General features: G+C 63.6%; 41 protein-coding genes, 1 pseudogene and 1 riboswitch. Of the genes and pseudogenes, 17 read left to right on the top strand and 25 right to left on the bottom strand.

Annotated features, from left to right (window positions below; translation table 11 throughout):
- On the top strand, positions 1-301 hold a 301-nt coding region (locus MHX61_RS07355; RefSeq protein WP_239193841.1), incomplete at its 5' end, for a hypothetical protein.
- A gap of 81 nt (positions 302-382) precedes the next feature.
- Here the strand turns inward: MHX61_RS07355 and MHX61_RS07350 are convergent.
- On the bottom strand, positions 383-697 hold the full coding sequence (locus tag MHX61_RS07350; protein WP_005327239.1) for a multidrug efflux SMR transporter: 315 nt from the start codon (positions 695-697) through the stop codon (positions 383-385).
- 8 nt (positions 698-705) lie between these two features.
- A riboswitch (guanidine-III (ykkC-III) riboswitch) is annotated at positions 706-776 on the bottom strand.
- A gap of 26 nt (positions 777-802) precedes the next feature.
- Between MHX61_RS07350 and MHX61_RS07345 the strand changes: the two genes are divergently transcribed.
- Both MHX61_RS07345 and MHX61_RS07340 read left to right on the top strand, forming a co-directional pair.
- The gene (locus MHX61_RS07345; protein ID WP_239193839.1) at positions 803-1651 is read left to right on the top strand and encodes an NAD(P)-dependent oxidoreductase; all 849 of its coding nucleotides are present in this window, start codon (positions 803-805) and stop codon (positions 1649-1651) included.
- Positions 1652-1767: 116 nt separating this feature from the next.
- Positions 1768-2806: pseudogene (locus MHX61_RS07340) on the top strand (HNH endonuclease signature motif containing protein).
- Between the two features lie 71 nt (positions 2807-2877).
- On the opposite strand, the gene MHX61_RS07335 reads toward MHX61_RS07340, so the two are convergent.
- The 9 genes from MHX61_RS07335 to MHX61_RS07295 all read right to left on the bottom strand — a co-directional run bounded on the left by MHX61_RS07335 (position 2878) and on the right by MHX61_RS07295 (position 12015).
- On the bottom strand, positions 2878-4257 hold the full coding sequence (locus MHX61_RS07335) for a protoporphyrinogen oxidase (protein ID WP_239193837.1): 1380 nt from the start codon (positions 4255-4257) through the stop codon (positions 2878-2880).
- Positions 4258-5292 (bottom strand): uroporphyrinogen decarboxylase, encoded by a 1035-nt coding sequence (hemE, locus tag MHX61_RS07330; RefSeq protein WP_239193835.1) that lies wholly within the window; start codon positions 5290-5292, stop codon positions 4258-4260.
- Positions 5293-5329: 37 nt separating this feature from the next.
- A complete protein-coding gene (locus MHX61_RS07325; RefSeq protein WP_239193833.1) occupies positions 5330-5821 on the bottom strand; it encodes a tellurium resistance protein TerC in 492 nt (163 codons plus the stop codon).
- Positions 5818-6570 (bottom strand): hypothetical protein, encoded by a 753-nt coding sequence (locus tag MHX61_RS07320; protein ID WP_239193831.1) that lies wholly within the window; start codon positions 6568-6570, stop codon positions 5818-5820. The genes MHX61_RS07325 and MHX61_RS07320 overlap by 4 nt, the downstream gene beginning before the upstream one ends.
- Positions 6571-6579: 9 nt before the next feature.
- Complete coding sequence (hemB, locus tag MHX61_RS07315; RefSeq protein ID WP_239193829.1) at positions 6580-7563, bottom strand: porphobilinogen synthase; 984 nt, start codon at positions 7561-7563, stop codon at positions 6580-6582.
- Between the two features lie 28 nt (positions 7564-7591).
- On the bottom strand, positions 7592-9268 hold the full coding sequence (locus MHX61_RS07310; RefSeq protein WP_234447402.1) for a uroporphyrinogen-III synthase: 1677 nt from the start codon (positions 9266-9268) through the stop codon (positions 7592-7594).
- Between the two features lie 208 nt (positions 9269-9476).
- Positions 9477-10364: a hydroxymethylbilane synthase gene (gene hemC / locus MHX61_RS07305; protein ID WP_204610347.1), complete on the bottom strand. Its 888-nt coding sequence runs from the start codon at positions 10362-10364 to the stop codon at positions 9477-9479.
- Positions 10365-11699, bottom strand: coding sequence for a glutamyl-tRNA reductase (locus MHX61_RS07300; protein WP_239193828.1), 1335 nt, complete (start codon positions 11697-11699; stop codon positions 10365-10367).
- 73 nt (positions 11700-11772) lie between these two features.
- On the bottom strand, positions 11773-12015 hold the full coding sequence (locus MHX61_RS07295) for a glutaredoxin family protein (protein ID WP_150851354.1): 243 nt from the start codon (positions 12013-12015) through the stop codon (positions 11773-11775).
- An 88-nt stretch (positions 12016-12103) separates the two neighbouring features.
- Here MHX61_RS07295 and MHX61_RS07290 point away from each other — a divergent pair, with 88 nt between their 5' ends.
- Positions 12104-13141 carry an HAD family phosphatase gene (locus MHX61_RS07290; RefSeq protein WP_204610349.1) on the top strand — a complete coding sequence of 346 codons (1038 nt, stop codon included), beginning with the start codon at positions 12104-12106 and terminating at the stop codon, positions 13139-13141.
- An 86-nt stretch (positions 13142-13227) separates the two neighbouring features.
- On the opposite strand, the gene MHX61_RS07285 is transcribed toward MHX61_RS07290, so the two are convergent.
- From MHX61_RS07285 to MHX61_RS07265, 5 genes are all read right to left on the bottom strand, one after another.
- On the bottom strand, positions 13228-13329 hold the full coding sequence (locus MHX61_RS07285) for a 30S ribosomal protein bS22 (protein ID WP_003855542.1): 102 nt from the start codon (positions 13327-13329) through the stop codon (positions 13228-13230).
- A gap of 238 nt (positions 13330-13567) precedes the next feature.
- Complete coding sequence (locus MHX61_RS07280) at positions 13568-13756, bottom strand: helix-turn-helix domain-containing protein (RefSeq protein WP_005276651.1); 189 nt, start codon at positions 13754-13756, stop codon at positions 13568-13570.
- A gap of 225 nt (positions 13757-13981) precedes the next feature.
- On the bottom strand, positions 13982-14773 hold the full coding sequence (proC, locus tag MHX61_RS07275; protein WP_239193827.1) for a pyrroline-5-carboxylate reductase: 792 nt from the start codon (positions 14771-14773) through the stop codon (positions 13982-13984).
- Between the two features lie 73 nt (positions 14774-14846).
- A complete protein-coding gene (locus MHX61_RS07270) occupies positions 14847-15935 on the bottom strand; it encodes a tripartite tricarboxylate transporter TctB family protein (protein ID WP_239193826.1) in 1089 nt (362 codons plus the stop codon).
- Positions 15936-15944: 9 nt separating this feature from the next.
- The gene (locus MHX61_RS07265) at positions 15945-16874 is read right to left on the bottom strand and encodes a Ppx/GppA phosphatase family protein (RefSeq protein WP_239193825.1); all 930 of its coding nucleotides are present in this window, start codon (positions 16872-16874) and stop codon (positions 15945-15947) included.
- Positions 16875-16907: 33 nt separating this feature from the next.
- On the opposite strand from MHX61_RS07265, the gene MHX61_RS07260 reads away from it, so the two are divergent.
- Positions 16908-17834, top strand: coding sequence for a hypothetical protein (locus MHX61_RS07260; protein WP_239193824.1), 927 nt, complete (start codon positions 16908-16910; stop codon positions 17832-17834).
- Here the strand turns inward: MHX61_RS07260 and MHX61_RS07255 are convergent.
- From MHX61_RS07255 to mshA, 4 genes are all read right to left on the bottom strand, one after another.
- The gene (locus MHX61_RS07255) at positions 17831-18538 is read right to left on the bottom strand and encodes a response regulator transcription factor (RefSeq protein ID WP_005327214.1); all 708 of its coding nucleotides are present in this window, start codon (positions 18536-18538) and stop codon (positions 17831-17833) included. The two genes, MHX61_RS07260 and MHX61_RS07255, sit on opposite strands and share 4 nt — an antisense overlap.
- Complete coding sequence (locus tag MHX61_RS07250) at positions 18535-19797, bottom strand: ATP-binding protein (protein WP_239193823.1); 1263 nt, start codon at positions 19795-19797, stop codon at positions 18535-18537. Before MHX61_RS07250 ends, MHX61_RS07255 begins: the two co-directional genes overlap by 4 nt.
- A gap of 63 nt (positions 19798-19860) precedes the next feature.
- Positions 19861-20607 carry a phosphoglyceromutase gene (locus tag MHX61_RS07245; protein ID WP_238800529.1) on the bottom strand — a complete coding sequence of 249 codons (747 nt, stop codon included), beginning with the start codon at positions 20605-20607 and terminating at the stop codon, positions 19861-19863.
- A gap of 39 nt (positions 20608-20646) precedes the next feature.
- Entirely contained in the window at positions 20647-21912 is a 1266-nt protein-coding gene (gene mshA / locus MHX61_RS07240; RefSeq protein ID WP_239193822.1) for a D-inositol-3-phosphate glycosyltransferase, read from the bottom strand.
- A 66-nt stretch (positions 21913-21978) separates the two neighbouring features.
- On the opposite strand from mshA, the gene MHX61_RS07235 reads away from it, so the two are divergent.
- The 4 genes from MHX61_RS07235 (at position 21979) to MHX61_RS07220 (ending at position 27513) form a co-directional block, all read left to right on the top strand.
- Positions 21979-23694, top strand: coding sequence for a long-chain-fatty-acid--CoA ligase (locus MHX61_RS07235; protein ID WP_239193821.1), 1716 nt, complete (start codon positions 21979-21981; stop codon positions 23692-23694).
- Position 23695: 1 nt separating this feature from the next.
- The gene (locus tag MHX61_RS07230) at positions 23696-24181 is read left to right on the top strand and encodes a methylated-DNA--[protein]-cysteine S-methyltransferase (RefSeq protein WP_239193819.1); all 486 of its coding nucleotides are present in this window, start codon (positions 23696-23698) and stop codon (positions 24179-24181) included.
- A 72-nt stretch (positions 24182-24253) separates the two neighbouring features.
- Positions 24254-25963 carry a long-chain-fatty-acid--CoA ligase gene (locus tag MHX61_RS07225; protein WP_239193817.1) on the top strand — a complete coding sequence of 570 codons (1710 nt, stop codon included), beginning with the start codon at positions 24254-24256 and terminating at the stop codon, positions 25961-25963.
- Positions 25964-25974: 11 nt separating this feature from the next.
- Positions 25975-27513 (top strand): AMP-binding protein, encoded by a 1539-nt coding sequence (locus MHX61_RS07220; protein WP_239193815.1) that lies wholly within the window; start codon positions 25975-25977, stop codon positions 27511-27513.
- On the opposite strand, the gene MHX61_RS07215 is transcribed toward MHX61_RS07220, so the two are convergent.
- Entirely contained in the window at positions 27510-28808 is a 1299-nt protein-coding gene (locus tag MHX61_RS07215) for a YihY/virulence factor BrkB family protein (protein ID WP_239193813.1), read from the bottom strand. The two genes, MHX61_RS07220 and MHX61_RS07215, sit on opposite strands and share 4 nt — an antisense overlap.
- A 71-nt stretch (positions 28809-28879) precedes the next feature.
- Between MHX61_RS07215 and MHX61_RS07210 the strand changes: the two genes are divergently transcribed.
- A complete protein-coding gene (locus MHX61_RS07210) occupies positions 28880-29356 on the top strand; it encodes an S-ribosylhomocysteine lyase (protein WP_086588932.1) in 477 nt (158 codons plus the stop codon).
- Between the two features lie 137 nt (positions 29357-29493).
- On the opposite strand, the gene MHX61_RS07205 is transcribed toward MHX61_RS07210, so the two are convergent.
- Positions 29494-30600 (bottom strand): UDP-N-acetylmuramate dehydrogenase, encoded by a 1107-nt coding sequence (locus MHX61_RS07205; protein WP_239193811.1) that lies wholly within the window; start codon positions 30598-30600, stop codon positions 29494-29496.
- A 24-nt stretch (positions 30601-30624) separates the two neighbouring features.
- Here MHX61_RS07205 and MHX61_RS07200 point away from each other — a divergent pair, with 24 nt between their 5' ends.
- The 3 genes from MHX61_RS07200 (at position 30625) to MHX61_RS07190 (ending at position 32862) form a co-directional block, all read left to right on the top strand.
- Positions 30625-31116, top strand: coding sequence for a DUF2505 domain-containing protein (locus MHX61_RS07200; protein ID WP_239193809.1), 492 nt, complete (start codon positions 30625-30627; stop codon positions 31114-31116).
- A gap of 20 nt (positions 31117-31136) precedes the next feature.
- Complete coding sequence (locus tag MHX61_RS07195) at positions 31137-31949, top strand: class I SAM-dependent methyltransferase (RefSeq protein ID WP_239193807.1); 813 nt, start codon at positions 31137-31139, stop codon at positions 31947-31949.
- Between the two features lie 64 nt (positions 31950-32013).
- Positions 32014-32862 carry a DUF2993 domain-containing protein gene (locus MHX61_RS07190; protein ID WP_239193805.1) on the top strand — a complete coding sequence of 283 codons (849 nt, stop codon included), beginning with the start codon at positions 32014-32016 and terminating at the stop codon, positions 32860-32862.
- Here the strand turns inward: MHX61_RS07190 and MHX61_RS07185 are convergent.
- Genes MHX61_RS07185 through MHX61_RS07170 form a run of 4 tightly spaced genes read right to left on the bottom strand, consistent with a single transcriptional unit; the run spans position 32859 to position 35467 of the window.
- Positions 32859-33380, bottom strand: coding sequence for a deoxyribose-phosphate aldolase (locus MHX61_RS07185; RefSeq protein ID WP_204610380.1), 522 nt, complete (start codon positions 33378-33380; stop codon positions 32859-32861). The two genes, MHX61_RS07190 and MHX61_RS07185, sit on opposite strands and share 4 nt — an antisense overlap.
- Entirely contained in the window at positions 33380-33670 is a 291-nt protein-coding gene (locus tag MHX61_RS07180) for a DUF2516 family protein (protein WP_204610383.1), read from the bottom strand. The genes MHX61_RS07185 and MHX61_RS07180 overlap by 1 nt, the downstream gene beginning before the upstream one ends.
- A 5-nt stretch (positions 33671-33675) precedes the next feature.
- Positions 33676-34113, bottom strand: a complete 438-nt coding sequence (locus tag MHX61_RS07175) for a CGLAU_01105 family protein (RefSeq protein ID WP_204610385.1) — start codon at positions 34111-34113, stop codon at positions 33676-33678.
- A 19-nt stretch (positions 34114-34132) separates the two neighbouring features.
- Positions 34133-35467: a DUF445 domain-containing protein gene (locus MHX61_RS07170; protein WP_239193803.1), complete on the bottom strand. Its 1335-nt coding sequence runs from the start codon at positions 35465-35467 to the stop codon at positions 34133-34135.
- 221 nt (positions 35468-35688) lie between these two features.
- On the opposite strand from MHX61_RS07170, the gene MHX61_RS11320 reads away from it, so the two are divergent.
- The 4 genes from MHX61_RS11320 to MHX61_RS07155 all read left to right on the top strand — a co-directional run bounded on the left by MHX61_RS11320 (position 35689) and on the right by MHX61_RS07155 (position 40671).
- Positions 35689-35820 carry a hypothetical protein gene (locus MHX61_RS11320; RefSeq protein ID WP_255717604.1) on the top strand — a complete coding sequence of 44 codons (132 nt, stop codon included), beginning with the start codon at positions 35689-35691 and terminating at the stop codon, positions 35818-35820.
- 116 nt (positions 35821-35936) lie between these two features.
- The gene (locus tag MHX61_RS07165; protein WP_239193801.1) at positions 35937-39020 is read left to right on the top strand and encodes an N-6 DNA methylase; all 3084 of its coding nucleotides are present in this window, start codon (positions 35937-35939) and stop codon (positions 39018-39020) included.
- Positions 39021-39281: 261 nt separating this feature from the next.
- On the top strand, positions 39282-39557 hold the full coding sequence (locus MHX61_RS07160) for a hypothetical protein (RefSeq protein ID WP_239193799.1): 276 nt from the start codon (positions 39282-39284) through the stop codon (positions 39555-39557).
- Positions 39558-39723: 166 nt separating this feature from the next.
- Positions 39724-40671, top strand: a complete 948-nt coding sequence (locus tag MHX61_RS07155) for a hypothetical protein (RefSeq protein ID WP_239193797.1) — start codon at positions 39724-39726, stop codon at positions 40669-40671.
- Positions 40672-40773: the final 102 nt, after the last annotated feature.

The following is a 40773-nucleotide window of genomic DNA, read 5'->3' as shown; positions in this document are numbered from 1 at the left end:
CCTGGCAGCCCCCTCCCCGCCCGCTCGCTCCGCGCGACCTGCCTCGGGAGGACGCCCCGGTTCCCTCGCCGCCGACCGAGCCGCCTTCGCCATCGACCGCGGCGCCCGCTCCTGCGTCTGGTTCGCGTCCTGGCCCAGCGCCCGCACCCCAGCAGCGGCCCGCGCCAGCGCCCGCACCGGCACCCCGCCCGCAACCTGCGGCGCCGGCCCCACGCCCACCTGCGCGGGACAAAAGCGGCCTGCCGAACCTGAATATCCCGCCGCACGAAGTCCGCGGGCGCATCGAGGACGCGGTGCCTGATATGCCGGCCGTGCCCGCTATGCCTGCGCCCGCCCCGCCACCTGCGCCGCCGCTGCCGCCTGCGCCGCGGATTCCGGGCCTCTAGCTCACCGCTTTCAGCCCCACGATGCCACCGATGATCATGGCGAGGAATAGCACCTTCCACACCGTGGCGGCCTCGTGTCCAGCCGCGAAGGAATAGATGACCGCCACCGACGCCCCAACGCCTGCCCATACCGCATAGGCCGTGCCCACCGGGATGCTGCGCATCGCCCAGGCCAGCCCGCCCATGGAAATCGCGCAGGCCACGAGGAAAATAAGCGAGGGCCACAGGCGCGTAAAACCTGCGGACTTATCCAGCGCCGCCGCCCACACGGCCTCGAATGCGCCGGAGAAAATCAAGATGAACCACGCCATAGCTGCTTCCTGGCCGTCTTGTCGCGTTGCCGGGTACGGCTCCCTCGTCCGGGGCTCGCGCAAGCCGCGGCGAACCTGCACCCAATGATGGCACACTAGGAAACCATGAAGATTGCATTTCTTGGAACTGGCCGCATGGGAACCGAACTAGCCCGCCGCCTGCTCAATGAGCAAGACGGCATCGAATTGACCGTCTGGAACCGCACCGCTGAGCGCGCCCAGCCGCTGGTGGAGGAAGGCGCCGAGGTTGCCGCCTCGCCCACCGAGGCCGTAGCGAACGCCGAGGTCATTATTACCTCGCTCTTCGGGCCTGACGATGTCCGCGAGGTCGTCGTCGAGCCGCAGCTCATCCCCGCCGGCGTAACTTGGATCGACACCACCACCGTCTCGCCCAACGATGCCCGCGAATTCGCCGCCGCCGTGGAGACCTACGTCCACGCCCCGGTCGTCGGCACGCTCGGCCCGGCTCGCGAGGGCAAGCTCGGCGTCTATGTGGGCACGCCTGACGACGCCCGCCGCGAGCAAGCCATGTCCCTCGCCGAGTCCTGGGCGGGCGAAGAAAAGCTCATCGGAGTGGAGGCGGCGGCCACGGCGGCCATCGGAAAGCTGCTGGCAAACCTCGCGCTCGCCGTCACCGCCGAGGGCCTGCTCGAAGCCCTGCAGCTCGGCGAGTCCGAGGGTCTGGACTCCGAGGTGGTGCTGCAGATGCTCGATATCACCGGCCTGTCCTTCATCGCCAATATGAAGGCGCCGTTTATCACCGGCGAGCGCAATACCGACCCGGGCGATTTCACCGTCGACGCCCTGGCCAAGGACGCCAAGCTCATGGAGATGACCTCTACCAAGCCGCTGCCCGCCCTTACCGCCGCCATCGGCCGCTTCGAAGAGATGCAGGCCATGGGCCACGGCAATCAGGACTTCTCCTCCATCTTCGTCTTCCGCAATAAAGGCTAGTTATCCACAGGTCCGCCGGGCGTGCGGGCCGAAATTCTCCCTTTCGGCCCTAGTTATCCACAGGTTTGCGCGCTCGTCCTCGCGCGGGTTGCGCGCCGTAGCTTAGGCTGCGGGGCATGACAGCTCTTCAGACTTATCTCGCGGCCTTGGCGCCCGGCATCGACATCGTTGCCGGGTGCGTCGGCATGTCTGAAGACCAGCTGCGCGCCGCCGGGGCGCCCAATAAGACGGCCCGCACCTTGCTCACGCTTGCCGACGCCCTCTTTGCCCCCACCTCCTTTACCCGCCTCCAACGCCAGGCGGTTACCGCCGCCCGCGACCGCGCCCACCCACTGCCCACGCTGGAGGTCATCGAGCGCTACGCATCCCGCGCCAAGACCAAGCGCGACGCCTGGCGCCTGCGCGTGGAGCTATGCCGCACCGCCGCCGATACCGATGAGATGGAAAAGCTGGCGCGCAAGAAACTGCGCGAGCTCAATCCCCCAGCCCCGCCGCGCCCCGGCGTGCGCATCCGCCGCCGCAAGGACGCGCCGTGGACCCTCGCGATTACCGGGCCATCCTCGCTCATCGCTGACCTGGAATCCAGCCTGGACGAGGACGCGCCCCCTCGACTCCGTTGCGGAGCTCTTCTCCCCTTCCGGCGCCGCCCCAGTCTCCCGTCCGACCATTACGACGAACGCGATCATCACGCTCGACGAGCTTGACCGCATCATCGATGGCGACGGCGAGGAAATCACCATCCAGCTCACCAACGGCGCCCGCCTCACCGGCGCGGAACTCGTCTCGCGCACGCTGGCAGAGCGCGGCCTTATCACCCTCGTTCACCCCTTCGAGGGCGCGGTCAACCTCTACCGCACGGAACGCATGGCCAACGAGAAGCAACGGCTCATGGCCGCCGCGGAAAATCCGGTGTGCCCGTGGGCCGAATGCAACTATCCGGCGGATAAATGCCAGGTGCACCACTTGCAGGCGTGGCGGCACGGCGGCGATACCAATATGGCAAACCTCGCCACCTGTTGCCCGTACCACAACGGCGTCAATGACGATGATCCGAATGCCCCACCGGTGCGCGGGCGCCTCGTTCGGCGCCGAGGCCGCGTGGTGTGGCAGCCGCCCTGGGCAGATACCGCGCCATCACCGCCATCGGCCCACTAGCCCCCTAAACCGCCAGGCAGCAGGATGCCCTGCTGCCGCATTGGCATGCCCGCAGCTAGCGAGCCCCGCAGCTAGCGAGCGATACGAGCCGCAGCGGCGCGGGCGTCCGCGATGACATTGGGTACGCCAACCCCGCCGGCCCAAGCGCCGGTGGCATCGATGCCCGGCGTCGCCGCGAGGGCGCCGCGCGCGCCGGCCACGGTTTCCAGGTGGCCGGCATCAAAGCGTGGCAGGCCGCCGAACCAGCGCTGGGTGAAAATCTCGGCGACGCCCGCGGCGCGGCCGTCGAAGCCGGTGAGGCGCTGGAGGTCGTCGAGGGCATAGTCGACGAGGTCATCTTCCTCGGCGCGGACGATGGCGTCGTCGCCAAAGCGGCCGAAAGAGGCGCGCACCAAGGCACCGCCGCGCTCGGCCAAGTGCGGCCACTTGCGCGAGGACAGCGTGAATGCCTTGGCGTGAACGTCGTCTTGGTCGGTGGCAACGAGGATGCCGGAGTTCTGTGGCAACGCGTTGCCGGACGGGTCCGTGTCAGACTCGAACTTCAGGCCCACGACTGCCGACGCCGCCAGCTTCACGCTCTTCAACCGCTCCGCCGCCCGCGGGGACACCTTGGGGAGCAGGCGCGCTGCGGTCGGGGCCGGGGTGGCCACCAGCACGCGGTCGAAGGGGACGGTATCGCCGGGTGCGCCGGCCAGGCGGAATTTCTCGCCCTCGCGAGTGATGCCGGAGATGAAGGTATCGAGGTAGATCTTGGCGCGGGATTTATCGGCCAGCGTCTCGTAGAGTTCTGCGTAGCCGCCGCGGAAGGTCTGAAAGACGGGTCCGCCGCTGCTCGGCTTGGCCGCGCGCGCTTCTTCCAACGAGCGGACCGCGGCCGAGAGGGTGACCGGGCCGCGCGCGGAGAGCGCGTCGAGCGTCTCGGCCAGCGCCGGGATGGTCGCGCGCACACCCAGGTCATCGGCCGAGCAGGAGTACACGCCGCCGAGGAGGGCGGAGATGACGTGGTCAACGAGGTCGTCGCCAAACTGCTGGCGCACTAGGCGGCCGACGGAGACGTCGCTGCCGGCCGTCCACTCGAAGGGCTCCTCGTTGTCGATGCGACGGGCGGTCTCGGCCGAAACCAGGTGTGCGACCGGCTCCGAGTGCGAAGGAATGCCCATCATCCCGCCGCGCGGCAGCGGCTTAAGCTCGCCGGAGTACACCAGGGAGTGCAGACCGGAGGGCTCAACCAGGCTGTCGCCCAGGCCGAGGGATTCGATGAATTCCACGGCGTCGTGGCGGCGGGCGAGGAAGGCCTCGGCGCCCATGTCGGTGGGTCCGCCATTAAACGGCACGGAGTACAGCTTGCCGCCGATGCGGCCGGCGGCCTCGAAAACCTCAACGTCGTGGTCGCGCAGCTCGTAGGCGGCCGTCAAGCCCGCCAGGCCAGCACCAATAATCGCAATACGCATTTAGCCCTCCTCGTGGATGATGGATACGGCGCGGGTGATGGCCTCCGCGTCGGTAGTTGGCAAGACCCCGTGGCCGAGGTTCCAGATATGGCCGTCGATATCGCCGCGCTCGCGCGCCCGGCTGACCTCGCCGCGGATGGTGCGTACGGCCTGGCGCACGGCATCGTCGCCGGCAAAAAGCATGGCCGGGTCAAGGTTGCCCTGCAGCACGCGGGCGCTCACGCGCTCGGCCGCGGCATCCATGGGCACGCGATAGTCGACGCCCATTACCTCCGATCCTGCCTCCGACATGGCCGGCAAGAGCTCGCCGGTTCCGACGCCGAAGTGGATGCGCGGAATGTCCACGCCGGCCAGGATTTCTCGCGAATACGGCAAAACAAACTCGCGGTAGTCGCGCTCGTTAAGGTAGCCCGCCCAGGAATCGAAAAGCTGCATAGCATCAATGCCGGCGTCTACCTGCACCTGCAGGAAGCGGGTGATGGTAGGAACGAGGCGGCGCATGAGCATATGCCAAGTCTCCGGCTCGGCGTGCATGAGGGCCTTGGTGCGCTCGTGGTTCTTGGATGGGCCGCCCTCAACGAGGTAGCTGGCCAGCGTAAACGGCGCGCCAACAAAGCCGATGAGTGCTTGGGTTTCGGTGAGCTCGGCCAGGATGCGGGCGATGCCCTCGGTGACCTCGGGGACGTCGGTATCCAGCAGCGGCAGCTTGCCGACGTCCTCCCTACTCCGCACCGCCTGCTCCATCACCGGCCCACGGCCCGGCACAATATCGACCTTGACGCCCGCGGCCTTGAGCGGGACGACGATATCGGAGAACAAGATGGCGGCATCGACGTCGTGGCGGCGCACCGGCTGCAGGGTGATTTCTGCCAGCAGTTCCGGCATGAAGCAAGAATCGAGCATGCTAATCCCCTCGCGGGCGGCGCGGTACTCCGGCAGTGAGCGGCCGGCCTGGCGCATGAACCAGACTGGAGGGCGGGAGGGGGTGCGGCCGAGGGCGGCGTCGATAAGCGGGGCACGATTGAGTCGAGACATGCCCCAATTATGAATCAAAAGTTGGAGTGAGGGCTAATTAGCCACGCAAGCTGCGGTCCTTGATGAAGCGGTTGGACTGCGGCTGGAAAAGCAGCGCGAGGGCGACGATCAAGGTGATGGGGATAATCAGCAACCCGAGCCCGCCGATGCCGAGCGCGAGGGCGGCGATATTGGTAAAAAGCGCGAACGCGATGACCACGGTAATGATGCGGCGCGCCCACTTGGAGCCGCCGGCCAGCTGCGCCGCGAAGAGCGCAAGCAGAATGGCGCCGACGGCATTGGTCACCGCGACAAACAGGCGATTGGAATGGAGGTACTCCGCGACCTGCGCATTCTGCGGCTCCACCTGTGGCCCGCCCGAGCCGAAGATGCCCACCATGCCGCTGACCAGCATGATCACGGCGCTGACGACGAGCACCCAATATGCCCAGCGCAGCGGCCGCGGCCACGCGTCGAGGTTCTCCTTGGCGGAGGTGTTTCGGGCCGCGCGGTTATAGTCGCGGGGCCCGGGCCGCTCGGTGTTATTCATCGCTTGTCCTCCCTGTCGGCACGGTCGGCGCGGTCGGCACGGTTGGTGCGGTCGGGGCGTTCGCGTTTGCCGCCGTCGCGGTTGCCGCGCTGGTCGCCCTTGGAGCGCGTGCGCTTTTCTTCGGCGCGCTTCTTCTCGCGCTGCGCTTGCTCGAGTTCCTTTTCCAGCTCGCGCATCTGCTCGAGTTCGCCGGTGTAGTCCAAGGTTTCGGCCCGCACGGAGAAAATCAGGCCGAGCACCGCCGCGACGCCGACAAGGATCTGCACCATGCCATCGGCGGCAAAGAGCCAATCGGGCACGTCCGCGCCGGCCGGGGTAAGCATAAAGGTCAGCAGGATGCGGAATCCGAAGTAGAGCGAGAAGGCGAACCACACGCGGCGCGAGGTGCCGGCCCGCTTGCTGCGGTTAGCAAGGGACCGCAACAGGAAGGCCAGCAGCACGATAATCGCCAAGGATATGGCCGCCGAAAGGGCGACGGAGCCGTAGGCGGCGGTGCGGAGGAAGGCGTCGGAAAGCTGGGCTTCATCCACGCCGGCCGGTGCGGATTTGGCCATCTCCTTGGCCTGCGACATGAGTACGTCGTGGTTGAGCAGCGTGAGCACCACGTTGAGCACCTGGTGCACGGCCTCGCCGCATAGCGCGCCCAGCCACAGCCACAGCATGTACGTCACGGACTCCGGCCGCTGCTGCTGCCGCGGCGGGCGGTGCGTGGGAGGGGCAGGGGCGGGCGACGGGGGCGTAGCAGTCACAGGGGTCCTTTACTTGAGCAGGCGGGCGGCTTCGGTAGCGAAGTAGGTCAGAATCTGATCGGCGCCGGCGCGCTTGAATGCGGTCAGGGACTCGAGCATGATGGCTTCGCCGTCGATCCAGCCGTTGGCGGCCGCGGCCTTGACCATCGCGTACTCGCCGGAGACCTGGTAGACCGCGACCGGCACGGGAGAAGTCTCCGCCACGGCCGAAAGCACGTCCAGGTAGGGCAGACCGGGCTTGACCATGACGAAGTCCGCGCCCTCGTCGATGTCGAGCTCGGCTTCGAGCAGGGATTCGCGGAAGTTGCGCGGGTCCTGCTGGTAGGTGCGGCGGTCGCCTTCCAGGGAGGAACCGACGGCATCGCGGAACGGACCGAAGAAGGCGGAGGCGTACTTGGCGGAATAAGCCATGATGGCCACGTCCTCGTGGCCGGCCTCGTCGAGATCGGCACGGATGGCGCCGACCTGGCCGTCCATCATGCCGGACGGGGAGACGATTTGGGCGCCGGCGCGGGCTTGGGAGCGGGCCATGTCTTGGTAGAGCTTTACGGAGGCGTCGTTAAGCACGCGGCCTTTGTCATCCAGCACGCCGCAGTGGCCGTGGGAGGTGAACTCGTCGAGGCAAGTATCGGCCATAACGATGAGGTCATCGCCGAATTCCTCGTGGAGGCAGGAAATGCCGCGGTTCAAAATGCCTTGCGGGTCCCAGGCGACGGAGCCGGTGTCATCCTTGTCCTCATCGAGCGGCACGCCGAAAAGGTCGATGCACGGCACGCCGGCCTCCAACGCCTCCTCGGCCGCGCGGCGCAGGGAGTCGAAGGTGTGCTGGTAGACGCCCGGCATGGAGGGAATCTCGCGCGGGGCGTCGAGTCCGTCCACGATGAACATGGGCAGAATCAGGTCCGAGGGGCGGACCTCGGTTTCGGCCACGAGGTTGCGCATCTGCGGGGTGGTGCGCAGGCGGCGTGGGCGGCGGGCTGGGAAGGTGCTCATTGGGTACTCCTTAGAGCGAGACTAAAACTTATGCCTTGTCGACCTTAGTAGCCTTCTTGCGCGAGCGGCGTTTCTTGCGCGGCGCGGGCAGGTTTCCGGCGGCGCGGAGGGCGGCGACGTGGTCTGCGAGGGCGTCGACAAGCGCGGGCACGTCCGCGACTTCGGGCACGACATCGACGCGCAGGCCCATCTCTTCCGCGGCCGCTCTTGCCGACGGCCCGATACACGCAATGATCGTCCGCTGGTGCGGTTTGCCCGCAATGCCCACCAGATTGCGCACGGTGGACCCGGAGGTGAAGGCGACGGCGTCGAAGCCGCCGGTCTTGATCATGTCGCGGATTTCGGCCGAAGGCGGGGCGGCGCGGACGGTGCGGTAGGCCACGACGTCGTCGACCTCCCAGTCGAGGGCCTTGAGCCCGTCAACTAGGGTGTCGGCCGCGATATCGGCGCGCGGGAGCAGGACGCGGCCGACGGCGTCGATGTCTTCTACGAAGTTGGGGAAGACATCGAGCAGGCCCTCGGCGTTCTGCTTCTTCTTGTGTGGCAGAAGCTCCGGAACCATGCCTTTGGCGCGGATGGCGGCCGCGGTTTTGGTGCCCACGGCCGCGAGGTGGACGCCGGCGAAATCGCGGGCGTCGAGGCCGAGCTGGGCGATTTTATCCCACACCGCGGTCACGGCGTTGACGGAGGTGAAGACGATCCACTTGTAGCGGCCCTCGACGATGCCCTTGATGGCGCGGTCCATCTGCGCCGGGTTGCGCGGCGGTTCGATGGAGATGGTGGGCACGTTTTGCGGGATGGCGCCGTAGCCGGCCAGGCGCGCGGACATCGGGCCGGCTTGTTCCTTGGTGCGCGGGACGAGCACGCGCCAACCATAGAGCGGGCGGTTTTCCCACCACGAGTACTTGGTGCGGTCGTCGATGCTGCGGCCGAGGGTGACGACGAGCGGGCCGGTGAGGTCCGCGTCGAGCTTGCCCATGGTGCCCAGCGTGGTCTCGTAGGTGCGCTGCAGGCGGGTGGTGCCGTGGACAGTGACAAATGCCTCGGTCTCGGCCGGCATGCCGCGCTGCTGCAGCTCATCGGAGATGACCGGCAGGTCTTCCTTGGTGGCTTGCAGGACGATGGGCTGGGTGGCGTTGGCCAGCGCGTCCCAATCGGCGCCGTCGGTAACGTCGGCCTCGGTATAGGTCGAGCCGAGCGCAATGCCGGCAAAGGACGGCACGGTGGATGGCAGGGACATGCCCGGCACTACCTGGAATTCCAGGCCGGCGGACGCCACGGCGTTGATCTCGGCCTTGATGGACTCGCGGTGCAGCGGGTTGCCGGTGACCAGGCGGATGACATCCTCACCATCGGCCTCGACCAAGCACTCGCGCAGCTGGCCGACGATATCTTCGGCCGGCTCGTACAACACCGCGGCCGTTGGCGGCGCGGGGCGCGGCGGTTTGCGGCGCGCGCCCTTGGCTTTGGCATCGGCGCACATTTGGGCGTATTCGGCCTCGGCGGCGTCGAGAAGCTCTTGCGGAACGGGCAGCGCGGCGGCGACGGCATCGCGCACGCCCTGCATGACCTGCGGATCGGTCACGGCGATGGCACTATTTGCCAGAACCTCGCGGGCGCGGACGGTCAGCAGGTCGGGATTACCTGGACCAGCGCCCACAAAGACGATCTTGCCCAATTGGGTGTCTGGCGCGGCATTGCTCATAAAGTTCTTTTCTAAAATCGGGCGCGCGGCACCGCGCACGGACATGATCGCATGCGGTGTGGTTCCCCGCGCCGGCGGTGGGTGACACGGTCTTAACGGCCAAAATCCCAGGCCTTGCGTCCTGGGATGCCCTTAAAGGGGGCCGGATCATTGCGGGACAATGATCTGTGGTATCTACACCTTAAATTATTAGCGCCTAAAGGCGAAATTACTTGCCCAGCAGCTCGGCCGCGCCACCGGCGAAAAGCTCGTCCGAGACGCGCGCGCCAAGATCGGCGGCTTCGGCCGCGGAGCCGGAGGCGGTGGCAGTGAGCTGGCGGGATCCGTCGAGTGCGAAGACGCCGCCGCGCACGGTGAGCTGGTCGCCGTCCCAGCGCGAGGTGGCGGCCACCGGCGCGGTACAGCCGGCCTCGAGGCGGGCCAGCACGGCGCGCTCACCAGCAGCGGCGGCCGAGGCACGGTCGTCGACAATGGCGTCTAGGGCCGCGGCGGCCTCGGTGCCGGCCACGGCCTCGATGGCGAGTGCGCCCTGGGCCGGCGCCGGCATGAAGACGGAGGGTTCGAAGATTTCGGTGGCGCGGTCTGCGTAGCCGCCGCGCAGCAGGCCGGCGTAGGCCAGCAGAACGGCGTCGAGCTCGCCGTCGGTGACCTTGGACATGCGGGTATCGATATTGCCGCGCAGCGGGCGAATCTCCAGGTCCGGGCGGAGGGCGGCCAGCTGGGAGATGCGGCGCGGTGCGGAGGTGCCCACGCGCGCGCCCTGCGGCAGCTGTGCCAGGCTCAGGCCATCGCGGGCGACGAGCGCCTCGCGGGAATCCTGGCGCTGCGGCACCACGAGGCGGAAGCGTTCATCGGGGGCGGTGGGCAGGTCCTTAAACGAGTGCACGGCAATATCGCACTCGCCGGCATACAGCGCCTCGCGCAGCGCCTGGGTAAATACGCCGACGCCGATGCGCTCGACCGGCGCCATATTGACGTCGCCGGCGGTGGTGACGATGTGGAGCTGGGAGTCAAAGCCGGCGTCGATAAGCCAATCGCGCACATGGCCGGCCTGGGTGGTGGCGAGCTTGGAGCCGCGGGTACCAATCTGAAACATTTAGGCCTCCTTAGTCATGGTGGGCAATTCATTGACGGCCACGGACACACCGGAGCCTTCCAGCTGCAGGCCAAAGAGCTCCTGCAGGGCGCTTTCACTGCTGACACTGCTTTCCGACGCCGCCAGCTTCTTCGCCCTAACCGTCGGTTCATGCAGCAGTTTATCGGCCACGCGCTTGAGCGCGCGCTGAACGTCCTCGAGCTGCTTGCCCGCGAGCTCGGGGTGCTTGTGCTGCAGGCGCGCGGCCTCGCACTCGACGAGATCGGCCGCGCGGCGGTGCAGGGCGCTTACGGCCGGAGCGACGTCGCGCACGCGCTGGGCCGAGGTATAGGCCGCCAGCTCCTCGTCGACGATGTGGCGGGCCTGCGCGTGCGGGCTGGTGCCGGCCGCGACATCGGTATCGGCGGCCGAAAGCGACTTGCTCAGGCGCTCGATATTGACCAGGTCCACGCCCTCGGCCGCGGCGGCGGCATCGTCGATATCGCGCGGCAGGGAGAGATCGATGAGCATGAGAGCGCGGCCGGCGGGGAGGTCGGCGGCCTCGATGGTGAAGTTATCGGCGCCGGTGGCGGAGATGGCAAGGTCGACGTCGGAAAGCGCGGCGGCGCGCTCAGAAAAGTCCAGGACGCGGGTGGCAACGCCCGCCTCCTCGGCGTGGCTGGCCAGGCGCTCGGCGCGCTCGCGGGTGCGGTTGGCCAGCACCAGCTCCTTAACCCCCAGCCGGCCGGCGTGGGTGGCGGCGAGGGACGCCATGGCGCCCGCACCAAGGATCAGCGCAGTCTTGCCGGTCAGGTCCCCGGCGTCGAGGCGCTGCAAGGCCTGGTCGAAGGCGAAGGACACCATGGAGGCGCCGGCCTCGTCGATATCGGTCTCGGAGTGCACGCGCTTGCCCGCCCGCAGCGCGGCCTGCGCCAGCGCGTGAATGCGCGGGCCGACCGTGCCCTGCTCGGAGGCGGACTGGTAGGCGCTGCGCACCTGGCCGATGATCTGCTGCTCGCCCACCACCATGGAATCCAGGCCGGAGGTCACGGACATCAGGTGCTCGGCCGCGGCGTCGGCATAGCGCACGTAGAGGTAGTTGCGCAGCTCCTGCTCGCCCACGCCCGACACCTGGGTGAGCACGCGCACGACTTCCTGCACGCCGGCGTGGAAGGAGTTGGTGACGGTGTAGACCTCCATGCGGTTGCAGGTGGAGATAATCATCGCCTCTGACAGCGGCTCGGCCGCCACGAGTTGCCCGCAGGCGGAATCCTGGACCGCACTATCCATGCTCAGCTTTTCCAGCAGCGCCACCGGCGCCGACTGGTGGGACATGCCCACGACGAGCACGCTCATGCACAACACTCCTCAACCCTTTGATTGATTTTAATCCTCCAAAAGACTACCCGTCGGTGTCGCGGATCCCGAATCAACCGGCCAGCTCGGCCGCTAACTCCTCGTTGTCTACTTCCCAGCAGGCAAACTCTTCGCCGTCGATGACCACGACGGGCACGCGGTCACCGAACTCCATGGCCAGCTCCGCGTCCTCATCCACGTTACGCACGGCAAGCTCCGCGCCTGCCTGCTTGACGACGGGGGTGATCTGCTCCCTCACGCGCGCGCAAGAACCGCAGGTGGTGCGCACCATGAGCTCGACGAGATGCTGAGACATATTCTCCTCACAAGGACGGCGGCGGTGGAAACCATTACTATGGACACGTTAGTCCACCCCGCGTTTGCGAAAGCTGTTTGTCTCACTCGTGTCCGCTACCACTCCCCCAGGGTTCCCCGAATCCCCTCGCGACTTCTTGGCCAATTGGACCGCCTCGCGCGGTAACCTGCGCAATTTCTTGGAGACCCAAGCGCTCGCCCCGCTGGACGAGGAATCGCAGCGCACCGCCGGTGAAGCCGCGGCCGCCGCGGCGCTGGAGGAATTTGGGCTGGAGCTGGAGGATTTCGCCTCCGGCGTGGACTCGGTCACCGGTTCCTATGACGCGGCCGGCGCGCAGCGCATCACCGCCCAGGACCCGGACGTGCCGGTGGATGTGGGCGCGGCAGCGTTTTTCGACGTCGATAACACCCTCATCCAAGGCTCTTCCCTCGTGGAATTCGCCTTTGGCTTGGCGCGCAAGCGCTATTTCCGGCTTTCTGAAATCCTGCCGATAGCGTGGAAGCAGCTCAAGTTCCGCGTCTCCGGCAGCGAAAATGCCAAGGACGTGGCCGTGGGCCGCGCGCAGGCACTGGAGTTTGTCAAAGGCCGCAGCGTCGACGAGCTGGTGGATTTGTGCGAGGAAATCGTGGACGCCTCGCTGGCCCGCCGCGCCTACCCCGGCACCACGCAGCTGGCGGAGATGCACCTAGCCGCCGGCCAGCAGGTATGGCTGGTCACCGCCACCCCGGTCCAGCTGGCACAGGTGCTCGCCCGGCGCTTCGGGTTTACAGGCGCGCTCGGCACCGTCGCGGAGGTCAAGGACGGCAAGTTCACCGGCAGGCTGGTCGGCGATATCCTCCACGGGCCCGGCAAGAAGCACGCCGTGGCCGCGCTCGCGACCATCGAGGGCCTCGATCTCTCGCGCTGCACCGCATACTCGGATTCGGCCAACGATGTGCCGATGCTGTCCATGGTCGGCACCGCCGTAGCCATTAATCCGGACCGCAAGCTGCGCGATATCGCTGGCGACCGCGGCTGGCTCGTGCGCGACTATCGCTCCGTGCGCCGCGCCATCCGCACCTATGGCCTCCCGGCGCTGGCCACCGCCGCCTTCTCCTATGGCGGCTGGCGCTACTACCGGCGGTAGCAAGGGCGGGAGCGGGCGCTGGGGGACGTCGGCAAGCATGCAAAAACCCTCCGCGCAAGGGCGGAGGGCAAGAAGCGGGCTGGGGTTTACTTGCCCAGCTTACGACGCTGCACGCGGGTGCGGCGCAGCATCTTGCGGTGCTTCTTCTTGGACATGCGCTTGCGGCGCTTCTTAATGACGGAACCCATGGAGTCCTCACTTTCGTGTAGTACGTACTGTCAAACTTGTCAGCGCTAAAACGGCGAAGGTGCACTCTTGCCGCCGTGGCCACACGGACCGCGGGCCACATCAGCGAGCCGACACGAATGCACACCATCTTACCCAGCACCCAGCCCGTGACCAAAAAGGGCCTATGCGAAACAACAGCGCCCACCACCGCTGACCACGAGGGCCAACAGAGGTGGGCGCTGTCTGTGCGGCGCGAGCCTAGGCTCCGTAGACGGAAGCCTCCAAGTACTCGTTGACGGCGGACTCGTGAACGCGGAAGGAGCGTCCGACGCGAACAGCCGGCATTTCGCCTGCGTGAACCAAACGGTAGACGGTCATCTTGGAGACGCGCATAATCTCGGCGACCTCCGCGATCGTCAGAAAGGTTCCCTTTTCTTCATTTGCCATATATATCTAACCCTTCAGCTCGTTACGCGCTGTAGGCTTCCCCTCCCACAGGACTTCACGCACGTGCTTGCCCTAGCCTATCGTGAAACATGTGACTAATGCGACCCAAGTGCCAAATTTTTTCACAGCATTCATTAGGGTTTCCCCCAAAAGCGCTGCTTAACACCCGCCCCAACACTCCCGGGTGGGTACACCCCCACCACGGGGAGGTCGCACACGGCGGCGCTAGCCGAGCTCCTTAGCCTTATCGGAGCAGGCCTCTGCCGCGCGGTAGAACGCGCCGCGCAAGCCGGACTCCTCCAGCTCGCGGACGGCGGCCGCGGTAGTGCCACCCGGCGAGGTTACGCCAGCGCGCAGCTGGGTGGCCGAGCGACCGGAGCTAACCAGCATCTCACCAGAGCCTGCTGCGGCCTGGGCGGCAAGCTTCTCGGCGACGTCGCGGGGAAGGCCGAGCTGCACGCCGGCATCGACAAGCGCTTCTGCCACAAGGAAGAAATAGGCCGGGGAGGATCCCGCCAGTGCGGTGGCGGCGTCGATATTCTTCTCCGGGATGACCGCAACCTCGCCGACGGCCTCCAGCAGCTCGCGCACGCCGTCCATCTGGGCGTCGCTCACGTGCTCACCGGCCGCGCAGGTGCACATGCCGCGGCGCACCAACATGGGGGTATTGGGCATAACGCGCACCACCGGCACACCTTCGCCCGCCGCACCCTGCAGCTGCTCCAGCGTCAGGCCTGCGGCCATGGAAACTACCACGGCGTCCTTTGCCGGCTTAAGGCCCTCGAGCAGGTCGAGGATGGCATAAGGCTTCACACAGGCGAAGATATAGTCCGCGCCGTCCACCGCCGCCGCATTATCGCTGGTGACGTTGACGCCATAAGTCTCTTTGAGTTCCTGGCTGCGCGATTCGGTGCGATTGGTGACCGTGATATCCGAGCCCGCAAAGCCGGAAGCTACGAGTCCCGAGGTCAAAGCCTCACCGATTTGTCCGCCGCCTAAAATTGCAATCTTTGTCATAGTCTCCACCATGCCAAAAATGCGGAACCCCGGCTACCACGTGGGGTAACCGGGGCGTCGACAAGCGAGGGGCTTAGAGCATAACCAACAGCAGCGGGCCGAAGGTCAGGATTAGGCCGGTAAAGCCGGCCAGGAACATGGAGAACCCATCGCGCGCGGTGCGCAGGGCGTGCGTCACGCCCACCATAATTGCGGTGACGCACAGCGCCAGGATGGCGACGACTAGGCGCGGGAAGCTATCCCACAGAATCTCAAAGCCCTTGAAGATGACAATCGCCAGCAGGATGCCCGCGACAATCATCAGCAGGATGGACACTGGGTTGAGCTTCTCGTGCTCTTCCTCGATCCACTCTTTGTCGTCCTCGACCTTGGGCAGGTTGCCGGTTTCCTCGGCATCCTTAGCGACGCCCGCCTTCTTCGACGCCGGCACCGCCGCGGCGGCCGCTCCAGCGCCGGCTGCCGCAGCTCCCGCTCCGGCTGCCTTTGCGCCCTTGTCGGCCTTCGGCTTTTCGGCAACGGGCTTCGCTGCGGTGATCTTGTCCGCGCTGGCCTTGTCTGCGGTCGGCTTCTCCGCTGCAGGCTTGGTGGCAGCAGACTTGGCGTCGTCCGTCTTCGCCTTATCCACGCGCTGGATTACCGCGGTGTCATCGGCAGAAGGCTGCTTCTTCTTTGCGGTGGGCTGTGCAGCCGATGGGGCGGACGCGGCCGGCTGTGCGGTCTGCGCTGGCTTGGCGGCAGCCTTGGCTGCGGGCTTCTCCGCAGATTTAGGAGCAGCCTTTGGTTCTGCCTTTGCGGCGGTCTTTGGTGCAGCCTTCGATGCGGCCTTCGGCGCGGCAGGCTGAGCAGCGGTCGTGGCTGCGGACTGAGAAGCAGGCTTGTCGGTGGACTTCTTTGCGGAGTCGGTATCGGTCGCGTCGGCGGCCTTGGGGGCGCGGATGACGGGGGCGTCCTCGTCGATGGAGACGGAGGTGTGCTTGGCCTCGGCAGGCGAAGCCTCGACCTTCTTGAGGTTGCCGGTTAGCTCGGCAACGGAAATGCCGCCTTCATCGAGGCTGCGGCGGTGGCGGCGCGAACGCTTCTCGTCCTTGCCGTCCTTTTCGCCGCGGGCCTTCTTATTGCGAGCCAGCAGCTCCGCCACGGTCAACTGGTTTTTGTCAGCCATGATCTCTTCCTATTCCAATCCCTTGTCGGTCCGGCGCAAAATGACGCCCTCACGCAGCGCCCACGGGCAGATTTCCAGCTTCTCGATGTCCAAGGCTCGCATGGATGCCTCGGCTACCAGAGCGCCGGCAACGATTTGGTGCGATCGGTTAGAACTTACACCTTCTAGGTCCGCTCTGTCTGCCGCAGTCATGCGAGAGATAAAGGAGATCAACTGGCGCAGACCCGGTGCAGTCAACGTGCGCTTGACGTATGGGCCGGCAGACGAAGGTGCGGCACCGGTCAGGCGGGCCAGCGTACGGAAGGTTTTGGAGGTACCCACGGCAAGGCCAGCGGGGCCCATAGCCTTCATCTGCTGGGCGGCGTCCTCAAGCTCCGCATCAATGAAATCGCGCAGCGCGCTTACCTTTTTCTTCTCTGGCGGGTCGGTGTCGAACCAATTATGGGTCAACCGGCCAGCGCCCAGGTCGAGGGAGAAGGCAAGGTCGGGGTGCTCGTCGGTACCGGTGGACAGCTCTAGCGAGCCGCCGCCGATGTCCAGGTTGGTAATGCGGCCGGCGGACCAGCCGTACCAGCGGCGCGCGGAGAGGAAGGTCAGTTGGGCTTCTTCCACGCCGGAGAGGATCTGCAGGCGTACGCCGGTCTGCTTTTCCACCTCATCGAGCACGGCCTCGGAATTGGGTGCAGAGCGCACCGCCGAGGTAGCAAAGGCGATAAATTCCGCGCAGCCCAGCTTATCGCCTAGCTCGCTCGCCTCCGCTACGGCGCTGACCAGCTTCTTTACACCCTTTTCATGGATGTTGCCCTTCTTGTCCAGCTGCTCGACCAGCCGGAGCGGGGTCTTCCAATCGCTCATCGGAGTGGGCCGTCCGCCCGTCGCGGCGTCGACCGCAACGAGGTGGACGGTATTGCTTCCGACGTCTAATACACCTAATCGCACACTAATAGCGTAGTAGGTCTACCGTGGTTAGGTGTGAATCGCCCAGAATCTGACACGGTATACCTAGGTTTTCCCGCGAGCTCGCCCGCGGCGGCGTCGATAAGAGCGGGCCGCGAAGAGGCCCCCGATTTCCCGCGGGAGTGGTTCGAATTTACCAACCCGAACGACCCACACCACGTCTTTTCCATCGACCTAACATGGGTGGAATCGCACTACAGCTGCCAATTTGGGACGTCGGCATGCCGAGGCATCGATAAGAGCCAGCCCGAGGTGGGCTGCTGCGTGCATGGCGCCTATATGGCCGATGAGGAAGACCGCGACCAGCTTTACGACGCCGTCTCGCGCATGCCCGCCAAGTATTGGCAGCTGCGCCCAGCGGGGGTAGATGAGTTCCTCGCGCAGGACGCTACGGACGAGTTGGAGCCATGGCTAGAGTGGGACGAGCTCGACGGCGAGGACGGCGAACCGGAACCGGCGCTGAAGACACCCATCGTGGATGGCGCGTGCATTTTTGCCAACCGCACCGGCTGGGCAACGGGTACGGGCTGCGCGCTGCACCAGTGGGCTGTCGATGCCGGCGAGGAGCTCACTGTGGTCAAACCCGAGGTGTGCTGGCAGCTACCGCTGCGCCGCTACGAAGACTATGAAGAGCGCCCGGATGGCCAGGAGATTTTGCGCACGCAGATCGGCGAGTATGACCGTCGCGGTTGGGGCAATGGCGGCGAAGACTTTGATTGGTATTGCTCGGCCGATGCCGCCTGCCACGCCAACCCGCTGCCGATGTGGCAATCGCACGAGGACGAGCTGGTAGCGCTCATGGGCCGAGAGTCCTATGAGATTTTGGCCGCGCACTGCAAGGCCCGCGCCGCGGCGGCCGAGCACGGCGTCCAGCTCACGCAGCACCCGGCCAGCGTGAAGGCCGGGAGCCTGCAGGCAGGAAGCCAGCAGACGGGGAGCTAGAGCTCGAATTTATAGCCCAGGCCGCGCACCGTAACCAGGTGCTTCGGGCGGGAGGGCTGCTCCTCGATCTTGGAGCGCAGGCGCTTGACGTGAACATCGAGCGTCTTGGTGTCGCCAACATAATCGGCGCCCCAGATGCGGTCAATGAGCTGGCCGCGGGTAAGTACGCGGCCGGCGTTGCGCAGCAGGTACTCCAGGAGATCGAATTCCTTGAGAGGCATGGATACCGGCTCGTCCGCGACGGTAACGGTGTGGCGTTCCACGTCCATCTTGACGCGGCCGCCCTCGAGGATCTGCTCGGCTACTTCTTCCTCCGCCTCGGTATCGGCACCGGCGCCGGAATCGTGGCCGCGGCGCAGGACTGCGCGGATACGCGCGATGAGCTCGCGGGAGGAATAGGGCTTGGTCACATAGTCATCGGCGCCCAGCTCGAGGCCGACGACCTTGTCGATCTCGGAATCGCGCGCGGTCACCATGATGACCGGCACGGACGAGGTGGTGCGCAGCTGCTTGCATACCTCGGTGCCTGACATGCCGGGCAGCATGAGGTCTAGAAGGACGATATCGATGTCGTTAGCGGCAAACTTTTCCAGCGCCGTAGGGCCATCGTGCGCGATGATCGGCTCGAAGCCCTCCTTGCGGAGGAGGAATGCCAGCGGATCTGCCAGCGACTCTTCATCTTCAACGATGAGGATGGTGGTCATTGTGCTTTATCCTTTCGACGTGCTGCGACGCGTGCTACTGCACGCGGGAGCCCAGGCGCCGCCGCAGTGACGGCATCCTTTTTCTCATTATCCTTCATGCCAGCATCCTGCGCTGGCTTTTCTTCTCTGTAGATAGGCAACTCAATAGTGAATGTAGAACCCGTACCGGGCCGGGACCACAGTTTGATGTTGCCGCCATGGTTGGCCACCACGTGTTTAACAATTGCTAATCCTAGGCCAGTGCCTCCGGTCTGCCGCGACCGGGCTTGGTCTACGCGGAAGAAGCGCTCAAAAACACGTTTTTGATCATCCGGTGCGATACCGATGCCGCGGTCGGTGACGCGGATGAGCACGACCCCACCGTCCACGACTTTTTGGGAGACCGATACCGGCATCTTCTCCGGCGAATAGTTAATCGCGTTGGAGATGAGGTTAGATAGTGCGGTAACCAGCAGGGACCTATCTCCTTTGACCTGCACGCCGGCGGAGGCGCCCCGGTTGAGCTCGATGGAGCGGGCCTCCGCAGCCAGTTGGTTGCGCGAGAGTGCTTCCTCGATGAGGTCATCGACTGCCAACGGTTCCATCTCTGGCAGCGCCTCAGCGCCTTGCAGCTTGGACAAGGAAATAAGCTCGCTGACCATATCGGCCATGCGGTTGGCTTCCTTGTAAACCTTATTGCCAAAGTACTCCACGGTTTCCTGGTCACCGGGGTCTTGCAGCAGGGCCTCGGCCAGCAGGGCAATGCCGCCGACGGGGGTCTTGAGCTCGTGGGAAACGTTTGCCACGAAATCGCGGCGGGCGGATTCCATGCGGACGTTTTCGCTCTCATCGGTGCCGTAGATGATGACAAAGCGGCCGTCGTTAAGCGTCAGCGGCTTAATAACCGCCTTGAACTGGGTGACGCGGTGGCCCGTGCGGCGCTTGGGAATGGCCAGATCGACGGTGCGGGTCTCCTTGTCCTCGAAGACCTCCTGCGCGGTCTGCCACACGTCCGGGTTCACGGCGCGATCATGCACCAGGGACATCTCGTGGGCGGCGGGATTGGACATGACGATTTCTTGGCTGCGGTCCAGCACCGCCAGGGCCGTCGGCGAGCCCTGCACGGCCAAGTGCAGTACCTGGCTGACCGTCGTGACCTGGTTGGCCTCGGCATCGGTGGCTTGGCGGTAGCGCGCAATGCGCCCGCGCAGCCAAGAAATCGCCGGTAGCGCCAGCCCGCAGGCCACCACGCCGGCAGCAAAGGAAAGAATCAATTCCACGTGTCTACCCTATCCACCACAAAGTCCCCAGGGAATACTCCCCGGGGACTGTGGCGCAGTTTCTTACTTACCGCCCTGCGCAGCAACGGCGGCGGCACCGGCAGCGGCGGCTTCCGGATCCAGGTAGGTGCCACCTGGGTTTACTACGGAGCCATCCTCGGTGATCTCATACACCAGCGGGATGCCGGTCGGGATATTCAGGCCGGCAATATCGTCATCGGAGATATTGTCCAGGTGCTTGACCAGTGCGCGCAGGGAGTTGCCGTGTGCGGCGATGAGCACGGTCTCACCCTTCTTGGCGCGTGGGAGGATTTCTTCCTCGAAGTACGGCACGAAGCGGGCGACGACGTCCTTCAGGCACTCGGTCTGCGGGACCTTTTCCAGGTCCGCGTAGCGCGGGTCATTGGTCTGGGAGTACTCGGAGTCATCGGCCAGCTCCGGCGGGCGCGTGTCATAGGAACGGCGCCATGCCATGAACTTTTCCTCACCGTATTCTTCCTTGGTCTCGGCCTTGTTCAGGCCCTGCAGGGCGCCGTAGTGGCGCTCGTTGAGGCGCCAGTCGCGCACCACTGGGATCCAGTGGCGGTCGGCGGCGTTGAGTGCGATATTTGCGGTACGGATAGCGCGGCGCAGAAGAGAGGTATAGAGGACATCGGGCAGAACGCCTTCCTGCGCGAGCAGCTCACCGCCGCGCTTGGCTTCCGCCTCGCCCTTTTCGGTCAGATCTACATCGACCCAGCCAGTGAACTGGTTGGACTCGTTCCACTTGGATTGGCCATGGCGAAGAAGAATCAGCTTTCCGTTAGTCATGTCTCCAGCATGCCACGAAATTATTACCGGCGTCGGGGTTTAATCCCCAATCGCCCGCCGTTGATGGCAATCCGGGACCTTGATGCGGCTGGCTTCGTCATAGATTTCTGCGAGTGCGGCGGCGGAGCTGGCCCAGCTAAAGCGCGCGGCGTGGGCGACGGCGGCTTCGCCCATGGTGATGCGCATGGGGTCGTCGTCAAGCAGGCGGGCTAGAGCATCGGCCCAGTCGGACGGGTCATGCGAGTGCACCAGCAGGCCAGTCTCCCCGTCTGCTACGGCGATGGGCAGCCCGCCAACGGCCGCGGCCACCACCGGCGTGCCAGAAGCCTGGGCCTCCAGCGACACTAGGCCGAAGGACTCGTTATAGCTAGGCACCGCCACGATATCGGCCGCGCGGTAGATCCCCACCAGCTCCTCTGGCGGGCGGGCGCCCAAAAAGCGCACGCGCTTATCGACGCCCAACTCGCGCGCCAACTCCCTATAGGCCTCCGGCGCCGTATTGGCCCCCGACGGGCCACCGCAGATAACCACCCGCAGGTTGCGAGCCGGCTCGCGGCGGAAGAGCTCGGCCGTGGCGCGGATAAGGACCTCCGGGCCTTTGAATTTTTGTAAGCGCCCGACAAAGGCCACCACCTTGGTGTGCAGCGGAATGCCCAGCTCGCGGCGGGAACGTTCGGTATTGCGGTCTGTGCCAGGGGTAAAAAGCTCGACGTCGGCGCCGGGCGAGACTACGTGAATGATGTCGCGTTCGGCGTCGTAGTGCTCGGCCAGGTCGCGGGCTTCTTGCTCGGTATTGACCACGAGCAGGTCCGCATTATCTACCAGCTGCTGTTCGCAGATGCGGCGGGCCTCGGACTCCAAGGTGTCATCCGCGGTCCGGGAGGCGTTTTTCACCGCAGCGAGGGTATGGGCCGTATGGATGAGCGGAATGCCCCAGAGATCCCGTAGCAGCCAGCCCACCTGGCCGGAGAGCCAGTAGTGGGAGTGAATAAGGTCATATTTCTTGCCCTGCCACTTGGCAAATTGCACCATGCCGCCCGCGAAAGCGGCCAGCTGGGTAGGCAGATCCTCTTTATCCAGGCCCTCGTACGGCCCGGCGACGATATTAATGACGCGCAGGTGGGGCTCAACCTCAATGATTTCGCCCTGGCTAGGCCGGGTAGCGCGAGTGTAGACGTCCACCTCGATTCCCCGGCGGGCTAGTTGGCGGGCGATATTGAGGACGTAGACGTTCATACCGCCGGCGTCCCCCGAGCCGGGCTGCTCAATGGGGGACGTATGCATAGAGATCATGGCGATGCGCATGGCGCTCAATTCTACCGGCGCTATACTGGCCCCTGCCAGAAACCTACGCTACCGAAAGGTATAGTTTTGTCCGCATACGAATCACAGGCTTGGCTCCAGTATTACCCGGAATGGACACCGCACCACCTCGAGTATGGCGAGACCACGCTGCTGGACATTTACGACAATAATCTTGAGGTCAACGGCGATAAGCCGGCCACCTACTTTTTCGGACGCACCCAAACGTATGCGGAGCTGGACCGGCAGGTTCGCGCTGCGGCCGCTGGCCTGAAGGCCTTCGGTGTGCGCCCCGGTGACCGAGTCGCCATCGTGGCACCGAACTCGCCGCAGTACATCGCGGCGTTCTACGCCATCTTGAAGCTGGGCGCCCAGGTGGTGCTGCACAACCCGCTCTACACCGCCCACGAGCTGGAAGGGCTCTTCCAGGATCACGGCGCGCGCATCGCCATTGCCTGGGATAAGGCAGCGCCGACCTTGGAGAAGCTGCGTGCGACCACCAACCTGGAAACGGTCGTGTCCATCAACATGATCAACGCCATGCCTACCTTGCAGCGCGCCGCCCTACGCCTGCCCATCCCGCCACTGAAATCCAAGCGCGAGCAGCTATCGTCCCCGGCGCCCAATACCGTGCCGTGGGAGACCCTGGTGGGCAATGCCATCGGCGGCGACGGCAGCGATATCACCACGCCGGAGGACGTGGACAAAGACACCATCGCGCTGATTATGTACACCTCTGGCACCACCGGCGCCCCGAAGGGCGCCATGCTCTCGCACGGCAACCTGTTTTCTAACATCATGCAGGGCAAGGCGTGGGTTCCTGGCTTGGGCGATAAGCCGGAGCGTATGCTGGCCGCCCTCCCCTTCTTCCACGCCTATGGCCTAACTATGAACGTCACCCTTGCGCAGTTCATCGGCGGCGAGCTTGTCATCCTGCCTAAGCCGGATATGTCGCTCATCATGCAGTTGATGAAGAAGCACACCCCGACCTGGGTACCGGGCGTGCCGACGCTCTACGAGCGCATCGTGAAGGCCGCCGAGGATCAGGAAATCCCCATCAAGGGTGTGCGCGCAGCCTTCTCCGGTGCGTCTACCCTGCCTTCGGACACGGTCAACAAGTGGGAGAACTACACCGGCGGCCTCTTGGTGGAGGGCTATGGCCTCACGGAGTGCTCGCCGATTATTGTGGGCAACCCCATGAGCACCGACCGCCGCCCGGGCTACGTGGGCATTCCGTTCCCGGATACCCAGGTGCGCATTGCCAACCCGGATAACCTGGACGAGACCCAGCCGGACGGCGTTGAGGGCGAGGTGCTGGCCCGCGGCCCGCAGATCTTCAAGGGCTACCTCAACAATGAAGAGGCCACCGAGGCCGCTTTCCACGGCGAATGGTTCCGCACCGGTGACATGGGCGTTATGGAAGAAGACGGCTTCATCCGCTTGGTCAGCCGCATCAAGGAAATCATCATCACCGGCGGCTTCAACGTCTACCCCGGTGAGGTGGAAGAAATCCTGCGCGAGCACCCGAGCATCGATGACGTCGCCGTGGTCGGACGCCCGCGCGAGGACGGCTCCGAGGACGTCGTGGCCTGCCTCGACCTCGCCGATGGCGCCGCCCTGGACCCGGAAGGACTCAAGGACTACTGCCGCGAGCGCCTGACCCGCTACAAGGTCCCGCGCACCTTCTATCACTTTGAGGAGCTGGCCAAGGACCAGATGGGCAAGATCCGCCGCCGCGAGGTCCAGGCAGACCTCATCCGCCGCCTCGAGGCCGAACAGAATTAACATGTTCCGCCTTATCGATAGCCCCCTCGGACCCCTGTGCTTGCAGGCGAGCCCGCGGGGGCTTTCCCGCGTCGACATCACTGCGGCCAGCACCCCGCAGGAAGCGGTGGGCGGTGTGGATGAAGGGGGCGTCGATAAGCGCAGCGCGGACGTGCTCGATGCCGCCCAGGTGCAGATCGCGGAGTATTTCGCCGGCCAGCGCCGCGCTTTCGAGCTGCCCCTCGACCCGCCTGCGACGACCGACTTTCGCGCCGCGGTGCATGCGCGGCTGGCCGAGATTGGCTATGGGGAGACGGTCACCTACCGCGACGTCGCCAAGCTGCTGGGCCGGCCCGGCGCGACGCGGGCCGTGGGCAGCGCGTGCGGCGCCAATCCCCTGCTCATCGTGCGGCCATGCCACCGGGTGCTGCGCAGCGATGGCGGGCTCGGCGGCTATGCGGGCGGTCTGGACGCCAAACGCTTTTTGCTGACACTAGAAGAAAACTAGAGGGATTCCTCATATTTGGGATATGCTATCCCCTCAGAAATAGTTTTTGTAGCCAAACGAAAGGTTTTCCGCGTGTCCGCTTCCCCCTCCCGAGCCTGGCTCGAGCACTACAGCGATTGGACCCCACACACGCTGGACTACGGCGATAAAACCATCGTCGACTACTACCGCAATAACCTGCGGGTCAATGCCAATAAATCCGCCACCTACTTCTTTGGAAAGACGCAGACCTACGCGGAGCTCGATACCCAGGTGCGCGCCGCTGCGGCCGGGCTCAAGGCTTTTGGCATTCGCCCCGGCGACAAGGTAGCCATCGTGCTGCCTAACTGCCCCCAGCACGTCGCGGCCTTCTACGCGGTGCAGCTGCTTGGTGCCACCGTGGTCGAACACAACCCGCTCTATACCGCCCCGGAGCTAGAAGGCTTGCTCAATGACCACGGCGCGCGCGTGGCCATCTCCTGGGATAAAACCGCCTCCACGCTAGAAAGGCTGCGCTCGACCACCCCGCTGGAGACCATCGTCTCCGTCAACATGGTCGATGCCATGCCACCGCTCAAGCGCCTCGCGCTGCGCCTGCCCCTCCCACCGCTGGCCGCCAAGCGCGAACAGCTCACCAGCCCCGCGCCCAATACCGTGGAGTGGTCCACCCTCATCGGCGCGGCCATTGGCGGCGATGGCTCGGACCTCGATATCCCTGAGATCTCCCAAGACGATATTGCGCTCATCCTCTATACCTCCGGCACCACCGGGAAGCCCAAAGGCGCCCTGCTTTCGCACGGCAACCTCATTGCCAATGCCATTCAGGGCAAGGCCTGGGTGCCACAGATGGGCAAGCAACAAGAGCGCTTCCTCGCGGCATTGCCCATCTTCCACGCCTACGGCATGACCACGCTGTGCATCTTTAGCATCTACCTCGGTGCCGAGCTCATCTTGGTGCCCTCCCCGCAGATGCCGCTGATTATGGACATCGTCAAGAAGCGCACGCCTACCTGGCTGCCGGGCGTTCCCACGCTGTATCAGAAGATCATGGACGCGGCGGAAGAAAAGGACGTCGACTTAAGCGGCATCCGCAATGCCTTCTCCGGCGCCGCCACGCTGCCGGTAGAGATTGTGGAACGCTGGGAGGCCCTGACCGGCGGCCGGCTCGTGGAGGGCTTCGGCATGACGGAGACTTCCCCGGTACTTACGGCCAATCCCATGAACGGCAAGCACCGCCCCGGCTATGTAGGCGTACCCTTCCCGGATACGGAGGTGCGCATTGCCAACCCTGAGAATCTGGATGAAACCCAACCCGATGGCCAACCGGGCGAGATGCTCGCGCGCGGCCCGCAGATTTTCCAGGGTTATTTTGGCAATGCCGCCGCTACCGAAAAGACCTTCCACAACGGCTGGTTCCGCACCGGCGATATGGCACTCATGGAACCGGATGGCTATATCAAGCTGGTCAGCCGCATCAAGGAAATCATCATCACCGGCGGCTTCAACGTCTACCCCGCCGAGGTAGAAGAGGCGATTGCCCAGCATCCCGACGTCGTGGATGTCGCCGCCGTGGGCCGCCCGCGCCAGGATGGATCCGAGGATGTCGTCGGCTGCGTCACCCTGCGCGATGGCGCCGTGCTCGATCCCGAGGGTTTGAAGGAATTCTGCCGCGAGCGCCTGACCCGCTATAAGGTGCCGCGCACCTTCTACCACTTCGAAGATCTGGCGCGCGACCACCTGGGCAAAATCCGCCGCCACCAGGTGCGCAAGGACCTACTCGAGCTGCTGGAGGCAAAGGCCTAAACTTAGCGGCTATGGCAGATATTCACTATGGCGCTACCTTGACGGATTTCCTCGCGGCCGCCGTCGCGAGGTTTCCCCAGCGCCCCGCCACCTACTTCGCTGGCCACACGCTCACCTATGGCGAGCTCGACGCCCAGGTGGCGGCCGCGGCCGGTGCCCTGCGCGAGATGGGTGTGCGCCCCGGCGACCGCGTGGCGCTCCTGCTACCCAATTGCCCGCAGCACGTGGTGGCATTCTTCGCCATCCTGCGCCTGGGCGCGGTGGTGGTGGAGCACAATCCGCGCTATACCGCGCACGAGCTCACCCCGCTGCTCGCCCACCATGGCGCCCGTGTGGCGATTGCCTGGGAGGACATCGCCCCCACCGTGTCCGCGCAGGTTGAGACCACCATTACCGTTTCCCTCAGCGAGCCGCTTCCCCTCAGCGGCGCCCCGGTGGAGCCGCATCCTGCCGCACTTGCCGACGCCGCCCTTATCCTCTACACCTCCGGCACCACCGCCCGCCCCAAGGGCGTGGTCTTAACCCACGGCAACCTCGCGGCCAACTGCCTGCAGCTGGAAACCCAAGCCCCGCTGCGCGCTGGCCACGAGCGCTTCCTGGCCGCGCTGCCCATGTTCCATTCCTATGGCCTGACGATGAGCGTGCTCCTCGCGGTCCGCTGCGCGGCTGAGATCATCCTGCTGCCTGCCCCACACACCGACGCGGTGACCAAGGCACTTGCCGCGCGCCGCCCCACCTGGATGCCAGGCGTGCCCACCATCTACGAGCGCGCCATGGCGGCCACTCCCGCGGCCCCAGCCACCGCCGCTTCTGACGCACCCGCGGACCTCGGCGGGGTACGCTACTCCATCTCGGGCGCGGCTTCCCTCCCCTCGCGCATTATCGAGCCATGGGAGGCGCGCACCGGCGGCATGCTGGTGGAAGGCTATGGGCTTACGGAGACCTCTCCCGTGCTGACTATCAATCCCCTCGACGACTCCCGGCGCGCCGGCACCATCGGCCTGCCGCTGCCGGATACGCAGCTGCGCATCAGCGATCCTCACGACCTCAGCCGCACCCAGCCGGATGGCGAGGCCGGCGAGATCCTCGCCCGCGGCCCGCAAGTCTTTAGCGGCTACCTTGCCGACGCCCCCGCCACCGCCACCGCCTTCCATGACGGCTGGTTCCGCACCGGGGACATGGGCGTGCGCGATCCCGATGGCCATATCCGCTTGGTGGGCCGTATCAAGGAAATCATCATCACCGGTGGCTTCAATGTCTATCCCGGCGAGGTCGAGGAGGCTTTAACCTCTCATCCCGATATTGCCCAGGCCGCGGTCGTGGGCCTTCCTCGCTCCGATGGTTCTGAGGATGTAGCCGCCTGCGTAGTCCTTGCCCCCGGCGCGCAGCTCGACGAATCCGCCTTGCGCGACCATTGCCGCGGGTTGGTGGCGCGCTATAAGGTCCCGCAGCGCTTCTTTGCCATGGATGAGCTCGCCGGCGATCAGCTGGGCAAGCTGCGCCGCCGCGATGTCCAGCGCGATCTCCTCGCCCTGCTCAACCAGGGCTAGCTTTCTTCCCGCTCTCCCCGGCGCACCGCCTGTTGGTAGATGCGCTCAGAACGCTTCTCAAGGTCGTGCTGGGCGCGGGCTTGGGACTTAGCGGCGGCGTCGGAACGCGGCGGGGCCTGGATATGCCGCGCGGCGTGCAGGCCCAATTGCAGCTCCTTGGCGCGCAGGATCTCCGCATCGAGCTTGATGCCCAGAATGAGCATCGTATTTGAAAGCCACACGGCCATGAATACGGCCATGATGAGGCTGAAGGCGCCATAGACGCTGGCTCCGGCAAAGCGCTGGGTATACAGCGCAAATGCTCCCCACACCACAACATTGGTGCTCAGTGCTACGACGGAGCCTAGGGTTATCCACCGAAAGCGCGCCGGCCGCACGTTCGGGGAAAAGTGATACAAGATGGCGATCAAGCTCAGCACGATCACCACGGTGAGCGGGAAGCGCAGCCAATTCCACACTGGCATGAAGATCCCACCCAAAAAGTCCGCGGTGCCCTGCATCTCCAACTTGCCCGCGAGGGGATCGATAACGCTGCTCACGATGGTATCGCGCAGCAGGTTAGCAAAGAGCACGATGACCGCACCGATGACGAGAACAATGGTCAGCCCCCACATCAGCGCCCAGGTGCGGATGATTCCACGGCCTTCCACTCGCCCATAGACGGTATTGGCCGTGCGCGAGAAGGCGCGCACATAGGCCGAGGCCGCAAAGAGTGAAATCAGCACGGATACCACCAGAGCGAAGGTGCCTTGCGCCGTGGAACCAATGATGGAGCCCACCAGTTTTTCGGCCTGCTCCGTCATGGAACTGGGCACGTAGTCCGCAATGAATTGCGAGGTTAATTCGTGCACCTCGGCACGTCGCGAGGAGAAAATAAGCGTGGCGATGGAATAGGCAGCCAGCACCGTGGGGGCAAAGGCCATGAGCGTGAAGTACGTCATCGTGGCCGCACGATCCATCAAGGCATCATGAAAGAAATCGGCCCACACGCGGCGCACCACCAGCCCCCAGCTTTCCTTACGCAAGCGGTTGCCGCGGGCCAGGGGATCTACTTCCTCGGTATGGCCCGCAATCTTGACCACGGTGGGCGCGGTGCTGGGCACGATCTTATCCGCCCCCTCGTACTCGGATTCGCTCACCGGAGTGGCCGCGGCGCTCGACGGAGTGCCGGCAGGCGGGCGGCCGGCAGGCTGTTCGCCGGCGGGCTGCTTACCTTCAGGCTGTTCGGCAGAAGGCAAGTCCCCAGGGGTGCGTGCGGCGCCGGGGGCCTCGGCGGCGTCGTCGAGAGTGCTCATATTATCCCAGCGTATGGGGTAAAGAATCTATTTCAGGAAGTGACACTCAGCCGTGATTACACTGGAGAAGCATGACTGACCAGAATGAAAAGAAGCTCAACGTTAAGTCCTTCGAACTCGACCACCGCCTAGTCAGCGCGCCATATATCCGCGTGGCCGACCGCACGGATTTGGGCGGCGGCGTCGAAATCATCAAGTATGACCTGCGCTTTTGCCAGCCTAACCAGGACCACCTGGACACCAAGGCGCTGCACTCGGTGGAGCACATGATGGCAAACTTCATGCGCAATTACACCGATAAGCTCATCGGTTTCGCCCCGATGGGCTGCCGCACCGGCTTCTACGCCATCACCAACGGCATGGAACAGGACGAGCTGCTGCGCGCGGTGGAAGGCGCGCTCAACGATATTCTTAACGCTACCGAGGTACCGGCCGCCAACGAAGAGCAGTGCGGTTGGGGTGCGCACCACAGCTTGGAGGGCGCGCAGGAGGCGGCCCGCGCATTCCTGGGCGCTAAGGATGAGTGGCTCCAGGTCATGGCGGCCTAAGCGAGTCGCCGGCGCGAGAGGCGCCGAACTGAAAAAGCAGCCACGATAGACCCGAAAACCGCGTGGTTAAGGGCGCTATCGTGGCTGCTTTGTAGGTTTTATTCCCCAGAGACTCGGGGCGAAAGCGCGCTCGCGCGCTACTCGTCGAGGGAAAGGCCTATCCACACGGGTTCTGGCACGAGTTCCACGCCGAAGGTCTCGTGGACGCCGTCACGGATGGTGCGGGCGAGGTTCACAATATCGGCGGCTGTGGCCTCGCCGCGGTTGGTCAGCGCCAGCGTGTGCTTCGTCGAGAGCGTGGCCCGGCCGGAGCCCGGGTAGCCCTTGGCAAACCCGGCGCGGTCAATGAGCCAGGCGGCGGATAGCTTTTCCCGGCCGGTATCGGCAGAGGGGTGGCGGGGCATGGAGTCTGCGGTGGCATCGCCAAGCGAGGCACGGACCTTGGCCTGGACGGCGTCGGCAAGAGCGGAGTCCACCACCGGGTTGGTAAAGAAAGAGCCGGCGGACCAGGTGTCATGGTCGGTGGGGTCGAGCACCATGCCCTTGCCGCGGCGGAGCTTGAGGACCTCCTCGCGGACCTCGGCTACGGGGCGGCGCTCGCCAGGATTCTGGGTGAGCTGACCAAAGCGCAGTGGGCGGGAAAGGCCCTCGGTATCGAGCTGGAGCTCCACCTCCAGCACCACGGCGCGGCCGGTGAATTTCAGGTTGGAATAGCGGTAAGCCAGGTCCAGGTCGGAGGCGGGGACCCATTCATCGCTATCGGTGCGGCGGTTATAAAGGCGCACGCGGCTAAGGACCTCGGAGATTTCCGCGCCGTAGGCACCCACATTCTGCACGGGAACCGCGCCCACGGTGCCGGGGATGCCGGAGAGGCACTCGATGCCGCCTAGGCCAAGCTGCACGGAGCGAGCCACCACGTCATCCCAGACGGCACCCGCCTGTGCGCGCACCATTCCGGTCTCGGTGTCCATGGAAACCTCGTCGAAATCGAGGATGACCGCGACGAGATCCACGGCGCCATCGGCCACCAAGAGGTTGGAGCCGCCGCCAACGACGATGAATTTCACTTCGGTGTGATCAAGGGCACGCACCACGGCAACGGCGGCCTCCGGCTGCGAGCAGCGCAGTGCGGCCTGCGGTTTTCCGCCTACACGCAGCGTAGTCAGGTCCGCGAAGGTGGCGGCGGGGTCCAGTTCTACGCCGTCGATCGCTGTGAGCTGTTGCGTCAAAGATTTATCAAGCACGCCTACCAAGGTAGTCTGTTAGGCATGTCAACCCGTAGTGAAAACACCGTAACCATCAATCACCCCATCGAAAAGGTTCACAAGGCGCTGCTCACCAAGGAATACTGGGAGTATATCGTGGCCAACCTCTCCCCCGAGGCGGGCCAGGTGCACGACTTCAGCGATAACGTAGCCACCCTCTTCGAGGTTCTGCCGACCACCCTGCTGCCAGAGGCAGTGCGCGCCATGGTCTCCCAGGACCTGAAGGTCAAGCGCGTGGTTACCGTGGGCGAGCTCAACGGTGAGGCTGCTGACGTCAACTACACCGCGGATGTCAAGGGCACCCCGGTTGATTTCAAGGGCGATATCTCCCTGGCCGGCGAGGGCGAGATGACCAAGCTGTCCTACGTCAATGAGATTTCCGTCAATATCCCGATGATGGGCGCCGCCATCGAGCCGAAGGTGGGCGAGTCCCTGGCCGAGCTCTTCGACAACGAGGGCAAGCTGACCGAACAGTGGATTTCTGAGAACGCCTAAGCACTCAAGACCCAATATCTATGGCCGACCACGCACATAATCTGCGCGCTAGCGCAGCTGCGGGTCGGCCTTTTGGCGTTATTACCCGCGGCACCACCAACCACAACCGGCTGCGGCGCTGCGATAGGTGGATGCTTGCGCACCCGGAGATTTCCGCGCTGCTTAGGCACGTGGATACGCCGCTGGCGCTGGATGTGGGCTACGGGGCCTCGCATGCGACCACCGTGGAGTGGGCAGGGTGGCTGCGCCGAGCGAATCCGCAAGTAGACGTGCGCGGGCTGGAGATCCACCCGGACCGGGTGCTGCCGCCGCGCGATGGCGTGCGCTTCGAGCTGGGCGGTTTTGAGCTGGCCGGCTACCGGCCGCAGCTGGTGCGCGCGTTTAATGTGCTGCGCCAGTATGACGTGGACCAGGTGGAAGAGGCCTGGCAGACGGTATGTTCCCGCCTCGCCCCAGGCGGTTTCTTTGTGGAGGGCACCTGCGATGAGCTCGGCCGGCGGGCCGCCTGGTTGCTGCTCGATGCCCATGGTCCGCGAACGCTCACCCTGGCGTGGGACCCGTTTGACGTGGCGCGTCCTTCCGATATTGCCGAGCGCCTGCCCAAAATCCTCATCCACCGCAATGTGCCCGGCGAGCCCATCCACGAGCTGCTTCAGGCCGCCGACGAGGCTTGGGACCGCGCGGCCGGCTGGGCGCCTTACGGTCCGCGCGTGCGCTGGCGTAGGGCACGCGCCATGCTTGCCGACGCCCCCTTTAACATCCACCCCGTCCGCCGGCGCCTGCGCGATAATGTGCTCACCGTGGACTGGGAATCGGTGGCGCCGCAAGGTTAAAAATGTACTGTTAACTTCGCCGCAGACTTTGCCCCGTGCCGTCTCATGCGCCACACTGGTACGCATGGCTTCGAAGAAATCGGCGGGTTCGCTCGCCTGGAAAATCATCATTGGCATCCTCGTAGCACTCCTCGTGCTCATCCTGCTGGCCGAGTTCGGCCTGCGCTGGTTCATCGGCAACCAGATGACATCGCAATTCAACGAGGCCGCTGAGCAAGAGGGCATCCAGGTCAAAGAAGACCCCTCCGTCAGCTTCGGCGGCAGCCCGCTCCTGCTGGGGTTGTTTAAGGGCTCCATTTCCCAGATGGATATGACCACGCCGTCCACCCTGCAAATCGACGGCACTGAGATCAAGGGACAGCCTGCCTCCGAGATCCACGTGGAAGACATGAGCACGGACCAGGACAACCCAGTGGCCGGCAAGCTGCGCGCTTCTACCACCGTGCCGGATGACTACCTGCTGGCGTCCTTCCAGAAGGGCATTTCCGAGCAGGCAGGCAGCGAGAAGATAGGCAATATGGTGGTTACAGAGATCACCGCCAATGAACAGGACCATGCGCTGGACGTGAAGTTCGCCGGCGGCCTAGCCAACCTTTCGCTGGAGCCCACTGCCCACGATGGAAAACTGGAGATCCGCGCCACCGAGGCCTCCATCTTCGGCCTCGAGCTGCCGGACCAGGCCACCGAAGCCATCTCCTCCGCGCTGCAAAACGGCATGTCGGATCAGTTCGTAGGCTCGGACATGAACGTCGATTCCGTGGAGGTGCTCGATGGCGAGCTCAAGCTCACCATCACCGGCACTGATGTTCCGATGAACGACATGGATAAGCTGGCCGGCGGCGAGGGCACCACCGGCAATGGTGGGGCCAACAATGGCGCGCCGCAGCAGGACGCGCAGAAGGAAGCCGCCTAAACCAAAGCAACGGGAAATTCGAGGACCGGAAGCGTGGCAGCGGCCAACGCCGGTCCTTTTTTCATGCCTTCTTCACCGGCACCGGATTCCGCGCGGTCCCCGGCCGCAGAGCTGCGCACAATGAGGCGCTGATAGCCGGCCTGCTGTGCAGCCGTAACCGCGGCATCCGCGGCTTCGGCCGCATCTGCGCCCACAGCCTCCGGCACGATGAGGCCCAAGCGGGCCGGATCCGGGCAGGCCTCGCGGATGGCGATGAGCTCGGAGAGCACGGCATTGGCATCCGTCACGGTCTCATCGAGGCTGACCCACACCTCGCTGGCGCCGGATTGGATGGCCAAGCGCGCCTCAGAGGCCTTGATGAGCGTGTGGTGGCGGCCGGTGGGATAACCGGCGACGGAGATGATATCGGCCGCGCCGGCCCCCGCGGCGAGGGAAACATGGTGCGGGGAGACCACGACGGTGTTATCGGCGGCGCGGTCCTTGACCAACGCGGCCGGGGCAGCAAGCAGGTTAAGCATTAGTAGCTGTAATCGCCGTTGATGATGGCCTTGAGCTGCGGGCGCACATCAAACCAGTACACGCCGGTAATGACCGTGCCGATCCAGGACAGGAATGGCATGCCGGTGGCCATCGCTACGGCCGAGCCCGCCAGGAGGCCAACCCACACCCACTTGCCCTGACGGTCGCCGGCGCGGAAGGCATCCTCGCGCGTGGCGGCGGCAAGCACCGCACCGACGATGGCGGTCAGGGTGAGGATTTGGAAAATGATGGCATCAAAGCGGAATGCGAGATATAGAAGGATATCCATGCAGATTAATTCTTCGGGTCGTCGGTATCGATTACTTCGCCATCGATAATATTATCGCCCTGCGAAGGAGCCGAATTCTGGCCGGGGCGCGCGCCGTTCTTCTTTTCCGCGCGACGGGCCTGGGCGGAATTATAGGCATCCATAACGCCCCCACGGGTCTCCTGATAGGCGGTGGAGAACTTGCCCTTGGCGTCAGCGAAAGACGCGGACTCGCGGGTGCCGTCCGCGGCCTTCTTCAAGGAAGCACCAAATTCCTTCGCGGTGGCGGTGGCCTTGTCCACTAGGCCATCCTTGCCGGTGGCGCCGTAGGGGCTTTGTGCCTGCGCGCCATGAGCGTGCTGGGTGCGCTCTTCTTGCAGGCGGCCGCCGAAGTCCTTGGCTACCTCAAAAGCAGCGCTGCCGGCATCCTTCAGGGAATCGAAAATCTTCTTATTATCACTCATTGCTCATTACTCCTTGTGTCTAAGCACCAAAGATAAGGTGGTTGATCGCGAATATCACCAATCCTGCCAGGGAACCGACGATAGTGCCGTTCAAACGAATAAATTGCAGGTCCTTGCCCACCATGAGCTCGATATTTTGGGAGGCTTCCTCCGCATCCCAGCGCTTGATGGTCTCTGGGATAATAGCGATAATTTCCGGCGCGAATTTCTCCACCGCGTAGCGCGCGGCTTTATCCACGAGCGCATTGGCCTGGGCCAGGAATTCGGAGTCCTCGAGCAGGCGGTGCGCCAACTCCTTTACCTTCGCCGTAATCTTCTGGCGCAGGAAAGACTCCGGATCATTGAGCTGATCAATGAGCGTGGTGGATACCGTACGCCACATGGCAGCCGGTGCCTGCTGGGCTTGGTCGGAGGCGAGCATCTCTTGCTTGATTCCCTCGATGCGCCCTCGCATGTCCGCATCCCACTGCAGATCCGAGGCCAGCTTGGACAGGTTGCGGCGAATGGCCAGGCGGGCCTCGTGGTTGCCATTGCGGCGCACCTCATCGGCGAATTCCACGAGCTCGGTATAGACCTTCTCCCCCACCATCTCGCGGGCAAAGCGCGGCGCCCATCCCGGCATGCGCTCGTCGATGGCGGTGACCACGGTGGGCTCCATGCTCAGAATCTTGCCGTGTGCCCACTCAATGAGGTCGTCTTCCAGCGGTCGAGCCTTGCCGTCAGCAATATAGCCCTCCAGCAACCTACCCAGCGGCGGGCCCCACTCGGGCTCGGCCAGACGGTCCATGACTTGGGTGCGGATGAATTGCTCTGCTTCTTCGGGGTCGAGATCCTCCACCACGCTGGCGGCACGCTCACCAATCCACGCGGAGGCCTCCTCCGCCTTGCCGGGTTCCACCCCCTGGCGCGCCAGCCATAGCGGCAGCTCCGCCTCCCGCACCTTGGCGCTAAGCGCATCTGCGGTAAGGAAGTTCTCCTCCACAAAGTCACTTAAGGCATCGCCCACGCGGTCCTTATTATTCGGAATCAGCGCCGTATGCGGGATGGGCAGCCCCAACGGCCGGCGAAATAGCGCGGTCACCGCAAACCAGTCCGCCAGGCCACCCACCATGCCGGCTTCGGCCGCTGCACGCACGTAGCCCACCCATACCGGAGCTCCGCTTTCCGACGCCTGCCACCACGAACACCCCAAAAAGATCACCGCCGCACCAATCAGGAACGACAGCGCAATCGCCTTCCACCGGCGCAGGTCCGCACGCCGAGCCTCCTGATTGCCAGCCTGCGGCACGGGAGCAGCACCCGACGAGGCCGTTGCCGTAGCCGTTTCGAGGCTGTCGTCCGCGCGGTGCGTCATGAGTTCTCCTTGAGGTTGTGAAGGTGTATTCGGGCTTCGGCCATTAAGACTAGTGTGTACTTAAAAGCACGCGACCTCTGCCTTCAGTAGTTAAGTTTATGAACGAAGAATGTGAGCATCATCCTGAAGTCAGGTTCCTTGGAAGGCGTCTTAGAGTACCTAGGGGTTCAGGAAACCACATTTTCGCTAGAACTCGGTTCATTAATTATGGACGCCTGCCAATGCCCTCTTCGGGTTCAAAATTGATCCTCACGGAAACAGCCCGCACGTCCGGTGTCGACAATGCCACGGACGACTTCTTCCCGTTCATTGACACCATTGACCTTGCCAAGCAATTATTGGGCCTGGCCTAACGGCTCGTTGGGCTGCCGCCCAGATCAATAGATTTGGTTGCCACCAAACGCCCTTCATTACAGGTACGTCGTGAAAGAATTAACAACTAAGACTTACCTACCCACCTTAGAAAGCCATGACTACACCAGGATCCCTGATCACTCGCCTGGCGTCTCCAGACGCCACGGGGCGCACTGAAGCCGACATTCAGTCCGACATTAAGACCCTACTGATTACCTCCGACTTTGACCTGGACACCCCACGGTTGGAAGAGCAGATCGGTGACGGATCTCGCCGACGAATCGACATCGCCACCGGCGCTACTGTCATCGAAGTGAAAAAGCGGCTCACCAATGAGACCGCCGACGCTGACTACATCAACCAACTCGCTGGCTATGTCACCACCCGCATGAGTCAAGATGGTTCCCGCTACAACGGAATCCTCACCGACGGGAAAACCTGGTGGCTGTTCGAGCAGTCCCCCGCCGATGGCTCCTTCGCTCGGCGCAGCACCTTCGAACTTTCCCCCGGGGCCACCGGGGTCGGCCTTGTCGAATGGCTCCAAGCCGTGCTAGCTACTCGGAGCAACATCACCCCCACCCACACCAACATCGAAAGCCTGCTCGGAGCCTCCTCCCCCGCCTACGGCCAGGACGTTGCCTACCTACTGGATTTGTATGCCCAAGTTCGCACCAACCCCACTGTGGGATTGAAACGCGACCTGTGGGCACGTTTGCTGCGCAGTGCGCTGGGTACCGGCTTCGACACGGACAGCGACAAACTGTTCATCGATCACACCCTGCTGGTGGTTGAAGCCTCTGTGATCGGTCACGCCGTGATGGAGCTTCCCCTCGACGATCTGCTCCAACACCCCGAGCGCCTGCTTAGTGGTGACGAGTTCCGGCAGGCCGGGATCTACAATGTTATCGAGTCCGGCTTCTTCGACTGGATTCTTCTTGCCGAGGGAGGCCAGCAGTACCTTTCCCGCATCGTGAAACGCATTCAAATGTTCGACTGGTCAGACATTGACCACGATGTGCTGAAAATCCTCTACGAGTCGGTTATCAACGCCGATGTGCGAAAAGGCATGGGCGAGTACTACACCCCCGACTGGTTAGCTGAAGGGGTCACTGCCAAGGTGCTGGATAAACCGTTGGAACAATCCGCCCTCGACCCGGCCTGCGGCTCAGGCACGTTTCTTTTCCAAGCGATCCGGCGGATCATCACTGCCGCCGAAGCCGCCGGGTGGGACTCTCCCACAATCGTCGAGCACGTCCAAAGCCACGTTTTTGGCCTCGACATCCACCCCGTCTCCGTGCTTTTGGCCCGTGTGACCTACTTGCTTGCTCTCGGCGAGCACCTCCACGACCGTGAGGAGGTGTGGGTACCGGTACACTTGGGGGACTCGATGCAGTGGTATCAACCCGGCGACCACGAGGAAAACGTCATCACCATCAACACCGAAGGCGTTGACCTGGCCGATGTTCAAAACGCCACCTTGTTCTCCATCGCCCGCACCCTCGCCTTCCCCCTGAACTCAATGGGTGACACAGACACCTTCGACCAGTTGGTTACCGCCATGACCGACCGGGCGAAAGAATACACGGACCCCACGGCACCGCGACCCGAGGTTAATTCGGTCCTCAGGAAGTTCGGAATCGCTCCGGGCACCAAGGACTACACTCTCCTGGCGGAAACTTTCGCCACCCTCTGCGACCTCAATGCCGAAGGTCGCGACAGTATCTGGGGCTTCTACATCCGCAACCAAGTTCGCCCCCTGTGGCTATCCATGCCCAGCAGGCGAGTCGATGTACTCATCGGCAACCCACCGTGGGTGGCCTACCGGTACATGACCCCCGATCTTCAAGAGAAGTACCGAGCCTTCGCTAACCGCTACAACCTATGGCATGGCGGTAAAGTCGCCACCCAACAAGACCTGGTGGGACTGTTCATCACCCGAAGTGCAGCCAAGTACCTCAACGATGGTGGAACCTTCGGCTTCGTCACCCCGCTGGCTGTCTTGTCGCGGAAAGCCTACGAAGGCTTCCGGGCCGGTCGATGGGGAACGTACCTGCGCGGTGAGTTCACCGAAACCTGGGACTTAGACAAGATGCGCCCACGTGGGTTCTTCCCCGTCCCCTCGGCAGTGGTGTTCGGCACGAGGCATACTTTCCATGACCCCACCAAGTTCAGCGAGGAACCCGCCTGCGGGTTCCCACCTACCAAGAAGGTGCTGTCAGGACTGCGGGTCCGCAACGACTGGCCGGCCACCTACGAAGCGTTGACCATCACCGAGGCAAAAAACGTCGAATTGGGCACCGATGCTGGTGACCGCTCCCCCTACAACGAGGTCGTCGTCAACGGGGCCACGATATTCCCAAGGATGTTGTTTTTCGTCGAGGAACAAACCCAAACAACCTCCCGGCTAGGCAGGACGCACGGAACCACCACAGTGGAGTCCTACCGCACCAATCTGGAAAAAGAACCGTGGAAGTCCCAACCGTCCTGGTCAGCCACCCTGCCCAGCAGGTATGTCTTCGACGTTCACCTCGGCTCCACGATTGTCCCCTTCGGCCTATTGGAGCCGTGGCGGGCAGTGCTGCCCATTGATCGACAGCAGTTGATGGACGAGCAGCAGCTCAACAACGCGGATAACAGTATGCGGGACTGGTGGCGTGACGTGTCCCAGCGCTGGGAGACCAACAAAACCAAGCAATCCAAGCTCTCATTGATGGATAACCTGGATTACCAGCGCAAGCTATCGAAGCAGCTCAACGCCGTTAAACACCGCGTACTTTACAGCGCATCCGGAAATACTGTCGCCGCTGCTCGAATCGCCGACCCACGAGCAGTAATCGAGCACAAGCTGTACTGGATGCCCGCTAACGGCAAGGAAGAAGCGAGGTACCTTACCGCGATCCTTAACGCACCGGTGACGACCGAACTGGTAGCGGTATATCAGTCTCGTGGCTTGTTTGGTGGACGTGATTTCGACAAGAACGTATGGCGGTTGCCGATCCCGAAGTTCGACTCGGCCGATCCGCTACACACGCGGCTGGTTGATCTCGCAGCCAAAGCTGAGGAAGTCGCAGCCGGGGTGGACGCGGGAACCTACGGTTTCCAGAAACACCGCCAGCTCGTGCGTAAAGCGCTTGCCGAGGCCGGGATTACCGAGCCAATGAACGCGGCCGTGAAAACCCTTTTGGGCGAGAACGACTAGAAAAAGGGGCGTGGTCGCCTGTGGAGTTGCCGCGCCCACGCCCCTCTTTCCTTTTTACTCACGCAGGACTCTCGCGGGAACTGGCCGCACTGCTCATCTCCTTTGGTCTACTAGCCCTGTGGACTGGCATTTTCGGAATCCGATTAAACGTAAGAACCAGCAGATAACACTACATACCGGCGGACATATGCTTTAGCATATGTCCTGCCATATAGCGGCTTGACGGGTGTATATTTACCAATTCTTACCAACTTTGTTGCAGTGGCAAACCCAAATGTTGCTGGGGTAGCTGGGGTGCTGGCTTATGGATGGCTGGAGGGGAGAATTGTTGCGACGGTCTATATTTGGAGTATGAATTCGTCTTCTAAATTCTCTCTATCTGGCTGGCGTCTTGCCGTAGCGCTCGTAGTCTCTTTCATTCTCGGAATCATTACGATGATCGCTTTTGCTTTTGCTGTCGGCGATGATGAAGAGTCTTCATTTACGGACCAGCAAATCTCGGATACGCAGCATATTCGGGAGCAGTTTGAGAACTAACCCTTTCAGCCCCTTTGCGTGCATTCCCCACCTTCCAGTCAGCTTGATTTCTTAGTGAGGGGCGCTTTCTTTTAACGGGTGGAAGTGGGGGTGAGCAGTAAAGAAAAGCGCAATGTCGGGGTACTATAAAATTCTTCCATCCCCTGTTCTCTCAAGGAGATTTCTCATGAAAAAGCGAGCACTCGTCGCGGCTCTATGCTGCCTCTCTACCGCCTCGACAGCAGTTGTTGCTGCTCCGGTTGCTACGGCTCAGACCGCCACCGCGAACAAGACCATGGCTGACCAATACCAGCCCACCTTTACCGAGCCGCAGAATCCATTCGGAGCGAACGGCGACGTGGAAACTTTGGGAATTAACAACGTTCCACAGGGGACGAAGCTAACCATTATTAATCCAAACTTTGGAGACGGTGAGGGGAGAGAGCAAGACGAGCTCTTGGTTAAAGTTTACGATAACAGCATTTGGCTGCATCTTTTTTCACAATATAAAGACTTGAAGAAATCAATCTCTAATACTGTGAAGTTCTTGGTTGAATACCCCGACGGATCGGCCGAGCTGATAGACCATACCTTTACTGTCCATCCAGTAGAAAAGCTCCTGTATTTCCCCTTCTTCGAGAACTTAGTGGTCCCAGTAGGAGAGACCTCGCAGCTGAAAGTAGTTGGAATGCCGGATTCTGCCTCGGTGGACCTTATTGGTGGACCAGAAGGCTGGAATGTAAAGCAGGAGGGAAATACGTTTACTGTCACTCCTCCGGCCGAGGGAAACGGGGAGTTTGTCTACAAGGTAACTTTCTCTGACGGAACCTCCAAGATTGCCACCAGCAATGTATGGGCGGAGAAAGATCCCAAGAACGCCGATAATCCTGTGCGTCCGGGAAACAATGACTCAAGCGCATTAGCCCCATCGGAAAGTGAGAACCCCGTAGCCCCTGGAGATGATTCAGGTATGACACAAAGCGGGAATATTGGCCCTTCTGACCACGGAAACAACGGTGGTTCTTCCACGGTTGGAATTATTGCCGGGATTATCGGCGCAGTACTCGCTATCGCATTGTCCATTGGCGGTGCAGCCTTCGCGGGTCTTATCCCCGGTCTCAAGCTCCCCTTCTAAAAAGGGAAAATAGGAGCGCTTCCGACTGTGGGGCGCTCTTTTTTGCTCGACGAACGTTACTCGAATGAAGAACGTGCAGGTAGTTCTACATTATCGGAAATA

The organism is Corynebacterium sp. ACRPF (assembly GCF_022347395.1).
In the GTDB taxonomy this organism is placed as follows: domain Bacteria; phylum Actinomycetota; class Actinomycetes; order Mycobacteriales; family Mycobacteriaceae; genus Corynebacterium; species Corynebacterium tuberculostearicum_D.
The sequence above is the reverse complement of the archived record's forward strand: the minus strand, read 5'-3'. Positions and strand labels throughout refer to the sequence as shown.

What these genes read in the sequence shown, in the direction of transcription:
- MHX61_RS07350 (WP_005327239.1), bottom strand. Translation starts at nt 697, where the DNA reads ATGGCGTGGTTCATCTTGATTTTCTCCGGCGCATTCGAGGCCGTGTGG.
- MHX61_RS07345 (WP_239193839.1), top strand. Translation starts at nt 803, where the DNA reads ATGAAGATTGCATTTCTTGGAACTGGCCGCATGGGAACCGAACTAGCC.
- MHX61_RS07335 (WP_239193837.1), bottom strand. Translation starts at nt 4,257, where the DNA reads ATGCGTATTGCGATTATTGGTGCTGGCCTGGCGGGCTTGACGGCCGCC.
- hemE (WP_239193835.1), bottom strand. Translation starts at nt 5,292, where the DNA reads ATGTCTCGACTCAATCGTGCCCCGCTTATCGACGCCGCCCTCGGCCGC.
- MHX61_RS07325 (WP_239193833.1), bottom strand. Translation starts at nt 5,821, where the DNA reads ATGAATAACACCGAGCGGCCCGGGCCCCGCGACTATAACCGCGCGGCC.
- hemB (WP_239193829.1), bottom strand. Translation starts at nt 7,563, where the DNA reads ATGAGCACCTTCCCAGCCCGCCGCCCACGCCGCCTGCGCACCACCCCG.
- MHX61_RS07310 (WP_234447402.1), bottom strand. Translation starts at nt 9,268, where the DNA reads ATGAGCAATGCCGCGCCAGACACCCAATTGGGCAAGATCGTCTTTGTG.
- hemC (WP_204610347.1), bottom strand. Translation starts at nt 10,364, where the DNA reads ATGTTTCAGATTGGTACCCGCGGCTCCAAGCTCGCCACCACCCAGGCC.
- MHX61_RS07300 (WP_239193828.1), bottom strand. Translation starts at nt 11,699, where the DNA reads ATGAGCGTGCTCGTCGTGGGCATGTCCCACCAGTCGGCGCCGGTGGCG.
- MHX61_RS07295 (WP_150851354.1), bottom strand. Translation starts at nt 12,015, where the DNA reads ATGTCTCAGCATCTCGTCGAGCTCATGGTGCGCACCACCTGCGGTTCT.
- MHX61_RS07285 (WP_003855542.1), bottom strand. Translation starts at nt 13,329, where the DNA reads ATGGGTTCCGTCATTAAGAAGCGCCGCAAGCGCATGTCCAAGAAGAAG.
- MHX61_RS07280 (WP_005276651.1), bottom strand. Translation starts at nt 13,756, where the DNA reads ATGGCAAATGAAGAAAAGGGAACCTTTCTGACGATCGCGGAGGTCGCC.
- proC (WP_239193827.1), bottom strand. Translation starts at nt 14,773, where the DNA reads ATGACAAAGATTGCAATTTTAGGCGGCGGACAAATCGGTGAGGCTTTG.
- MHX61_RS07270 (WP_239193826.1), bottom strand. Translation starts at nt 15,935, where the DNA reads ATGGCTGACAAAAACCAGTTGACCGTGGCGGAGCTGCTGGCTCGCAAT.
- MHX61_RS07255 (WP_005327214.1), bottom strand. Translation starts at nt 18,538, where the DNA reads ATGACCACCATCCTCATCGTTGAAGATGAAGAGTCGCTGGCAGATCCG.
- MHX61_RS07245 (WP_238800529.1), bottom strand. Translation starts at nt 20,607, where the DNA reads ATGACTAACGGAAAGCTGATTCTTCTTCGCCATGGCCAATCCAAGTGG.
- mshA (WP_239193822.1), bottom strand. Translation starts at nt 21,912, where the DNA reads ATGCGCATCGCCATGATCTCTATGCATACGTCCCCCATTGAGCAGCCC.
- MHX61_RS07230 (WP_239193819.1), top strand. Translation starts at nt 23,696, where the DNA reads ATGTTCCGCCTTATCGATAGCCCCCTCGGACCCCTGTGCTTGCAGGCG.
- MHX61_RS07220 (WP_239193815.1), top strand. Translation starts at nt 25,975, where the DNA reads ATGGCAGATATTCACTATGGCGCTACCTTGACGGATTTCCTCGCGGCC.
- MHX61_RS07215 (WP_239193813.1), bottom strand. Translation starts at nt 28,808, where the DNA reads ATGAGCACTCTCGACGACGCCGCCGAGGCCCCCGGCGCCGCACGCACC.
- MHX61_RS07210 (WP_086588932.1), top strand. Translation starts at nt 28,880, where the DNA reads ATGACTGACCAGAATGAAAAGAAGCTCAACGTTAAGTCCTTCGAACTC.
- MHX61_RS07200 (WP_239193809.1), top strand. Translation starts at nt 30,625, where the DNA reads ATGTCAACCCGTAGTGAAAACACCGTAACCATCAATCACCCCATCGAA.
- MHX61_RS07195 (WP_239193807.1), top strand. Translation starts at nt 31,137, where the DNA reads ATGGCCGACCACGCACATAATCTGCGCGCTAGCGCAGCTGCGGGTCGG.
- MHX61_RS07190 (WP_239193805.1), top strand. Translation starts at nt 32,014, where the DNA reads ATGGCTTCGAAGAAATCGGCGGGTTCGCTCGCCTGGAAAATCATCATT.
- MHX61_RS07185 (WP_204610380.1), bottom strand. Translation starts at nt 33,380, where the DNA reads ATGCTTAACCTGCTTGCTGCCCCGGCCGCGTTGGTCAAGGACCGCGCC.
- MHX61_RS07180 (WP_204610383.1), bottom strand. Translation starts at nt 33,670, where the DNA reads ATGGATATCCTTCTATATCTCGCATTCCGCTTTGATGCCATCATTTTC.
- MHX61_RS07175 (WP_204610385.1), bottom strand. Translation starts at nt 34,113, where the DNA reads ATGAGTGATAATAAGAAGATTTTCGATTCCCTGAAGGATGCCGGCAGC.
- MHX61_RS07170 (WP_239193803.1), bottom strand. Translation starts at nt 35,467, where the DNA reads ATGACGCACCGCGCGGACGACAGCCTCGAAACGGCTACGGCAACGGCC.
- MHX61_RS11320 (WP_255717604.1), top strand. Translation starts at nt 35,689, where the DNA reads ATGCCCTCTTCGGGTTCAAAATTGATCCTCACGGAAACAGCCCGCACG.
- MHX61_RS07165 (WP_239193801.1), top strand. Translation starts at nt 35,937, where the DNA reads ATGACTACACCAGGATCCCTGATCACTCGCCTGGCGTCTCCAGACGCC.
- MHX61_RS07155 (WP_239193797.1), top strand. Translation starts at nt 39,724, where the DNA reads ATGAAAAAGCGAGCACTCGTCGCGGCTCTATGCTGCCTCTCTACCGCC.